This is a genomic window from Aeromonas sp. R7-4, from assembly GCF_040908055.1.
Classification (GTDB): Bacteria; Pseudomonadota; Gammaproteobacteria; order Enterobacterales; family Aeromonadaceae; genus Aeromonas; species Aeromonas sanarellii.
Genome location: NZ_JBFODA010000067.1, coordinates 169,904 through 226,422, shown reverse-complemented (window position 1 = coordinate 226,422; position 56,519 = coordinate 169,904). Strand labels below are relative to the sequence as shown.

The following is a 56,519-nucleotide window of genomic DNA, read 5'->3' as shown; positions in this document are numbered from 1 at the left end:
CGACAGCCCGCACTGCAAGGCAGCCAGGGAGAGCTGGATTACCGGACCCTGTGGCAGCAGATCCAGCGCCTGGCCGACCGCTTGCAGCACGCCGGCATTCGCCGCCTGGCCCTGCAGCTCGACAACGGTCTGCCCTGGGCCCTGATCGATCTGGCCTGCACCCGGGCCGGGATCGTGGTCATCCCCGTGCCTCACTTCTTCAGCCCGGCGCAGCAGGCCTGGCTGCTGGAAAGCAGCGGGGCCGATGCCCTGGTGGGGCCCGAGCACCAGGGATGGCAGGCTGCCGCGCCGCTCGTGCTGATGGCAGGCAGGCCGGATGAGCAGGCCGTGCCCCTGTGGCGCCGCATCCCAACCAGCCTGCCCGAGCTGCCGGCGGGCACCGCCAAGATCACCTATACCTCGGGCACCACGGGCCAGCCCAAGGGGGTCTGCCTGTCGCTGGCGCAGATGACGGCGGTCTGCGAGTCTCTGGCCGAGCGCGTCGCCCCGGCCAGGGTGGAACAACACCTGACCCTGCTGCCGCTCACCACCCTGCTGGAGAACCTGACCGGTCTCTACGTGCCGCTGCTCACCGGTGCCAGCAGCCGCATCCCCTCCCTGGGGGAACTCGGCTTCTCGGGCTCCAGCAAGCTGGATCCCGCCACCCTGGCTCAGGCCCTGTTGCGATGGCCCAGCCACAGCCTGGTGCTGGTGCCCGAGTTGCTGCGCCTGCTGTTGGCCCTGTGCGGCGCCAATCCTGTGCTGGCCGAAGGGCTCAGGGGGCTGCGCTTCGTCGCCGTCGGTGGCGGCAAGGTCGCCCCCGATCTCATCGGCCATGCCCGTGCAGCGGGGCTGCCGGTCTACGAGGGATACGGTCTCTCCGAGTGCGGCTCCGTGGTCGCCCTGAATGGCCCCCTGGGGGATCGCCCGGGCAGCGTCGGCCTGCCCCTGCCCCACTGCCGGGTGACGATCGCCGCCGACGGCGAGGTCATGGTGAGCGGCAGCGCCATGCTGGGCTACCTGGGGGAAGAGGGCGCCGCGGCCAACCCGCTTGCCACAGGCAAGCCTGCTGACCCGCAGATCGCCACCGGCGATCTGGGCCATCTGGACGAGGAGGGCTATCTCCACATCACGGGGCGCAAGAAGAACGTGCAGATCACCGCCTTCGGCCGCAACTTCTCGCCGGAATGGGTGGAGGCCCAGGCCCAGCTCTGCCCGGCCATCGCCCGCATCGTCATCTTCGGCGACGGCCAGCCCGCCAACGTGGCCCTGATCCAGCCGCTGCCGGGCAGCCAGTCCCAGCTGGCCGAACAGATAGCCCGGCTCAACCAGCAGTTGCCCGACTACGCCCGCATCCATCACTGGCTGCCGGTGGCGCTGGATCAGCACCCCGGCCTGCTGACCGCCAACGGTCGCCCCCGTCGCAACGAGATTTATCAGCACTTTTCCCGGCAGATCGACCAATGCCTGACACAAGGCCTCACAGGAGAATCCTCATGAGTTTCTATCAGACCCTGCAACAAGCCACCGCCGGCGAGCGCGAGCGCCTGTTCAATGCTCCCATCATTGAGGCCTGCCGCCGTGGCGACATCAGCCGGGAGACCTACCTCGCCTTCCTGGCACAGGCCTATTACCACGTGCGCCACACGGTGCCGCTGCTGATGGCTACCGGCGGCAGGCTGGGGCAGGAGTACGAGTGGGTGCGCGGCGCCATCCGCGAGTACATCGACGAGGAGTACGGCCACCAGGAGTGGATCCTCAATGACATCCGCGCCTGCGGCGGCGATGCCGAGGCGGTGCGCCACGGCCGGCCCGGGCTCCCCATCGAGCTGATGGTCGCCTTCCTCTACGACCAGATCCATCGCGGCAACCCCATGGGCTTCTTCGGCATGGTGCAGGTGCTGGAGGGCACCAGCGTCGCCATCGCCCTGACCGTCGCCGATCAGCTCAGGAGCGGTCTGGGTCTGCCGCCCCAGGCGATGAGCTACCTCAGCTCCCACGGCGCCCTGGATCAGGAGCACCTCAAGTTCTTCGAATCCCTGATGAACCGGGTGGAAGACCAGGCCGATCAGGCCGCCATCATTCACGCGGCCCGCGTGGTCTACCGCCTCTATGGCGACATGCTCTATCAGCTCACGGGATCCGGCCAATGAAGCTCGAAGGAAAACGCATACTGCTCACCGGCGCCAGCGGCGGCATAGGCGAGGCCCTGGCCATGGAGCTGGCGGCCCAGGGCGCACACCTGCTGCTGCACGGACGCAGGGCCAATGCCCTGGAGCGCCTGCGCAAGGAGCTGCCGCATCCGGAGCGCCACCAGACGGTGACAGCCGATCTGGGCTCGCCCCAGGAGCGGGCCAGGTTGTTGCAGCACCCGGCCCTGGACGAGGGGCTGGACGTGCTGATCAACGGCGCGGGCTGCAACCAGTTTGCCTGGCTGGAGGATCAGAGCAGCGAGCAGGTCGAGCGCCAGCTGCTGCTCAACGTCGAGGCCCCCATCCAGCTCACCCGCGCCCTGCTGCCGAGGCTGCGCAAGCCCGCGATCATCATGAACATAGGTTCCAGCCTGGGGGCCATCGGCTATGCCGGCTACAGCGTCTACTGCGCCAGCAAGTTCGCCCTGCGGGGCTTCAGCGAGGCGCTGGGACGGGAGCTGGAGGGCACCGGCATCAAGGTGCTGCACTTCGCCCCCCGCGCCACCCGCACCCACCTCAATTCCGAGGCGGCCTACGCCATGAATGCCGAGCTCGGCACCCACACCGACAGCCCCCAGGACGTGGCCGAGGAGGCCGTCATCGCCCTGTGCAACGAGACACGCCGCAGCTGGCTCGGCTGGCCGGAGAAGCTGTTCGTGCGGCTCAACGCCCTGCTGCCCGCCGTGGTGGACAGGGCGCTGGCCAGACAGCATCCCGTCATCGAACGCCACGCCCGCCGCTCGCTCCCCCTTGCCACCGGGCACCAGAGCCCGCCCCCCTGTGCCACGAACGAGAAGGAACATTGAGATGAAACACGCCACATCCCCCCGTATCGCCCTGGGCGCCCTGCTGCTCACCCTGGGAAGCATGCAGGCCCAGGCCGCCGATGCCCTGCCCACCATCCAGCAGCAGTGGGCCCACTGCCAGTACCAACAGACCGGCAAGGCCAAGGAGAGCTGCCTGGAGACCCTGAGTGCAAAGGCCGATGAGGCGAGCGCCAAGGAGGCGTTTCGCACCGATCTGCTGATCTGGTCCGCCATCGTCAAGAGCACCTGGGCCGGCGCCAAGGGTGGCCTGGGAGCGCTGGGCCTGGTGAAGGAGGCCAAGGCCAGGCTGGAGATCGCCATCAAGCAGGATCCCGCTGCGCTGGACGGCTCGGCCTACACCAGCCTGGGCTCCCTCTACTACCAGGTGCCGGGCTGGCCGGTCGGGTTCGGCGATGACGAGAAGGCGGAGCAACTGCTCAAGCAGGCGCTGGCCATCAACCCCACCGGCATCGACCCCAACTTCTTCTACGGCGACTTCCTGCTGGATCAGGGGGACAAGGCGCAGGCGAGGATCTACCTGGACAAGGCCCTGGCCGCCCCCGCCAGACCGGGCCGCGAGGTGGCGGACGAGGGGCGCAGGGCGGAGATCCGCGAGCGCCTCGCCAAGCTGTAAACGCAAGCAGATCAGTGCGCTATTTAAACTCTGCCCACCAGCTTGCATACTGGTGGGCAGTGTCGTTTGAGGGAGAAGAGAATGCGGATCCTGTTGGTGGAAGATGATGTGATGCTGGGGGACGGCATGGTGGATGCCCTGCGCGGCAGCGGCTACACGGTGGACTGGCTGCAACAGGGGCTGCCCGCCCTGTCGGCGCTCAAGAGCGAGGAGTTCGCCGCCCTCATCCTTGACCTCAACCTGCCGGACATCGACGGCATCAGCCTGCTGCGCAAGCTGCGCCGGGAAGGGCAGACCCTGCCGGTGCTCATCCTCACCGCCCGGGATGCCCTGGACGACCGGGTGCTGGGGCTGGATGCGGGCTCCGACGACTACATGGTCAAGCCCTTCGCCCTGCAGGAGCTCAACGCCCGCCTGCGCGCCCTGGTGCGCCGCAGCAAGGGGCAGGCCCAGGCCGAGCTGGAGTATGGCGAGCTGCTGCTCTATCCGGCCTCACAGCAGGTCACCTATCGAGGCGAGCCGGTCAGGCTGACTCCCCACGAATACAAGCTGTTGCAGGAGCTCATCACCCAGAGTGGCCGGGTCCTGAGCCGGGATCAGCTGCAGCAGAGCCTCTACGGTTGGGACGAGGGGGCCGAGAGCAACGCGGTGGAGGTGCACATCCACCACCTGCGCAAGAAGTTCTTCCCCGAGCTCATCCGCAACATCCGCGGCGTCGGCTACATAGTGCCCCAGCTCGATGTCACGGGTGGCAAGGGAGCCCCGGCCCCATGAGTCGCGTCCGCTCCATCCGCCGCTTCCTGCTCTCCGGCATCCTGGCCCTGGTCAGCGTCAGCCTCGCCGTCAGCGGCCTCATCGGCTATCTGGAAGCCAATCACGAGATGGAGGAGCTGTTTGATGCCCGTCTGGCCCAGTCCGCCCGCATCACCAACCAGCTGCTCGACCGCTATCTGAAACAGCGCGGCGATCTGCCGAGCAACGGCGCCATCTATCAGGAGTGGGAGCAGGCCGTGCCGAACGCCCCCCACCAGGAGCCGAGCGGCTTCGGCCAGATTGGACAGGACAACGAGTTCACCCCCTATGGCCACGAGTTCGAGCGCAACCTCACCTTCCAGCTGACCGACGGCGAGGGCAACATACTGCTGCGCTCCCCCAGCGCGCCGCGCCAGCTGTTCAGCAAGCCGGAGCTGGGCTTTGGCGCCGTGCACCGCGACGGCCACGACTGGCGCACCTTCACCCTCTACAACGAGGATGAGCAGACCTGGCTCATCGTCGCGGAGCGGGACGACGAGCGGGGCGAGCTGGCCAGCAAGATGGCCACCCTCACCATGCTGCCGCTCTTCATTACCCTGCCCTTCCTGCTCGGCCTGCTGTGGTGGCTGGTCACCCGTGGCCTGGCCCCGCTGCACCTGCTGGCGCAAGCCATCGGCGAGCGGCACCCCGCCAACCTGAGCCCGCTCAACCTGGCCATCAAGGCCGAGGAGCTGACGCCGCTGGTGGGGGAGATCAACCGCCTGATGCACACCCTGGCCGACACCCTGGAGCGGGAGAAGCAGTTCACCAACGAGGCGGCCCACGAGCTGCGCACCCCGCTGGCGGTGCTGCGCATCCACAGCGAGAACGCCATGGCGGCCGAGGATGAGCAGAGCCGCGAGCAGGCGCTGCGCAAGATGCAGCTGGCCCTGGATCGCAGCGATCGCCTGATCCGCCAGCTGCTGACCCAGGCCCGCATCGACAACCAGCAGACACCGGCGCTCGCCAGCCTGGCCCTGGAGCCGCTGCTGCAGTCCACCCTGGCCACCCTGGCCCCCATCGCCCTGAAGAAGGACCAGCAGCTCTCCCTGGAGGGCGCCGGCCACCTGCAGGTGATGGGGCAGGCCATGCTGCTGGAGCTGATGTTCGGCAACCTCATCGACAACGCCCTGCGCTACACCCAGGTGGGCGGCGAGATCGCCGTGGTGGTCAGTCAGGAGGGCAACCGGGTCCGGGTGGATGTGCGGGACAACGGCCCCGGTATCCCCACCGCCGCCCTGTCACGGCTGTGCGAGCGCTTCTTCCGGGTCAATCCCCAGCAGGGGGACGGGGTGGGGCTCGGCATGGCCATAGTCCAGCGCATCGCCCAGCTTCACGGGGCGGATCTCGACATCCACAACCGGCCTGAAGGGGGACTCGAAGTGAGCGTGCTGCTGCCCTCCCCCCTGCGCCCTGCCTGAGCTGCACCGCCCGCATTCCAGCCATGAAAAACGGGGGTCAGGCCCCCGTTGTTCATCTCCACGGAACATCAGCGGCAGCTGGGCTGCACCGTGAAGGTCCGGCTCGCATCCACCGGCCCCAGCTCCGCCAGCAGCCGGCGTCCCAGCAGTACGGGGTAGATCATCTCGCTGCGATCCCGCAGGGTGAACCACTCCTTGTAGACCTTGTCGCCGACGCAGATGCTCATGGTCACCGTGGGTCTCTGCTCCATGCCGCCGGCACCGCGCACCGTCACGCTGCGCTCCACCGGCCGCTCCAGGGTCTGGCGCACCGCCTTGTCGGTGTTGGCATCGGTCAGCGCCAGGGTGAAGCGCACCCAGGGCTTGCCGTCGCGCTTGAAGTGGTGAAGCTCCCGCGCATCGAGGGAGGAGGTGAGCGCCCCGGTATCCAGCTTCATCTTGACCGCCACCCCGTAGGGCATGATCACCCCCTTCTCGATCCAGCCGTAGCTGACCGGCGCCGCCATCGCACTGCCGCACAGGGCCCACATCATGACCGCGCTCGCCATTCTCTTGCTCATCTCGCTCTCTCGCCTTGCCGATGTTGCGCCCAGATGTATCACAGCCATCCGGCGGGTCAACCGGATTCCGGGCCCGGGGCGAACCGCCCCCGGCTACCCCGATGGCAGGCGACAGGCCGTGCCGGACACAGTGCATGCCCCACAGAGAGGGAAGGAACAGAAAGAAACGGGGGGAGGAAGGTCCTGGATGACACTGGCTGCCATCCTGAGGTTGTGACGCCAAAGGCTACCACAAGGCCTCGTGAATTATCAGTCTTGTTCCGGCGGGATTTTTCCCTACACTGTTGTAAACCGGAGGCCTTGAAAACCTGCGGTTTTTTTGTGCCTGCCGAAAATTTTGCCCACTGCAACAGTGACTTTCACAAGGCTCAAAAAGGAATTCGCAATGCGTATCGAAGAAGACTTGAAGCTCGGTTTCAAGGATGTACTGTTCCGTCCCAAGCGCTCTACCCTCAAGAGCCGTTCCCAAGTCAGCCTGACCCGCCAGTTCACCTTCAAGCACACCCAGACCCAGTGGCAGGGGGTGCCCGTCATCGCCGCCAACATGGACACCGTCGGCAGCTTCGCCATGGCACGCGCCCTGGCGGGCTTCGAGATGATGACCGCGGTACACAAGCACTACAGCCTCGCGCAGTGGCAAACCTTCGTCAATGAGACAGACCCGGCCATCCTGGGCCATGTGATGGTCTCCACCGGCACCTCGGACGAGGACTTCACCAAGACCCGCCAGATCCTCGCCATGTCAGAAGCCCTGCGCTTCATCTGCGTGGACGTCGCGAACGGCTACTCCCAGCACTTCGTCGAATTCCTGCGCAAGATCCGCGAGGCCTGTCCGAACCACGTCATCCTGGCGGGCAACGTGGTCACCGGCGAGATGGTCGAAGAGCTGATCCTCTCCGGCGCCGACATCGTCAAGGTCGGCATAGGCCCCGGCTCGGTCTGCACCACCCGGGTCAAGACCGGGGTCGGCTACCCCCAGCTCTCCGCCATCATAGAGTGTGCCGATGCGGCTCACGGCCTCGGTGGCCAGATCGTCGGCGACGGCGGCTGCACCTGCCCGGGTGACGTGGCCAAGGCCTTTGGCGGCGGCGCCGACTTCGTGATGCTGGGGGGCATGCTGGCGGCCCACGAGGAGTGCGGCGGCGAGCTCGTCGAAGTGGATGGATCCCCCTTCATGAAGTTCTACGGCATGAGTTCGTCCAGCGCCATGGACAAGCACGCCGGCGGCGTCGCCGACTACCGCGCCTCCGAGGGCAAGACGGTGCTGCTGCCCTATCGCGGCCCGGTAGAAAACACCGTGCGCGACATCCTGGGGGGCGTGCGTTCCACCTGCACCTATGTGGGCGCCAGCCAGCTCAAGGAGCTCACCAAGCGCACCACCTTCATCCGGGTGCGCGAGCAGGAGAACAACGTCTACGGCAAGGAGTAACGGGAACCCCAGCCCTCCCCTTCACCAGGGGAGGGGGTGTTGACTCCTCCCCCTTTCGAAGGGGGAGGTTGGGAGGGGGTTTGAGGCCCCACAGTTAGAAGCCAAGTCACCGGTGTGCTACCCTGCGCACCGGTTTTTTTGCATCTGGACCCCGACATGAGCAGCCCCCTGCCCCCCTTTGACTGGGATATCTTCTGCGCCGTGGTGGACAACTTCGGCGACATCGGCGTCACCTGGCGGCTCGCCCGTCAGCTTCAGCGGGAAGGCCACGGCAAGGTCAGGCTCTGGGTGGACGATCTGGCCAGCTTCGCCCGCATCTGCCCCGGGCTGGATCCCGCACAAGAAGCCCAGTGGGTCGAGGGCATCCATATCCAGCGCTGGTACGACGCCCTGCCCGCCGATGCCGTGCCGGCGAGCGTGGTGATCGAGGCCTTCGCCTGCGCCCTGCCCGCCCCCTTCATTGCGCGCATGGCCGAGCAGAGCCCGCCCCCCTGCTGGATCAACCTGGAGTATCTAAGCGCCGAGGCCTGGGTCGAAGATTGCCACGGCCTCGCCTCCCCCCAGCGGGTTGGCAGCCAGAGCCTCGACAAGTACTTCTTCTTCCCGGGCTTCACACCGAGAACCGGCGGCCTCTTGTGCGAACGGGGGCTCATCGCCGAGCGGGATGCCTGGCAGCAGGATGACACGGGGCTTGCCGCCTACTGGGCCAGCCTGGGCCTGCCACCCAAACGAGAAGGCGAGCTGAGGGTCAGCCTCTTTACCTATGAGAGCGCGGCGCTCAGGAGCCTGGTCCAGCGCTGGAGCCAGAGCGCCACGCCGGTCACCCTGCTGCTGCCGCTCGGGCGCGCCCTCGAGGACGTGCTCACCGGGGCCGGGCTGGCAGACGCCAACCCTACGGCCCAAGCGGGAGATCTGCTGCAGACGGGGAGCCTGTGCATCAAGCTGCTGCCGATGACGGATCAGGCCGGTTACGACCGGCTGCTGTGGAGCTGCGATCTCAACCTGGTGCGGGGGGAAGACTCCTTCGTGCGGGCCCAGTGGGCAGGGCGCCCCTTCCTGTGGCACATCTACCCCCAGGACGATGAGGCCCATATCGCCAAGCTGGATGACTTTCTCGACCATTATCTGGCAACGCTGCCCGCAGACGCGGCCCGGTGGCTGCGCGATGCCAGCCACGCCCTCAACCATGGCCAGGCGCTCGGCGAACTCTGGGCCCGATGGCCGATCCATGCCGCACACTGGCAGCAGCATGCGCGAGCCTGGTCACAGAAGTTGCTCGCCGAGGGGGATCTCGTCACGAGGTTGGTGAAATTTTTAGAAAGCCGTATATAATCTGGCAGTTTTTATCTGCCCGTATACGAACAGGAATTTTTTACATGAAAACCGCACAGGAAATCCGCGCTGGTAACGTCGTCATGATCGGTACCGAGCCGATGGTGGTCCAGAAAGCCGAATTCAACAAATCCGGCCGTAACTCCGCCGTGGTCAAGATGAAGCTGAAAGGCCTGCTGAACGGCAGCGCCACCGAGACCGTATTCAAGGCCGACGACAAGCTGGAAGTCGTTCAACTGGAGCGTAAAGAGTGCACCTACTCCTACTTCTCCGACCCCCTGTATGTCTTCATGGACACCGAGTACAACCAGTACGACGTCGAGAAGGACAACCTGGGTGACGCGCTGAACTACCTGGTAGACGGCATGGAAGATCTGTGTGAAGTGACTTTCTACAACGAGAAAGCCATCTCCGTAGAGCTGCCGACCACCATCGTTCGCGAAGTCGAGTACACCGAGCCGGCCGCCCGTGGCGACACCTCCGGCAAAGTGACCAAGCCGGCCCGTCTGAAGGGCACCTCCTACGAGCTGGCCGTTGCCGCCTTCGTGGAGATCGGCGACAAGATCGAAATCGATACCCGCACCGGTGAGTTCAAGCGTCGCGTCAACTAAGTTGACCCCTCGAACCCATTGCAAAAAGCGAGCCTCAGGCTCGCTTTTTTATTGGCCGTGTCACCGGGCTGCCCCGATCCGGCTGGCGACCGGCGACATGCATACCCGGGCCATGGCGCCCAGCCAGGCATCCCCCTTCAGAAATGGCCGCCGCCGCCGCTAACTGTAAGACCCATCCCGGGACAATCCACGAGGGGCCCATGGCCAGAGCGTTGTTACCACTGTTGTTGCTGAGTCTTGGCTGCCTGTACGGCGGGCTGGCGCGGGCCGGCGAGCCCGCCCCCCTGGTGCCACCCGACTACTGGCAGAATGGCGACTGGCAGGGGGTGCCTGACAGCACCCAGGTCGACAAGCAGCGGGTGCTGTTCGCCAGGCACGACGGCGACAGCTATCTGGGGCTCGCGATCCTGCTGCCTGACTGGCAGCGAAGCGGCCAGCTGTGGCAACTGACCCGGGATCTGGGGCGACTCGGCTTCGACACCCTGCTGCTGCTCCCCTCGCCGCAACAGACGGAGCTGGACCCCGCCGCCGAGAAGAAGCAGCAGGCCATCGACGATTTTCGCAAGCAGTTTGCCACCCGCATCAGCAAGCTCGGCGACGCCAAACTGCAGGAGGGGGGCTTCAGGCTGCTGCTGGCACAGGGGACCAGCGCGGCCTGGGCCGCCAACCTCATCGCGAGCGAACAGCTGCCGGCCCCCGATGCCCTGGTCCTGCTCGACGGCTTCTTCCCCAATCAGCAGAGCAACCAGACCCTGGCCAAGCAGGTGGCACAGGCCAGCATCCCCACCCTGGACCTCTATCAGGAGGAGGGCAGCACCTGGCCTCTGCTGGCCGCCGAGGCGCGCAAGAGCGAGAGCCGCCGCAGCCACAAGCTGAACTATCGTCCCTATGCCCTGATGGATCTGGACGAGACGCCCGGGCGCATCCAGGGCTGGCTGACCCACCTGGGCTGGATCTGACCCCGTCGCCCTGGAGGCGGGCCTCTCCCGGACACGCTCCCGGGCTGGTCAGCGGCACGCCATCTTTGGCATCATGTCCGCACCAATGGCAGGAGGCTTCATGCAGCAAATCGTGTTTCTCGACAGCGACACCCTGGACGCCGGCATCAATCTGCGCCGCCCCGATTTTCCCCATCACTGGCAGAGCTACCCGACCACGGCGCCGGACCAGGTGGTGGAGCGGCTCAAGTGCGCCAGCATCGCCATCATCAACAAGGTCCGCATAGGCGCCGCCGAGCTGGCCCAGTTGCCGGAGCTGCGCCTGATCGCCCTGGCGGCCACCGGCAGCGACAACCTGGATCTGGAGGCCTGCCGCGCCGCCAATGTCGCCGTGTGCAACATCCGCAACTACTCGGGCCCCTCGGTTCCCGAACACGCCATGGCGCTGATGCTGGCCCTGTCACGCAACCTGTTTGCCTGGCGCCAGTCCCTGCTGGAAGGGCGCTGGCAACAGAGCGGCCAGTTCTGCTTCTTCGACCACCCCATCACGGATCTGCACGGCAAGCGGCTCGGCATCATCGGCAAGGGCACCCTGGGGCAGGCCCTGGGGCAGCGGGCCGAGGCCATCGGCATGGAGGTGCGCTATGCCCAGAGCCAGATAGGGACTCCCGGCGATGACGACAGACTGCCCCTGGACGCCCTGCTGGAGAGCTCGGACGTCATCAGCCTGCACTGTCCGCTCACCCCCTACACCCGCCACCTCATCGGGGAGCGGGAGCTGGCCATGATGAAACCGGGGGCCCTGCTCATCAACGTGGGCCGTGGCGGCCTGGTGGACGAGCAGGCCCTGCTGGAGGCCCTCGGCAACGGCCGGCTCGGTGGCGCCGGTTTCGACGTGGCAAGCGTGGAGCCTCCGCCCCCGGATCACCCCCTGATGCAGGCCCTGCGCTACCCCAACTTCATCCTGACCCCCCACGTGGCCTGGGCCAGCGAGGAGTCGATGCAGCGGCTCGCGGATCAGCTGATCGACAATATCAACGCCTTCTACCTTGGCAGGCGCCAGCACCGCCTGGTCTGAGACCGCGCGGCGGGATCAAGAAAGGGGCCCAGGGCCCCTTTCTGTCGTCTTGTCGCGGCATCAGTCGTCATGCCATCTGTGCTTGCGGTGCTTCTTGTGATGCTTGTGGTGCTTGTAATAGCGCCTGTCGTCGTAATAGCGGTGGTTGTTGCTCTCGTGAGTGTCGCCGGTTTTGGCGCCGATGGCGGAGCCGCCGGCACCGCCGATGCCGGCCCCGATCAGGCGACCAGTGTCCCCCCCGACGCTCTTGCCGATGGCGGCCCCCCCCAGGGCACCGACGGCCCCCCCGAGGGCAGCCTCATTCTTGTTGCCCCGGTTGGCCGTGGCAGCCCCACCGGCGGCACCGCCGATCGCCGCCCCCACCAGGGCGCCCGTGTCGCCGCCCAGCTCCTTGCCGATCATGGTCCCGGCCACCCCGCCAGCACCGCCGCCGAGTATGGTGTTGAGGGTCTCCGACGCCTGCACCTGGCCCGTCCCCAACAGCAGTGCACCCAGCAATGTCAGTGCGCTCGCGCCATATGGTTTCATCTTCATGGGCTACTCCTGTCAAACCTGATGATTGATTATTTTCCCTGCACTATACAAAGCGGCCTGGCCAACGCTACCGGGGCAACGGGTCCGTCATCGCCGGGTCGTCTGTCTCCTCTTCGCGACACTCAGGAGTGAAATAGAGCAACCCAATGAAAATTAACCAAAAAAAAAGGTCACACGGGAAATTATCCCCACTGTGACCCCGCACCCGGGCCCAAGGGCCCTTTTTGTCATGATGACGGTCAGACAGATACTGTCACAACCTCCCCCTCGGAGGGAGGCCGGCTGGACGCCAGATGCCAGCAGTCCCGCCCCTGGTGCTTGCTCCGGTACAGGCATTCATCGGCCCGCTCGAGCAGGTTGGGAGCACCTTCCGGGTAATGCGCCCCTCCGGCACTCAGGGTGATGGACGCCTCAAACTCGCGCCACTGCAGCGCCCGTACCCGGGCCAGCAGATGGGTCAGGCGGCACTCTACCTCACCCTGTTCCCAGGGCAGCAGGGCCGCAAATTCATCACCGCCGATCCGGTAGACCTGGGCCTCCCCCAGGGTCCTCGCCATGATGGTGGCCACCCGGAACAGCACGGCATCTCCCACGCCGTGGCCCCAGCTGTCGTTGACGCCCTTGAAGTTGTCCACATCGAACAGGACCAGCCAGTAGGGGACCGCCTCCTGATCCAGCCTGGCCCTGTCCTGATCGAAGGCCCGCCGGTTCATGATCCCGGTGAGGGGATCGTGCAGCAGGGCATCCTGGCCCTGGATCAGGCTGTTTCTCACCTGGTTGATCTCCCCCAGACTGCCGTGCACGAACCAGGTGCGCCGGCGCCGCTGGATCTCCAGCAGGGCCTCATCCCGGACGAGACCGCTGAGGGAGCCCTGCACCAGGGCCTGCTCCTGGCGGAATATTCGCACCAGAAACACCAGGCTGCACAGCCAGACGCACAGCAGCGCCAGCGCGGGCAACACCACCATCAGCAGGGTATCCTGCAGGTTTTCATGGAAGTGGGCAGGGGGCAGATAGAGATTGAGATCCCAGCCGATGTTCGTCAGCGGGTGCCTCAGGTGGCTGCCCTCCCAGATCACGTCCAGCCCGGCCACCTGCTTCTCAGGATCAAGGCCGACCGGCAGCAGCTGCAGATTGTGCCCCACCACCAGCTGCCCCCCCTTGCGCTCCGTGATGTAGAGGGCGGCCCTGTCCCCTCCCAGTGCCCGCCCCAGCGCCGCCTGCAGCGTGTTGAACGACATGTCCACCATCAGCAGCCCCAGCAGTTGCCCCTCGTCATCCCTGACGCGCTTGATCAGGGTCAGGACCTGGCTGGCGGAATCAAACTCCTCGTAGGGACCAAACCAGATGAGGTCGTCCCCCTCGCCGGAGAGCGCCTGATACCAGGGGCGCTTCTGTGCCTGATAGCCGGCCGGCGCCTGCCAGTGGGGGTAGCTGTCGAGACGATGGGTGCGGGCGTTGTAGAAATAGAGGAAGTGGGCGTCGTGCTTGAACTGGTGGGCGATGGCCCAGATCGGGTTGATGGCCGCCTCTCCCCGTGCGATGGCCCGCTTGTCCAGCGAGGACTCCAGCACGCCAAGCTGGCGCTGGTTGTCCTGCACCAGTTCATGGATCAGGGTGGCGTCGATGGAGGTGAGCATGTGGCCGTAGCCTGCCATGGTCTTGTCGATGCTGCGCAGGTAGCTGGCCGCCGCCAGCAGCAGGGTGGCGATCAACACCAGGACGCCGAGCAGGCACGACAGCGGGGTCAAGATGTAATAGCGTTCCTTGATGATAGTGGCAGCCATCCAACCCCCTATAAAATGTCATATGCCATGCATTTTATAGTTGAAACAACCACCAAGGTATTGATTGAAATCATTAACGTCTACTGTTAATGATAAAAAAGATATCAGCAGTCTCCGTCGACCATATGCGTTCCCGTCATGTGAATATCCATAAAAAGTAGAAACTGTCATCACCCTGCGTTGACGGTTTCCTGCGCGGAAGGTGTTATAGTCGATGGCTCGAGAGATCGGAGCCAGATGGCCTTTGCCGGCATGACTGGCGGCGATGATTCAGCAACCAAGGAGATGTTATGAGCAGTCCGTTTATCGAACAGATCAAAGTACGTCGTACCATCTATGCCCTGGGCAACCGGGTGACCCACTCCGAGGCCCAGCTGACGGCGCTCATCAAGGATGCCGTCAAGCACAGCCCCTCCTCGTTCAACTCCCAGAGCTCCCGCGCCGTCATCCTGTTTGGCGAGCAGCACCACAAGCTGTGGGACATCGTCAAGGCCGAGCTCAAGAAGATAGTCCCGCCAGAGGCCTATCCCCAGAGCGAAGCCAAGGTCAACGGCAGCTTCCGCTCAGGCTTCGGCACTGTGCTGTTCTTCGAAGACACCGCCGTCATCGAGGATCTGCAGCAGAAGTTCGCCCTCTATGCCGACAACTTCCCCATCTGGTCCGAACACGGCACCGGGATCGCCCAGTTCGCGGTCTGGACCACCCTGGCCCAGGAGGGCATAGGGGCCTCCCTGCAGCACTACAACCCGCTGATCGACCAGGCGGTCCGCCAGGAGTGGAACCTGCCTGCCAGCTGGCTGCTGCGCGCCCAGATGCCCTTCGGCAGCATAGAACAGCCGGCCGGTGACAAGACCTTCATCGACGACGACGTGCGCTTCCGGGTCTTCAAGTAATCCTGACGCCTCGCCCGCTCAAGCCCCCGCCAGTCGGGGGCTTTTTCTGCCCGCCTCTCAGGCCGTCAGCTGCACCTGCAGTTGGCCAGCGCCCTGCACGACCACTGTCACCCGGCCCCAGTTCGGGATCAGGGCGGTGACCGCCGGCTCGCACCTCTGGGTTCCCCCGACCTGCACCACCCGGCAGCCGGCCCGCAGGGCGCTGGCGATGCCCGCGGGTGCATCCTCGAACACCAGGCAGTCGGCGGGAGCCAGGCCAAGCCGGCTCGCGGCCAGCAGATAGGGCTCGGGATCCGGCTTGCCCCGCACCACGTCCTCGGCGCCGACCAGGAGGCGTGGCAGCGGCAATCCGGCGCTGCCCAGGCGGTGGCGCGCCACCCTGTGGCTCGCGGAAGTCACCAGGCTCCAGCGATCCGCCGGCAGGCCGTCGAGCACGGCGCGGGCCCCGGCGATCGACTCTGCCGCCCCGCCGTGGCGGATCTCCAGCTCGTCGAGCAGGGCCACCTCAGACGCTAGGTCCAGCCAGGGAGCCAGCGCCCGGATCACCTCCCGCGAGCGCACCCCGTGGCACATGGCCAGCACGGGCTCCGGATCCAGCCCATGGCGCCGGCACCAGAGCCGCCACACGGCTTCCACCGCGCCGGTGGAGTGCACCAGGGTGCCGTCCATGTCCAGCAGCAGGGCTGCCGCCTCCAGAGTGAGCCCTGTCATGCGGCTCTCCCCGCCAGCACATCCACGAAGGCCTGCCGCTGGACCGCCTCTTCGTAGCAGGCGAGCGCCTGCTCCGCATTGCTCGCCCACACCGGCACGGGCCCCACGACAAACCCCTGCTGCAGCAGGCTGGTCAGCAGCTCCCCCGTCTCCGGCGCGGCCAGTGGCTGGGCCATCACCAGGCTCCCCTTGATCAAAAACAGATAGCGTTCGCTCGACATGGCATGACTCCTTGTGGCTGGTCAGCGGGCAAGAAGGCCCGTTTCGAGACCATTAGAACAAGGCAGTTAGATAATTTATAATCAATAAATCGCCACATTGGATAACCAAATGGAATGAGATTCGACCTGAGGCAGTTGCAGGCGTTCGTGATGCTGGCCGAGACCGCCAACTACCGGGAGGCGGCCAGCCGGCTCTTCGTCACGCAACCGGCCCTGACCAAGCAGATCCAGGGGCTGGAACTCGCGCTCGGCAGCACCCTGTTCAACCGGGGCCGCCATGGCGCCGAACTGACCGCCATCGGTCTCCAGCTGCTTCCCCAGGCCCGCGCTCTGGTGGATCACGGCAAGGGATTCGAGCAGCACGCCCTGGCACTGGCGAGCGGCGCCGCCGGGCGCCTCAAGATAGGGTTCGGGATCTCCAGCTTCGCACTCGCCCCCTCCCTGGTGGCCCGCTTCAAGCAGCAGGTCCCGGACGTGCTGGTGCACCTGCAGGACATGACCTCCGCCACCCAGCAGGAGCTGCTGCTGGCGGGACGACTGCAGCTGGGCTTCATGCGTCGGCCAGACGCGCCCCAGTTGAGGGAGCACAGATTGCTGACGGACAGGCTGGTGCTGGCGGTGCCCACCCGGCTGATTGGGCCGGATCCCGCCGCCTTCGACGTGGCGCAGGCGCTGACCCGCCAGCCCCTGCTGCAGATGGTGGGCCATCGCTGCCCCGGTCTCAGCCAGCAGATCGCCCGCTTCCTCGGCGCCAACCGGCTGAGCGGCATCATCCAGGAGGCGGAAGACATCCAGACCCTGGTGGCCCTGGTGGCCGCCGGTATCGGCAACGCCATCCTGCCGCGCAGCGTCGGCTTTATCGCGGGCAGGGAGGTGACCCTCTACCCCCTCTTCGGCCCCTGGTCCGAGTGGGAGATAAGCCTGGTGTGGAACCCGGAGTTTGCGGATCCCATCCGGGATCGCTTCCTGGCCCTGGTCAGGGCGGAGCACCCGGAGCCAGGACAAGGCGGATAGCGCGCGCGACTCCTCTAACGCAATGGAGGGCGTACGCCCTATACCAACCCCAGGGCGTAGCGCAGCGCCATCTCCTTGAGGGGGCCCGCCTTGTCCGCCAGATTGAGGGCCAGGTTGCGGGCGAGCTTGAGGGGCCCTATCTCGTTGCTGAACACCCCGTAGAAGAGATCCATCCCCGACTGCATCAGCAGGTTGTCCGGGCGGCGCCGCCGCTCGTAGCGCGCCGCCAGCGCCGGTGCATGCCACTGGGCCCCCGCCTTGCCGAGCAACTCGGTCCAGCAGGCCACGTCCTTGAAGCCGAGGTTCACCCCCTGCCCCGCCAGCGGGTTGATGGTGTGGGCGGCGTCGCCGAGCAGCACCACCCGACCGGCGCAATAGTCGTTGGCGTGGCGGCGCACCAGGGGGAAGCTCCCCTTGCCGGTGACGGTGAAGCCGCCGAGCCGGGCCGGGAAGTGGCGGCGCACCTCGGCGGCCAGGGCCTCGTGGCTCATGGCGGTGAGCGCCCGGATGCGGGCCGGGCTGTCGTACCACACCAGGGAGCCGTGGCGGCCCGGCAGGGGCAGGAAGGCGCGCGGGCCGCTCGGAGTGAACTGCTGCCAGGTGATGTCTTCCTGCTCGAAGTCGGTGTCGATATTGATCAGCATGCAGTGCTGGCGGTACTCGAAGCGCGACACCCCGATCCCGGCCAATTGGCGGGTGTGGGACTCGGCGCCGTCGCAGGCCAGCACCCAGCGGGCGCTAAGTTCGGTGCCGTCGTCCAGGGTCAGCACGGCCTCTTCCGCACTCTGGCGCAGGCTTTTCACCGCCGCCGGGGTGTGGGTCTGGATGGTCGGGAAATCCTCCATCCTCTTGAGCAGGGCGAGCTGCACCAGCCGGTTCTCTATGATGTAGCCGAGCTGGGGCAGCCCCAGATCGGCGGCGTCGAAGCGGGTGGCGAAACCGTCCAGCTCCCAGGTCTCCAGCCGGCGATAGGGACACAGCCGCATCTGTTGCAGGTATTGCCAGGCACCGGACCGGGTCAGCAGCGCCACCGAGGCCTGGCTGATGGCGGAGACCCGCAGATCCAGCGGCTGCCCGGGGGCGTAGGGCTCGGGCAGCCGGGTCTCGATGACCCGCACGGAGAGGCCCTCTGCCGCCAGCAGACAGGCGGTGGCGGCGCCCACCATGCCGGCGCCGACGATGGCGATATCACACTGTTCCATAACTTGATTCCTGCAAGGAGTCGCCCCGCACGAGGGCGCAAGGGCCGAACCGAATGGGGCATGATAGCGCAAGGCGACGGGAGAAACAGTGCGCCAGTCGCGCAATTGCCGGCGGCCATCCCAGGCCGGGCACGGCGAGGCCGGGGGGCGGCGGCCGGCCCCAGACTGGTCAGCACCGGGATTGCGGAGTAAAATGGCCGGTCCTTTGACCCTGCCGATTTCAAAAACAGTCAAGAGAAGCGATGAGCAAGAAACTTCATATCAAGACCTGGGGCTGCCAGATGAACGAGTACGACTCGTCCAAGATGGCCGACCTGTTGGATGCCAGCAACGGCTACACGCTGACCGAGGAGCCCTCCGATGCCGACGTCCTGCTGCTCAATACCTGCTCCATCCGCGAGAAGGCCCAGGAGAAGGTGTTCCACCTGCTCGGTCGCTGGAAGAAGCTCAAGGCGAAGAAGCCGGGGCTGGTGATCGGCGTGGGCGGCTGCGTCGCCTCCCAGGAAGGGGACAATCTGAGAAAACGCGCCCCCTATGTGGACATCGTCTTCGGACCCCAGACCCTGCACCGCCTGCCGACCATGATCAAGCAGGTGCAGGAGGGCCATGGCGCCCAGGTGGACATCGCCTTCCCCGAGATAGAGAAGTTCGACAACCTGCCCGAGCCCCGCGCCGAGGGGGCCACGGCATTTGTCTCCATCATGGAAGGCTGCTCCAAGTACTGCTCCTTCTGCGTGGTGCCCTACACCCGTGGCGAGGAGGTGAGCCGACCGCTCGACGACGTGCTCTACGAAATCGCCCAGCTCGCCCAGCAGGGGGTGCGCGAGGTGAACCTGCTCGGCCAGAACGTCAACGCCTACCGGGGCCCGACCTTTGACGGCGGCCACTGCACCTTCGCCGAACTGCTGCGACTGGTGGCCGCCATCGACGGCATCGACCGCATTCGCTACACCACCAGCCACCCCATCGAGTTCACCGACGACATCATCGAGGTCTATCGGGACACCCCCGAGGTGGTCAGCTTCCTGCACCTGCCGATCCAGAGCGGCTCGGATCGCATCCTGACCATGATGAAGCGCCCTCACACGGTGCTGGAGTACAAGTCCAAGATCCGCCGTCTGCGCGCCGTGCGCCCCGACATCACCATGAGTTCGGACTTCATCGTCGGCTTCCCGAACGAGACGGACGAGGACTTCGAGGCCACCATGAAACTCATCGAGGAGATCAACTTCGACATGAGCTTCAGCTTCATCTACAGCCCGCGCCCCGGCACCCCGGCCGCCGATCTGCCGGACGACGTGGACATGGAGGTGAAGAAGGCCCGCCTGACCCGGCTGCAGAACCGCATCAATCACCAGTCCATGCTCATCGGCCGCGCCATGCTGGGCTCGGTGCAGCGCATCCTGGTGGAGGGGCCGTCCAAGCTCGATCCCATGCAGCTTTCCGGCCGCACCGAGAACAACCGCGTGGTCAACTTCGAGGGGCCGCACCGCCTCATCGGCGGCTTCGCCGACGTGGAGATCACCGACGTGCGCCCCTACTCATTGCGCGGCCGCTTCATCCGCGGCGAGGACGAGATGAACCTGCGCATCGCCACGGCGCCGAGCGAGATCCTGGCCCGTCGCCCCGACAACGTGCCCGATGGGTTGGGTGTGGCCGCTTTTACCCCCGCTCCAAGCGAGATCCTGGTCCAATCCGGCCGCCCCGACAACGAGCCCGCCCCCCAGGGCGTTGCGGCCTTCACTCCCCATTAATGTCTCTTCCCTCACAGAAGGGAAGAACCTTGAAACGAGGTCAATTTGAGCCGACATATCGCGACCCTGAACCTGCATCTGGAGCCCGCCGACAACCTGCGTCTCGCCAGCCTGTGCGGCCCCTTTGACGACAACCTCAAGCAGCTGGAGCGCCGCCTCGGCATCGAGATCAGCTACCGGGACAACCACTTCCAGGTGCTGGGCAAGCAGGCCCAGGTGGACGCGGCCGCCGTCATCCTCAAGCACCTCTATGTGGAGACCCAGCCCCTCAAGGGGGGCAAGGTGACCGACATCACCCCCGAGATGGTGCACCTGACGGTGCAGGAGTCCCGCGTGCTGGAGCAGGACGACGAGGAGGTGCCTAGCCTCCCCTATGGCAAGGAGGTGACGGTCAAGACCAAGCGTGGCCTCATCAAGCCGAGGAGCCCGAACCAGGCCCAGTACATCGCCAACATAGTGCGCCACGACATCAGCTTCGGCATAGGCCCCGCCGGCACCGGCAAGACCTATCTGGCCGTGGCCGCCGCCGTGGATGCCCTGGAGCGCCAGGAGATCCGCCGCATCCTGCTGACCCGCCCGGCGGTGGAGGCGGGGGAGAAGCTCGGCTTCCTGCCAGGGGACCTCTCCCAGAAGGTGGATCCTTACCTGCGCCCCCTCTACGACGCCCTGTTCGAGATGCTGGGCTTCGAGCGGGTGGAGAAGCTGATGGAGCGCAACATCATCGAGGTGGCGCCGCTCGCCTATATGCGCGGAAGAACCTTGAACGACGCCTTCATCATCCTGGACGAGGCCCAGAACACCACCACCGAGCAGATGAAGATGTTCCTGACCCGCATCGGCTTCAACTCCAAGGCGGTGGTCACCGGCGACATCACCCAGGTGGACCTGCCCCGCAGCACCAAGTCCGGTCTGCGCCACGCCCTGGAGGTGCTGCAGGGAGTCGACGGCCTGTCGTTCAACTTCTTCGAGTCCAAGGACGTGGTACGCCACCCCGTGGTGGCCCGCATCGTCCAGGCCTACGAGGCGTTCGACGCCCAGCAGGCGGCCGAGAAGGCCGCCGCCAGCAACAAAGAGAACATCAGCAGAGAGAATGCCCAATGAGCCTGACCCTGGATCTGCAACTGGCCTGCGCCAGCCCCGACGGCCTGCCGAGCGAGGCCCAGCTGCAAGGCTGGCTCGAGGGCACCATCCTCGGCTTCCAGCAGGAGGCCGAGGTGACGGTGCGCATCGTCGACGAGGCGGAGAGCCGCGAGCTCAACCACACCTATCGCGGCAAGGACAAGCCCACCAACGTGCTCTCCTTCCCGTTCGAGGCCCCTCCCGGCCTGGAACTGCCCCTGCTCGGGGATCTGGTGATCTGTCGCCAGGTGGTCGAGGCCGAGGCCGTCGAACAGGGTAAAACCCTGGACGCCCACTGGGCCCACATGGTTGTGCACGGCAGTCTGCATCTGCTAGGTTATGACCATATCGAGGACGAGGAAGCCGAGGAGATGGAGCAGCTAGAGCGCGACATCATGCAGGAGCTGGGCTTTGCGGACCCCTATCTGGACGACGATGTCGAAGGATAAGGTGAATCAAGAGCCGCTCAGATGGTGCCGTTTCGAACGCGACATCATGCAGGAACTCGGTATCGCCGATCCTGGTCTGAACGACGAAGAGTAAAACACCGGATGGTCATCGCCTTGAAACAGCCGATGCCTATCCTCATATAGCCACAACGATTTCAAGTGTGTTCATACGAGTAACCAAGAGAGAAAATGACCGACGATCACCCTAGTACCGGCTCGCCGAAGAAAACCTGGCTCGACAAGCTCAGCCAACTCTTCCAGGGCGAGCCAAAAGACCGCAACGATCTGGTGGATGTCATCGCCGATGCCGAGGAGCGAGACCTCATCGATCAGGACACCAAGGACATGATCGAGGGCGTGCTCGAAATTGCCGAGCTGCGCGTGCGCGACATCATGATCCCCCGCTCCCAGATGGTGACCATAGAGAAGTCCCAACCGGTGGACGACTTCCTGCCGGTCATCATCGAATCCGGCCACTCCCGCTTCCCGGTGATCAACGAAGACAAGGATCACGTGGAGGGCATACTGCTCGCCAAGGATCTGCTGCCATTCGGCTTCGGCGGCCATCATGCCAGCGAGCCGCTGCAGCTCGAGAAGATCCTGCGCCCCACCGTCATCGTGCCGGAGAGCAAGCGGGTCGACCGCCTGCTCAAGGAGTTCCGGGAAGAGCGCTACCACATGGCCATAGTGGTGGACGAGTTCGGCGGTGTCTCGGGTCTGGTGACCATAGAGGACATACTGGAGCTCATCGTCGGCGAGATCGACGACGAATTCGACGACATCGAGGACGAGCCGGTCGATATCCGCCGCATCAGCAAGCGGGTCTTCTCCGTCAGCGCCCTCACCGAGATCGAGGACTTCAACGATTTCTTCGGCACCCAGTTCAGCGATGAAGAGGTGGATACCGTCGGCGGCCTGGTGATGCACGCCTTCAGCCACCTGCCCAAGAAGGGCGAGGAGATCGAGCTCGACGGCTACCTGTTCAAGGTGATGCACGCGGACCGGCGTCGGCTGCAACAGCTGCAGGTGAAGATCCCGGAGCATCACGCGGCGGCCCAGCCGGAGTCCTGATCTCTCCCGTCCCGGACCTGACGTTCAACGCCCCTGCCAAGGGGCGTTTGTCATTCTGTCAGGCCCCTACCCTTTCATTCTCCCTGCCACCGCCCCTTGATGTCCCGGCCGCCGGGAGGCTCGCCGTTGGCACCGTTTGCGGTTAAGATGTCGGCCACTTTATTTTATTCAGCCCAATTCGAGCCCCGATCCCCCGTGAAATCGAAACTCCTGACAAGCCTGTTCGCCCTGGCCTCCGGTGCCATCGCCGTGCTGGCCTTCTCTCCTTTCGGCTACTGGCCCCTGGTGATCCTCTCCCTGCTCGGCCTCTATGCCCTGCTGGACAAGGCCAGCCCCAGGCAGGCGGCCTGGCGCGGCTTCGGCTACGCCATGGGCCTGTTCCTGCCGGGCCAGTGGTGGATCCACGTCAGCATGACGGAGTTTGGCGGCATCCCGCTGCCGGCCGCCTTCGTGCTGCTGGCCGGGCTCTGCGCCTATCTCTCCCTCTATCCGACCCTGGCCTGCTGGCTGTTCGCCCGCGTCTTCGCCGGCCGCCACTGGAGCCGCTGGCTGCTCGCCTTCCCGGCGCTCTGGCTCGGGGCCGACTGGCTGCGGGGCTGGGTGATGACCGGCTACCCCTGGCTCTGGTTCGGCTACACCCAGATAGACGGCCCCCTCAAGGGGTTCGCTCCCCTGCTGGGGGTGCAGGGCATCACCCTCGCCCTGCTGCTCACCACCTCCGCCCTCTGGCTGGTGTGGCAGAGCCGCAAGCCGGCCTGGCTGCTGCTGCCCGTCGCCCTGGTGGGGGCGGCGCAAGGATTGATGCAGCTCAACTGGGTCACCCGGGGGGAGCCGGTCAAGGTGGCCCTGGTGCAGGGCAACATCGCCCAGTCCCTCAAGTGGGATCCTGAGGCCCTGATCCCCACGGTGCGCACCTACCAGGACTTGAGCCGCGAGAACCAGGATGCCGACATCATCGTCTGGCCCGAGTCCGCGATCCCGGCCATCGAGAAGGAGATGGGCACCTATCTGGAGAGCCTGGACAAGGCGATGAAGGTGAACGATACCGGCCTGCTGGCCGGCATCATTCACTACGATCTCCAGCAGCAGCGCTTCTACAATACCGTGCTCGGCATGGGGGTGCAGGATGCCGAGGGCAAGGAGTCCTATCACTACGAGCACAAGAACCGCTACTACAAGTACCACCTGCTGCCCATCGGCGAGTTCGTGCCCTTTGAAGATCTGCTGCGCCCCATCGCCCCCTTCTTCAACCTGCCCATGTCCTCCTTCAGCCGGGGGGACGAGGTACAGCCGAACCTGATCGCCAAGGGGCTCAAGTTCGCCGCGGCCATCTGCTACGAGATCATCTTCCCAGACGAGGTGCGCCGCAACGTGCAGCCGGATACCGACTTCCTGCTGACCGTCTCCAACGACGCCTGGTTCGGCACCAGCATAGGCCCCTGGCAGCACATGGAGATCGCCCGCATGCGCGCCCTGGAGCTGGCCCGCCCGCTGCTGCGGGACACCAACACCGGCATCACCATAGTCACCGAGATAGACGGCAGCATCATCGCCCAGATCCCGCAGTTCCAGGCCGGGGTCTTGAGAACCGAGGTGCGTCCCGCCCACGGCGAGACCCCCTACCTGCGCTTCGGCAGCTGGCCCATGTACGGCATCGCCGCCCTGCTGCTGGGCCTGGCGCTGGTGCTGCGCCCCCGCGCCCATCCCTGGGCCCGCAAGGCCTGAAGAGATAGACGTAGATAAATAGCAGAGGCGCCCTTGGGCGCCTCTCTTTATATGCTGTTGTCAGGCGGAAATCAGGGCGAGAGCGGCTCGCGATGATACTCGTCGGCCCCGCACTCGGGGCAGGTGCCGAGCTGTTCAGGATGCAGCACCGTATGGCGCCACTCGCAGTGATCGCACACCAGCACGCCGAGTCCGACCCAGTCCCCGGCCCGGTAGATGCCCTTGTGCTCCAGCTCGTCCGCGAGCTCCTGCCACTCCACCTGGGCGCGGTCGGTCACGTCCGCCAGCCAGGACCAGGCGGTGTCTTTCAGGGCCAGCATAAAGGCGGATTCGGGCACCTCTTGCTTTCCCTCGTCGTAGTTGCCGAGATCCCGCTTCACGTATTCGGCGATCAGGGCGAGTTCATCCTTGGTCAGATCCCCCGCCGCTTCCATATAGGCCTGCACCCTGGCGATCATCCGGTTGAGACGCTCCCCCTGGAACTCTTCCGTCTCCTCCCACTGCTTCCTGAGCTGGGCGATAAAGGCTTCATACCCTTTCTGGCGTTTGTCCATGGTGTTGCTCCTGTACAGATAGCTGATCGTGCCCGGCCGGGGACCGGCGGATGCTGGCGGTTGTTGCCGCCGCAGGATATGGGTATTCTATTGCGATTTCCCAGCCGTTTTATCTATTCATTTCACAGATCCGGATGTCACCAATGCAAGAGCAATACGTTCCCCAATCCATAGAACCAGCAGTGCAGCAGCACTGGGATGCCAAGAAAACCTTCAAGGCGGTGGAGAAAGTAGACAAGGAAAAGTTCTACTGCCTCTCCATGTTCCCCTACCCGTCTGGTCGACTGCACATGGGGCACGTGCGTAACTACACCATAGGTGATGTGATCTCCCGTTATCAACGACTCAACGGCAAGAATGTGCTGCAACCCATCGGCTGGGACGCCTTCGGCCTGCCGGCGGAGAACGCCGCCATCAAGAACGCCACGGCGCCGGCCCCCTGGACCTACGAAAACATCGAATACATGAAGAACCAGCTGAAGATGCTGGGTCTGGGCTATGACTGGGACAGAGAACTCGCCACCTGCAAGCCGGACTACTACCGCTGGGAGCAGTGGTTCTTCACCAAGCTCTACGAGAAGGGCCTGGTCTACAAGAAGACCTCCTCCGTCAACTGGTGCCCGAACGACATGACGGTGCTGGCCAACGAGCAGGTGATCGACAACTGCTGCTGGCGCTGCGACACCCCGGTGGAGCAGAAAGAGATCCCCCAGTGGTTCATCAAGATCACCGACTACGCCGAAGAGCTGCTGAACGACATCGACAACCTGGAAGGCTGGCCCGAGATGGTCAAGACCATGCAGCGCAACTGGATCGGCCGCTCCGAAGGGGTCAACATCAGCTTCGCCGTCGATGGCCAGGATGAGCACCTGGAGGTCTACACCACCCGTCCCGACACCTTCATGGGCGTGACCTATGTCGGTATCGCCGCCGGTCACCCGCTGGCCGCCCAGGCAGCCGAAGGCAACCCCGAGCTCGCCGCCTTTATCGAGGAGTGCAAGCACACCAAGGTGGCCGAGGCGGACATGGCGACCATGGAGAAGAAGGGCATGGCCACCGGCCTCTACGCCATTCACCCGCTGGATGGCCGCAAGGTACCGGTCTGGGTCGCCAACTTCGTGCTGATGAACTACGGCACCGGTGCCGTGATGGCGGTGCCCGGCCACGATCTGCGCGACCACGAGTTCGCCACCAAGTACGGCCTCGAGATCAAGCCGGTCATCAAGCCGGCCGACGGCGAGGCGCCGGACGTGATCGCCGCCGCCTATACCGACAAGGGCGTGCTGTTCAACTCCGGCGAGTTCGACGGCCTCGAGTTCCAGGCGGCCTTCGATGCCATCGCAACCAAGCTGGAAGGGCTCGGCCGCGGCAAGCGCACCGTCAACTACCGCCTGCGCGACTGGGGTGTCTCCCGTCAGCGCTACTGGGGCGCCCCCATCCCCATGCTGACCCTGGCTGACGGCACTGTGGTACCGACCCCGGAAGACCAGCTGCCGGTGCTGCTGCCGGAAGACGTGGTGATGGACGGCATCCAGAGCCCCATCAAGGCCGACCCCGAGTGGGCCAAGACCACCTACAACGGCCAGGAAGCGTTCCGGGAAACTGACACTTTTGACACCTTCATGGAGTCCTCCTGGTACTACGCCCGCTACTGCTCCCCGGACTACGACAAGGGCATGCTGGATCCGGCGGCCGCCAACCACTGGCTGCCGGTGGATCAGTACATCGGCGGCATCGAGCACGCCTGTATGCACCTGCTCTACGCCCGCTTCTTCCACAAGCTGCTGCGCGACGCGGGCCTGGTGAACAGCGACGAGCCGTTCAAGCGCCTGCTCTGCCAGGGTATGGTGCTGGCCGATGCCTTCTACTACAAGGACGAGAAGGGCGGCAACGTCTGGGTCAGCCCCCTCGACGTCAAGGTAGAGCGGGACGACAAGGGCCGCATCACCAAGGCGGTGGATAACGATGGCCGCGAGGTGATCCACTCCGGCATGACCAAGATGTCCAAGTCCAAGAACAACGGCATCGATCCCCAGCTGATGGTGGAGCGTTACGGCGCCGACACCGTCCGTCTGTTCATGATGTTCGCCTCCCCGGCCGACATGACCCTGGAGTGGTCCGATTCGGGCGTTGAGGGCGCACAGCGCTTCCTGCGCCGCCTGTGGCGCACCACCTTCGAGCACGTCTCGGCGGGTGCCGTGCCGGCGCTGGATGTGGCGTCCCTCTCCAGCGAGCAGAAGGCCGTGCGCCGCGAGCTGCACAAGACCATCGCCAAGGTGAGCGACGACGTGGGTCGCCGCCAGACCTTCAACACCGCCATCGCCGCCATCATGGAGCTGATGAACAACCTGGCCAAGCTGGGCAGCGACGAGCAGGACAGAGCCCTGATGCAGGAAGCGCTGGAAGCCGTGGTGGTCATGCTCTACCCCATCACCCCGCACATCGGCTTCGAGCTGTGGAAGATGCTGGGCAAGGAAGGGGACATCGACGTGACCGGCTGGCCGGTCGCCGACGAAGCGGCCATGGTCGAGACCGAGAAGCTGGTGGTGGTGCAGATCAACGGCAAGATGCGCGGCAAGCTGACCGTGCCGGCCGAGATCAGCCAGGCCGACGTCGAGAAGCTGGCCATGGCCGACGCCTCGGTGCAGAAGTTCACCGACGGCCTGACCGTGCGCAAGGTGGTCTATGTGCCGGGCAAGCTGCTCAACATCGTCGCCAACTGATCTCTGGTCACCAAATCTGACCAACTGAAGACGGCGGGCCTGGCCCGCCGTCGTTCAAGCACAGCAAAGAGGATTTCATATGGGCATGTCCCTTACTCGCTGGATTGCCATCATGCTGACGGGCCTGCTGCTGCAGGCCTGCGGTTTTCAGATGCGGGGCACCGCCATCCCCCCCGAGCTGATGACCATGAAGGTGGTCGGTGACAACAAGAGCGACTTCTATCGCCTGGTGACCACCCGCCTCAAGGCCTCCGGGGTGACCCTGGCGGACAAGGAGGGCATTCCGGTGCTGACTCTGGCTGGCGTGCGCAGCACCAGTCAGGTCGCCTCCGTCGACGCTATCGGCCAGGATCGCGAGTACCTGCTGGGCTACAGCACCCAGTTCAGCGTGACGGTGCCGGGCAAGCCGACCCAGGTCTTCCCCATCACCTTCAACCGCAGCTTCCTGAACAAGCCGGATGCGGCGCTCGCCTCCTCCCGCGAGCAGGAGCAGCTCGGCAAGGAGATGCAGGAGCAGGCCGCGAACCTGGTGATCCGTCAGCTCAGCCAGGTCAAGTTCTGATGCGAGCCTCCTGATGAGAGTCTATCCGGAGCAGTTCGCGGACCATCTCAAGGCAGGGCTCAAGCCCTGCTATCTCGTCTTTGGGGACGAGCCGCTGCTCAAGCTGGAAGCCATCGACGCCGTGCGTCAGGTCGCCCGCAAACAGGGGTTCGATGAACGCCACAGCTTCGTGGTGGAGGCCGGGCTGGACTGGAACCAGGTCTATGACGCCTGCCAGGCCATGAGCCTGTTCTCCGCCCGCCAGATCATCGAGCTGGAGCTGCCGGCCAAGGTCGACAAGGATCTGGCCGCCCGCATCGCCGAGATAGCCAAGCAGTTGCACCCCGATCTGCTGCTGGTGCTCTCGGGCCCCCGCCTCAACCAGACCCAGATGAAGGCGGCCTGGTTCGACAAGCTGAGCCAGAGCGGCACCTATGTGCCGGTCAACCACCCCGAGCCCCGCTTCTTCCCGCGCTGGATGAGCGCCCGTTTCCAGCGCTTCGGCCTCAAGGTGCTGCCGGACGCCGTCAACTTCATGTGCCACAGCTACGAGGGCAACCTGCTGGCCGCGAGCCAGGAGATAGAGAAGCTGACCCTGCTCTCGCCCCCTCAGCCGATCACGGTCGCCTACCTGCAGGAGACCATCATCCGCCACGCCCACTTCACCCCGTTCCAGCTCATCGACACCCTGCTGGAGGGCAAGGTGAACCGGGCCCAGCGCATCCTGTTGGCCCTGCGCGCCGAGGGCACCGAGCCCGGCATGCTGGCCTGGACCCTGTGCCGGGAGCTGGAACAGCTGACCGAATTGGCGCTGGCGGCCAGGGCCGGTCAGCCCCTGGTGGAGCACTTCTCGCGCCTGCGCATCTGGCAGAGCCGCCAGCAACTGATCCAGCAGGCCCTGACCCGGCTGCCCTTCGCCAAGCTGCAGCAGCTGTGGCAGCTGATGGCCCGGCTCGACGACGCCCAGCGCCGCTTCGATACCGAGCAGGCTTGGCTGATGTTGCAGACCCTGGCGCTGGGTTTTCGCGATGGCACCCCGCTGCCGCTGCTGGAGGCGGATCCATGCTAAACGCACCCATCGGCATCCTCGGCGGCACATGCGAGCCGAGCCATATCGATCACCTTGTTCAGACAGGGGCAGAAGAATGACGCTGAGACCACCCATCGGCATTCTGGGGGGGACTTTCGATCCCATCCACATCGGCCATCTGAGACCCGCCATCGAGGCCCGCGAGGCCCTGCGGCTGGCGGAGGTTCGCCTGGTTCCGAACCATATCCCCCCCCATCGCGCCAGCCCCTACTGTTCGAGCGAGCAGCGCCTCGCCATGGTCGCGCTGGCAGCGGCGGAGAATCCGGGCTTCGTGGTGGATGAGCGGGAGCTGGATCGGGACAGGCCTTCTTACACCATCGACACTCTGATCGCGCTGCACGCCGAGCTGCCAGACACCCCAGTCTGCTTCCTGATGGGCATGGACTCCCTGCTCGGCCTGCCGAGCTGGCACCGCTGGCAGGAGCTGCTCGACCATGCCCACCTGGTGGTGAGCACCCGCCCCGGCTGGCAACCGGACTATCCGGCCGAGGTGGCCGATCTGCTGGCCCGTCACCAGACCCAGGACAGCGAGGATCTGCATCGTCACCGCCACGGCCATATCTGGCTGGCGGGCAACCTGCCCGTCGAGCTCTCCGCCACCCGGCTCAGAGCCCTGCTGGCATCGGGCCGGGATCCCAGGTATCTGCTGCCCGCGCCGGTCGCCGATTACATCCGGCTGCACGGCCTCTATCGGCCAACCCGGGGCCAGTGAACGGGCCAAACGGTGCGGCCCAGCCAGCCGACACCCTGAGGCGCACCCGGCACCGGCCCGGCTATTGCCGGAGCGGGTTGCGCACTATAGTGATCGTTAAGGGGTTGCCCCCTGCATGAGTGGCAACCCCGGATCCGCTCCCTTTGCCAGGCTGGGAAACGGGAGTGACCATGATATAATCCGCCGCCCTCTGGCGCCGGAAGATAGGAGAAGACATTGCAAGGCCAAGAATTGCTCGCCTTTATCGTCGACAAGATCGATGACATGAAAGGCCGCGACATCATCATCCTCGATGTGCGCGGCAAATCCAGCATCACGGACACCATGATCATCTGCTCCGGCAACTCCAATCGCCACGTCAGTGCCATCGCCCACAACCTCGCCAGCGAGGCGCGCCACGCCGGGCTCGATCTGCTCAGCGTGGAAGGCGAACTCACCGGCGAGTGGGTGCTGGTGGACATGGGCTCGGTCATCGTGCACGTGATGCAGGATGAGTACCGCGACTTCTACCAACTGGAAAAACTCTGGGGCGGTGCCCAGGTGAATGCACAGTAAGCGTGCAGACGCGCAAAAAAGGGCAAGGGCGTAGAGCAAGATGAAGATCCAGTTGATTGCAGTGGGCACCAAGATGCCTGCCTGGGTAGAGCATGGCTTCGAAGAGTACCGTCGCCGTTTCCCGAAAGACATGCCGTTCGAGCTGGTCGAGATCGGCGCCGGAAAACGCGGCAAGAATGCCGACATCCCCCGTATCCTGCAAAAGGAGGGGGAAGCCATGCTGGCGGCCGCCGGCCGCTCGCGCATCGTGACCCTGGACATTCCCGGCAAGCCCTGGACCACAGAGCAGCTGGCCGTGCAACTGGAGGCCTGGAAGCTGGATGGCCGCGACGTGGCGCTGCTGGTCGGGGGGCCTGAAGGCTTGTCTCCCGAGTGCAAGGCCGCCGCCGAACAGAGCTGGTCCCTGTCACCGCTCACCCTGCCCCATCCGCTGGTGAGGGTGCTGGTGGCCGAGAGCCTCTATCGCGCCTGGAGCATCACCACCAATCACCCCTATCACAGAGAGTGACCCATGCAGAGCCCACGCACTCCGCTCATCCACCCGGTCCCCGGAGCCTGAGCATGCATATCGCCTCTCTCACCCGTACGTCAGCCACAAGGTAACGGCATGCTGAAGAATCGCATCGAAATGCGCGACCACAGCGCCGAGGGGCGCCTGTTCTTCCGGCGCACCCTGGTCGCCTACATCGGCATGGTCGTGCTCATGCTGGTGTTGCTCGGCAACCTCTACTACCTGCAGGTAGAGTCTTACGAAACCTACCAGACCCGTTCCAATGACAACCGGATCCGCGTCGTGCCGGTGGCGCCGCCCCGCGGCCTCATCTATGACGCCAACGGGGTGCTGCTGGCGGAAAACCGCCCCGTCTACAGCTTGGAGATCGTGCCGGAAGAGACCGATAACCTGGAGCAGACTGCCGACGATCTCATCGCCCTGCTGGCCCTGCCGGAGGGAACCAAGGAGAAATTCCTGGCCGAGGTCAAGCGCCAGCGTCGTTTCAAGCCGGTGCCCCTGTTCGAGAAGCTGAGCGAGTACCAGGTCGCACTCTTCTCGGTCAACCAGCACAACTATCCGGGGGCCAGCATCGAGGCCTACCTCAAGCGCTACTACCCGTTCGGCGACACCCTGACCCATGCGCTGGGCTATGTGGCGAAGATCAACACCCGCGACGTGGAGCGTCTCGAGAAGGAGGAGAAGCTCGCCAACTACGCCGCCACCAAGGACATCGGCAAGCAAGGGGTGGAGAAGTTCTACGAGGACGAGCTGCACGGCGTGGCGGGCTACCAGGAGGTCGAGGTCAACAACCGCGGCCGGGTGGTGCGCACCCTGAAGTTCCAGCCTCCCGAGCCCGGCAAGGATATCTACCTCAACATCGACATCCGCCTGCAGTTGAAGGCGCAGGAGCTGCTGGCCGGTCGCCGGGGCGCCATCGTCATGATGGAACCCAACACCGGCGCCATCCTGGCCATGGAGTCGAGCCCGAGCTATGACCCCAACCTGTTCGTGACGGGCATCTCCAGCGCCAACTACTCGGCGCTGCTCAACGATCCCGCCAGGCCGCTGGTGAACCGCACCACCCAGGGCATCTATGCCCCCGCCTCCACCGTCAAGCCCATGATGGCGGTGATGGGGCTGAACGAAGGGGCCATCACCCCCAACTATCGCTACTTCGGCGGGCCCAGCTTCTCCATCCCTGGCACCACCAAGAAGTTTCGCGACTGGCGCCGCTGGGGCCACGGCTGGCTCGACGTCTACCGCGCTATCGAGGTGTCGGCGGATACCTACTTCTACGATCTCGCCTACCGGGTCGGCATCGACAAGATCAACAGCTACATGACCAAGTTCGGCTTCGGGCAGTACAGCGGCGTCGATCTGTTCGAGGAGACCAAGGGGGTCATGCCGTCCCGAGACTGGAAGATGGCGCGCTGGCGCCAGCCCTGGTATCAGGGGGACACCATCTCCATCGGCATCGGTCAGGGCTACTGGAGCGCCACCCCGATCCAGCTGGCCAAGGCCATCAGCATCCTGACCCAGAACGGTCACGACGTGACGCCGCACCTGCTCAAGAGCACCGCCTCCTCCGACGGCGTGGTCAACGCCCCCATCAACCCGAACGTGGCCATCGCCGCCAAGAGCGACACCTACTGGCAGGTGGCCAAGGACGGCATGTGGCGCGTCATCAACGGCCATGAGGGCACCGGTCGCCGGGCCTTTGCCAATACCCCCTACAAGGCGGCGGGCAAGTCAGGGACCGCCCAGGTGGTGGGCCTGAAAGAGAACCAGGTCTACAACGCGGCCACCACCAAGATGGAGCACCGCGACAACGCCCTGTTCGTCGCTTTCGCCCCCTTCGAAGCCCCCAAGGCCGTGGTCGCACTGGTGCTGGAGAACGCCGGGGGCGGCAGCGCCATGGCTGCCCCGGTGGCCCGCCACATGCTGGATGCCTATCTGTTGCCGCCGGAACCCCAGCTGCCGCCGGCCCCGGCCAAGCAACCCCAATCTGAAGAGGTCGCCCCTCATGAGTAATTCCGCCCGCCAGCAGAGCATCTGGTACAGGCTGCACATCGACCTGCCGTTGCTGCTCGGCCTGCTGGCCCTGATGACCCTCTCCATGGTGGTGCTCTACTCGGCGTCGGGGCAGAGTGTCGACGCCATCGTACGCCAGCTGGTGCGCGGCGGCCTCGCCTTCGCCCTGATGATCGGCATGGCCCAGCTGCCCCCCTCCCTCTACGCCCGCTGGTCCGTGCCTCTGTTCGCCGTGGTGGTGCTGCTGCTCATCGCGGTGGACGTGTTCGGCCATATCGGCAAGGGGGCCCAGCGCTGGCTCGACCTCGGCTTCATGAAGTTCCAGCCCTCCGAGGTGATGAAGCTCTCCATGCCCATCATGGTGGCCGCCTGGCTCAGCCGCCATTCGCTGCCGCCGAAGTTCAGCCACGTGATGATCGCCCTGGTGATGGTACTGCTGCCCACCCTGCTGATCGCCGCCCAGCCTGATCTCGGTACCTCCATCCTGGTGGCCGCCTCCGGCTTCTTCGTCATCTTCCTGGCGGGGATCAGCTGGTGGCTGATCGGGCTGGCGGTGCTGCTGATCTGCGCCTTCATGCCGGTGCTCTGGTTCTTCCTGATGCACGACTACCAGCGCCAGCGGGTGCTGATGCTGCTGGATCCGGAGAAGGACCCGCTCGGCCGCGGCTATCACATCATCCAGTCCAAGATAGCGATCGGTTCAGGGGGCGTCTTCGGCAAGGGGTGGCTGCAGGGCACCCAGTCCCAGCTGGAGTTTCTGCCCGAGCGCCACACCGACTTCATCTTCGCGGTGTTCAGCGAGGAGTTCGGCCTGGTGGGGGTCGCCCTCTTGCTGGTGATCTACCTCTACATCATCAGCCGCTGCCTCTTCATCTCCATGCAGGCCCAGAACAGCTTCGAGCGCCTGCTGGGCGGCGCCCTGACGCTGACCTTCTTCGTCTATGTGTTCGTTAACATGGGCATGGTAAGCGGCATACTGCCGGTGGTGGGGGTGCCCCTGCCGCTGGTGAGCTACGGCGGCACCTCCATGGTGACCCTGATGGCGGGCTTCGGCGTCCTGATGTCCATCCAGACTCACAGAAGACTGCTGGCCTGATGATCCGGGGGCTGCAAAGGCTGGCCTGCGGGATGCTGGCAGCCTGGTCACTGACGGCAGGTGCGGCTTCCGAGCCACCCCAACTGGCACAACTCGCCCTGCAGCACTCGGTGCCGCTGGCCGAGCTGCAAGCCGCCGCCGCCCAGGCCAGGGTGCGCCAGGAGGTGCTCGACACCATCAGCAAGCCCTGGGAGGCCAAGCCCTGGCACCGCTACCGGCCGCTGTTCGTCACCCCCGAGCGGATCCGGGACGGGGTCGGCTTCTGGCAACGCCATGCGACCACCCTGGCGCAGGCCGAACAGCGCTACCGGGTGCCCGCCGCCCTCATCGTCGCCATCATCGGCATCGAGACCTTCTACGGCCGCCAGATGGGCCGCCATCCGGTACTCGACAGCCTCTATACCCTGGGCTTCCACTACCCCGAGCGGGCCGACTTCTTCGCCAAGGAGTTTGCCCAGCTGGTGCTGCTTGCCCGGGAGGAGCAGTGGTCGCTCACCACCCTCAAGGGCTCCTATGCCGGTGCCATGGGCATGGGCCAGTTCATGCCCTCCAGCTATCGCCACTACGCGGTCGACTTCGACGACGACGGCAAGCGGGATCTCTTCGCCAACCCGGCAGATGCCATCGGCAGCGTGGCCAACTACTTCGCCCTGCACCACTGGCGCTGGGGGGAGTCGGTGGTCGAGCCCGCCTTGATCGGATTGGCACCAGTGGGTACCCTGCTGGCACCCGAGCCCGAGCTCAAGCAGCGCTGGGCCGAGCTGGCGGCCGCGGGCATCGAGCTCGCCACCCCGCTGGCACCCGACACGCCGGTGAAACTGCTGGCATTGGAGCAGGCCGAAGGACCGGAATACTGGGTCGCGCGCCACAATTTTTACGTGATCACCCGCTACAACCGCAGCCCTCTCTATGCGATGGCGGTGCATCAACTCAGTCAAGCCATCCAGGACGCTTATGCATTACAGCCACAGACTTCTTCCCCTCAGCCTGACCTTGTTGCTGGCCGCCTGTAGCAGCCAACCCGAACCCCAGCCGCTGCCGCCCGAGCCCGTCCCGCAAGAGAAGCCCCAGGTGATCGAGATCCCCCAGGCCACCGGCGCCATTCCGCGCCCCGAGCCCATGAGCACGAGCGGCAACCGGGACTACTGGATAGGCAAGCAGAAATACGAGGTGTGGCGCGACATCAAGCACTACAGCGAGGAGGGCACGGCCAGCTGGCTCGCCCGGGATCTGGACGGCAACAAGACCGCCAACGGCGACGTGCAGGACAGCACCCTGTTCAGCGCCGCCCACCGCAACCTGCCGCTGCCGAGCTATGTACGGGTCACCAACCTGGACAACGGGCTGGAGACCATAGTACGCGTCAACGACCGCGGCCCCTTCGGCAGCGATCGCCTCATCGACCTCTCCCACGCCGCCGCCAGGCAACTGGAGATGGTGGACGGTGGCGAGGCCAGGGTGCGCCTCGAGCTCATCACCGATCAGCCGGACCAGATGGTCGAAATGGTGCCCATGACCCCGATGACGCCCATGGTGCCTGCGGCGCCGGCCGCGGATACCTTCGTCAACGAGACGCCGGCCGCCACCCCGCCGGCCAAGGCGGCTCCGGCAGCGGCGCCGGTCGCCACGGCGACCAGCACCCTCTCAACTCCCAAGGCCGCCACCGGCCAGGGCAAGATGATCCAGGTGCTGGCGAGCGGCTCCGAGACCCGGGCCCAGGCCATGGGCAAGGTGATGACCCAGCGCTACGGCGTGCCCTATCAGGTGGTGGCCCACGGCGCCGTCTTCCGCGTCCTGCTGGGACCGGTGGCGACCGATCAGCAGGCGACCCTGCTGGAACAGATCCGCCAGGGCGGGCTGGAGCAGGCCTTCATCGTTCCCTGACATAGCCCCCGACCTCACGCCGGGATACGACGCGAGGTCGGGGACAACCCCATAAAATCCCGTCCAGATCGCATCTCGGGCTATGACCGACACGCACATCTGGTATAGTGAAGCCCGCTTTTTTTCAACTTGGGTACACCCCATCCAGGCACCAGGAATTTCAAGATGTCCAAATTTGCCCGTTCCGTTATTCTGGCCTCCCTGTTAAGCGCCACCGCTCAGGCCAACCAGCCTGTTCCGACGCCGGATTCGGCCCTGCCGAGCGCCCAGCCGGTCCCCACTTTGAACAGCGCCCCCATGGTGATCCCCGCCGCGCCGGAGATCTCCGCCAAGGCCCACATCCTGATCGACTACTTCTCCGGCCAGGTACTGGCCGAGCAGAACGCCGACGAGCGTCTGCCGCCCGCCAGCCTGACCAAGATGATGACCTCCTACATCGTCGGCGACGAGCTGCACAAGGGGAACATCAAGGGCACCGACATGGTGACCGTCAGCCAGAACGCCTGGTCCAAGAACTACTCCGACTCCTCCAAGATGTTCATCGAGGTGGGCAAGCAGGTCTCCGTCGATGATCTGAACAAGGGCATCATCATTCAGTCCGGCAACGACGCCTGCGTGGCCATGGCCGAGCACCTAGCGGGCAGCACCGACTCCTTCGCCAGCCTGATGAACGCCTGGGCCGCCAAGCTCGGCATGAAGGACTCCCAGTTCAAGAACCCCCACGGGCTGGATGAAGAGGGCCACTACAGTACCGCCCGCGACATGGCCCGCCTGGGTCAGGCCCTGATCCACGATCAGCCGGAGGAGTACAAGATCTACTCCCAGAAGTCCTTCGTGTTCAACGGCATCACCCAGCACAACCGCAACCGCCTGCTGTGGGATCAATCCCTGCAGGTGGACGGCATCAAGACCGGCCACGTCAGCCAGGTGGGCTACAACCTGGTCTCCTCCGCCACCAACAACGAGGGCATGCGCCTGATTGCCGTGGTGCTGGGCGCCAGCAGCGAAGCCACCCGCGCCGCCGAGAGCAAGAAGCTGCTCACCTACGGCTTCCGCTTCTTCCAGAGCCTGACCCCGTACAAGGCGGGCACCGAGCTGGTGACCCAAAAGATCTGGATGGGTGACAAGCCGGAAGTGAAGCTGGGGGTCGACAAGGACGTCTCCGTGCTGGTCACCCGGGGTCAGGGCAACAACCTGAAAGCGGACTTCCAGCTGGAGAGCGAGCTGAAGGCGCCCCTGGCCAAGGGTCAGCGCGTCGGCACCGTGTTCCTCAAGCAGGGGGACAAGGAGATCAAGCAGGTGCCCCTGGTCGCCCTGGAAGAGGTGCAGGAAGGTGGCCTGATGAGCCGTCTGTGGGATTACCTGGTGATGCTGGTCTCCAGCTGGTTCAAGTAACAGACCCCTCCTCAAGCAGCGGCGCCAACAGGCGCCGCTGCTGTCTTTTGCGGTCTGTCCAGTCAATAACCCTGTAATCTGCAGGTTCCGCCGACTGACGATTTGTGGTAAAAAGCAGCATTTCCACGTCTTGCCGAACCGCCGGGCCTTGATCCCGAGGCGGCTCATGCCCATATAGAATGGGAGACTGCCCCTTCTGGGCAGATAGGGGGACCGTTTAAACGGCCCTCAAAGACGTAAAGATGACGTCGCTTCCCGGCGACCCAGAAAGGTGAAGTAGATGAATACCAAGTTTGATGAACTGCTGGAGTTCCCCTGCAAGTTCCCGTTCAAGGTGCTCGGCGTGGCCGATCCCGCCCTGCCCGACATGGTGGTGGAAGTGCTGCAGCAACACGCCCCCGGCACCTACAGCCCGACCGTCCAGCCGAGCTCCAAGGGCAACTATCACTCGGTACGGGTGACGGTCACCGCCCATAGCAAGGAACATATCGAAGCCATGTACACCGCTCTTGGCAAGATCGAGCTGGTTCGCTACGTCCTGTAAGTCGCCTCTCTCGCCCCGCCACCGGGGCGACTGATTATTTGCCAGCCGGCGACACGCGCCGGCCGACCCAAGCGCCTGTCAGTGAGGAAAGATGTCACCCGAAACGCCCGCCGAGCCACAATCGCCCCCGAGCCAGCTGTTCGTCAGACAGCTGGGCCGTCGTCCCTACCAGCCGGTGTGGGATGCCATGAAGGCGTTCACCGACAACCGCACCCCCGACACCCCCGACGAGTTCTGGGTGGTGGAGCACGATCCCGTCTACACCCAGGGTCAGGCCGGCAAGGCCGAACACCTGCTCGCCCCCGGCGATATCCCGGTGGTGCAGAGCGATCGCGGCGGTCAGGTGACCTATCACGGCCCGGGCCAGCTGGTGCTCTACGTGCTGGTGGACGTGCGCCGCAGCAAGCTCTCGGTACGCGAGCTGGTGACCTGCCTCGAAACCGCCATCATCAACACCCTGGCCAAGAGCGGGATTGAGGCTTATGCCAAACCCGATGCCCCCGGCGTCTACGTGAAGAGCGATCTGGGCATGGAGGCCAAGCTGGCTTCCCTGGGTCTGCGCATTCGCAAGGGCTGCTCCTTCCACGGGCTGGCCCTCAACGTCGACATGGACATGACCCCCTTCCTGCGCATCAACCCGTGCGGCTATGCGGGCATGGCCATGACCCAGACCAGCGCCCTGGGCGGCCCCCGGAGCGTCGCCGAGGCGCAGTCCCTGCTGGTGGCCGAGCTGGCCCGCCTGATCGGCTACCAAGAGATCACGAATACCGAAGAGGCAGCATGAGCAGGCTCATGCCCCACGGCCACCAGGGCCCAGCGATGAGCCTGGTGGCCATCAACCAGACAATAACAAACACCGAGAGTGAATCATGAGCAAACCCGTTCGTATGGAGCCGGGCGTCAAGCTGCGCGATGGCGACAAGATGGCCCTGATCCCGGTGAAATTCATGCCGGATCCCAACGAGGAAGTGCTGCGCAAGCCGGACTGGATGCGGATCAAGCTGCCGCCGTCGAGCCAGAAGATCGAGCACATCAAGAGCACCCTGCGCAAGAACAAGCTGCACTCTGTGTGTGAGGAAGCCTCCTGCCCCAACCTGGCGGAGTGCTTCAACCACGGCACCGCCACCTTCATGATCATGGGCGCCATCTGCACCCGCCGCTGCCCCTTCTGCGACGTGGCCCACGGCCGCCCGCTGCCGCTGGATCCGGAGGAGCCGAAGAAGCTGGCACTGACCATCAAGGAGATGAACCTCAAGTACGTGGTGATCACCTCGGTGGACCGCGACGATCTGCGCGACGGCGGTGCCCAGCACTTCGCCGACTGCATCAAGGAGATCCGCGAGCACAGCCCCCAGACCCGCATCGAGATCCTGACCCCGGACTTCCGCGGCCGGATGGAGCAGGCGCTGGAGGTGTTCCGCGAGACCCCGCCTGACGTCTTCAACCACAACCTGGAAACCGCCCCGCGCATGTATCGGGTCGCCCGCCCCGGCGCCGACTACAAGTGGTCCCTGGAGCTCTTGCGCCGCATCAAGGAGATGCACCCGCACGTGCCCACCAAGTCCGGTCTGATGATGGGCCTTGGCGAGACCAACGAGGAGATAGTCCAGGTGCTCAAGGATCTGCGCGAGCACGGCGTCAACATGCTGACCCTGGGCCAGTACCTGCAGCCGAGCCGTCACCACCTGCCGGTGAAGCGCTACGTGCCGCCCGCAGAGTTCGACGAGCTGAAAGACGTGGCCATGGATCTCGGCTTCTCCCACGCCGCCTGCGGCCCCTTCGTGCGTTCGTCCTACCACGCGGACCTGCAGGCCAAGGGCGAAGAGGTTAAATAACCTCGCACGAAAGAGAGGTCAAGCAAGCCTCCCCGCCACAGACAGAAAAGAGCGCCCTTGGGCGCTCTTTTTATTGAGCATTCCGGACTCGGCCATCCCGGCCAGCCCCTTGGCTAACCCTGGGCTCCGGGGTTAAGGTAGCGACTCCCTTTCCTTGAGTGAAACGCCGGATGCCGACCCCTATCGTTCGCCTGCTCCCCATGGATGAGGCGCATTTCCCCGCCTATCGCGACTACTTCATCGACGACTACGCCCGGGATCTCGCCAGCAACCACGGGCTGACCCAGACCGAGGCCCGCCAGCAGGCCGAAGCCTCCCTGCGGCAATACCTGCCCCAAGGGGCCGCCACGCTGGGTCAGAGCCTGCTCTGCATCATCCCTGTCAATGACACTGTGCATGACAATGTCGGGAGCGCAGTCGCCCCCATCGCCGGCTATCTCTGGCACAGCATCGACAGCGCCGCCCACAGCACCTTTATCTATGACTTCTACACACTCCCGGCCCATCGCGGACTGGGGTATGGCAAGGCCGCCATGGCGGTGCTGGAGGCCGAGTTGAAGTGCCTTGGCGTCAGCCAGATCAAGCTGAGGGTCGCCTATGACAATCCGAGGGCCAGGGCGCTCTACGAAGAGATCGGCTTTCACATCACGGGCTACAACATGGCCAAGAAACTGGGTTGATGGCACCCGCCATCAACCCTCTTCCCGGTTTCAGTCGTGCGGGCACTCAGAGCGAGATCCCGGAAAACGACATGAAGCCCAGCGACATCAGCCCCGCCACGATAAAGGTGATGCCGATGCCGCGCAGCCCCTCGGGCACATCGGAATACTTCATCTTCTGGCGCAGACCGGCGATGGCGACGATGGCCAGCAGCCAGCCCAGCCCTGAGCCCGCTCCATACACTACGGATTCGATAAAGTCGTAATCCCGCTGGGCCATGAACATCACCCCGACGAAGATGGCGCAGTGCACCGTCAGCAACGGCAGATAGATGCCGAGGGCGTGGTGGAGCGCCGGGAAGTGCTTGTCCAGCACCATCTCCATCACCTGCACTAGGGCCGCCAGCACCCCGATATAGACGATGAAATCGAGAAAGCTCAGATCAAACTCGCCGAGAAAGGTACTGTCCGGACGCAGGATATGGCGGTAGATCAGGTTGTTGAGGGGGATGGCGATCACCATGACCACCAGCACCGTCATGCCGAGGCCGAAGGCGGTGTTGATGTTCTTGGAGACGGCCAGGAAGGTGCACATGCCGAGGAAGAAGGCCAGGGCCAGGTTTTCCACGAAGATCGACTGAATGAACAGGTTGACGTAATAGTCCATGAATGGGGCTCACCACTTGTCTGCATCGAGAGAGGGGTCGCTGCAGGCCGACGGGCCGCGGCGACACGGGATGACAAAAAGGCACGGGCGCGATCGGGACACAGGAACGACGCCCTGTGCCCGGTCGGATCAGCAACGGGAAAGCTCCCGCCCAACGCCCGCGAGGGATGAGACGCTAGTCCCCCTGGCAGAAGCGAAATTGCAGGTGGTGGCAGCGAAGCCGCCGAGTGTGCAGATAGCCGAAGCAGTCAGGCAACTGCCTGAAGTAGATGAGGGGCAAAAAGAACAGCAGGCCGCAGAGCAGGCCGAGGATCTCGTGCTGGAACCAGGCCAGCAGCATCTGGTAGGGCTCGGGGTGGTTGGTGCCTTCCAGCCGCCGTCCCTGCTCGAAGCCGAGCCGCCACTGTCCGCCCGGCGGCAGGCTGACGCTGTTGATAAGCCCGGGATCAGCCGGCTCATGCAACTGCATCGAGGCGCCCTGGCCGACCGCAGCCTGACGTACGGCTGCACCGACCTCTGCCGCAGCGAAGGCGGCAAGCCACATAAGGCTGGCGATGGCGAGGGCCATCAGCCAGGTCGAGCGTCGGCCAGCGGGTGACAAGCGGGGAGTCTCTTCTTTAAAAGAGGATTCAGCGAGGCCGAATATATCACAATTCATCTTTTTATTGAATTCGAAACCCTGCAAACACCCACGAATTGATACTAAAAACCCTAGTTATCAATAAATCTGGCAATTAAAAACCACAATGAGCACACGGGGCACTCTCTTTACCCTCACGGTGCCCCTCACTCCTGCACAAAGGCTGGGTGGTAGCACACTTCGCCACTGGGCATGGCCGCCCCGAACGAGCGAGCCATGAAGTACTCGGCCGGCACGCCGGGCAGCGTCAGCCCCGGCTCGGGCACGAAACCGAAACGGCCGTAGAAGCCGGGATCCCCCAGCACCACGCAGCCGGCCGCTCCCATCCCCTTGATCTCGGCCAGACCCGCATCCATCAGTCGTGAACCCAGCCCCTTGCCGTGCAGCACAGGAGAGACCGAAATGGGGCCAAGACCATACCAGTGCGGGCTGCCATCACTGATGGTCACCGGCGAGAAGCAGAGGTGGCCGACCACCCGGCCTTCCAGCTCCGCCATCAGCGACAGGCTGAGTGCCCCGGCTTGGCGCAAGGCGCGCACGATCAGCTGTTCGTTGTGATCGGTATGGGGCGCATTGAGGAATGCGGCCACGGTCACCGCTTCAATGGCCTCGTGATCGGCGCCCGTTTCCGGTCGAATGAGGATGTTCATAGGGGTTTCTCCGTTTGTTCTCTTTCAATGAATGCTCTGATCAGGCGGCCTGCAGGCAGCAGATCACATAGCCGTAGCTGCCCAGATACTGGCGGTGGATGGCCATTTCCTGGCTCAAGTCCTGCCAGGCGGGACTATGTCCCAGCTCGGCGCAATGACGCGCCAGATTGCGCTCGATGGGGTCCAGATAGTTATTCCAGGCACTCATCGGCAACGGGGTGTGCGACAGGCAGCGATAACCCGCCTCTTGCACCGTCTTCAGCAGGCCAGCCAGCGTCTGCATGGCAGGATAATCCCGCTGCCAGAACGCCAGCGCCTCCTCTGGCGGCGTGTCCGTCAGCCACACCAGGTCGCTCAGCACCAGGCAGGCAGCAGGGCCGGCAAGGTACGGCCGCCATGCTTGCAAGGCGTTGGCCACTCCTATGGTGTAGGCGCTCCCCTCGGCCCAGATAAGGTCGGCGGGGGCAAGTTCCATGGGCAAGTCCGCCATATTGGCGCACAGGGTGGTGACCTGATCAAGCCCCGCCGCACTGGCCGATCTCGCCACGGCGGCCAGCGCCTCCTCGTCCAGATCGATGGCCACTATGGCTGCGTCCGTCACCTGTGCCAACGCCATGGTGGCGGCGCCGCGCCCGCAGCCCATGTCGAAGATCCGGCGAGGCTGGCTGGGCAGCGCGGCAAACTGCTGCTGGGTGAAGAGGCGATCGCCCGGCCCCCAATAGCTCATGCCGTCCAGCAGCAGCTTGAAATCCCGGATGTAGCGCTCATGTTCGTTCATGTCTTTGCTGAGCCATTGCAGGTGGTAACGCTCTTTTTCACTGAATCCCTGCCTCATCACCCAGGCAAAGTAGGCCTGCGGGGCTTGATGCTGCAGTTGCCGCTGCCAGGCCTTGAACTCGTCGCCGGAGTGCGCACGCAAACCGGCGAGATCCGCCAGCAGATCCCGGGCGCGTTGCATCCGCGCCAGCTCTTCATCCAGCTCCCTGACCCGGGCTTCCAGTGTCGCCTGCTCCAGCTCGCCCGCCAGACAGGCGAGGCACTGCTTGAGGCTGAGGCCACCCGCCTGCAGGGCCTGCACCATCCGCAGCCGCTGCAGATCTTCATCGTCGTAGTGGCGATAGCCGTTGGCGGCTCTCGTTCCCGCAATCACCCCCAGTTTCTCGTAATAGAGCAGGGTGGAGCGGGCCAGGCCGCAGCGCCTGGCCAGTTCGGATATTTTCATGACAGCGACTCGCAATGGGGTCCGTGACCCGATGAAGGGAAGCTTAAACCGTGAAGCAATAGACGGGTCAACGGCAAAACCCGGGTTCACACCATAAAAAACGGCCACCCTGAGGTGGCCGTCATCGGCATCAAGACAGACTCGCGGGATCAGAGGCCGGCGGCCTCCAGATGCTCCACCAGTAGCTGCACGCTGCGGTTGCCGCGCCACTCGTTGACATCGAGCCGGTAGACCAGCCGCACCCGCTTCACCGAGGCATCGGGCCAGCGCTGCAAGTCGACGCCGAAGGCGATGGCATCCACCGCGTGGCCGGAATCCGTGGTCAGCATCATCTTGAGGTGCTTCTCCCCCACCAGCCGCTGCTGCACCAGCACGAATTCGCCGTCGAACAGCGGCTCGGGGAAGGCCTGCCCCCAGGGGCCGGAGGCGCGAATAAGCTCCGCCAGCTCCAGACTCAGTTCATCGGGCAAGAGTTCGCCGTCGGTGAGCAGCACCCCGGTCAACAGCTCAGGCGTCACCAGCTCGCCGATGACCGCCTCGAAAGCCCGACCGAAGGCCTCGATATTGGCCTTGGGCAGGGTCAGCCCGGCCGCCATGGCGTGACCGCCAAACTTGCCCATCAGGCCGGGATGGCGGGTGTCGAGCAGTTCCAGCGCATCGCGCAGATGCACACCGGGGATGGAGCGCCCGGAGCCCTTGAGCTCGGTCTCGCTGCTCTCGGCAAACGCGATGACCGGGCGGTAGTACTTCTCCTTTACCTTGGAGGCCACCAGCCCCACCACCCCCTGATGCCACTCGTCCCGGTGCAACACTATGCCGGAGGGCACCTCGCCGTCACGAAAACGGATCTGCTCCAAAGTGGCGAGCGCCTCCTGCTGCATCCCCTGCTCGATCTCCTTGCGCTCCTGGTTGAGGCTGTCCATTTCGGATGCGAACTGGCGCGCCAGGTTGATGTCGTCACAGAGCAGACAGGCGACCCCGAGGGACATGTCATCGAGCCGGCCCACCGCGTTGAGGCGCGGCCCCAACGCAAAGCCGAGATCGGCGGCGCACAGGCGACGACCGTCGCGGCCCGACACGTCCACCAGCGCCTGGATGCCGGGGCGACAACGGCCGGCCCGGATCCGCTGCAAACCCTGATGAACCAGGATGCGGTTGTTGCCATCCAGCGCCACCACGTCAGCGACCGTACCGAGGGCCACCAGATCGAGGTAATCCGCCACGTTGGGGGCGCGCAGCCCCTGGCACTCATACCAGCCGCTCTGGCGCAGATGGGTGTTGAGGGCGGCCATCAGATAGAAGGCGACCCCGACCCCGGCCAGCGACTTGGAGGGAAAGTCGCAGCCATGCTGGTTGGGGTTCACGATGGCATCGGCGTCAGGCAGCTCCTGACCCGGCAAATGGTGATCGGTAACCAGTACCTGCATGCCGGCCGCCTTGGCCGCCGCCACCCCGGCGATGCTGGAGATGCCGTTGTCCACCGTGATCAGGAACTCGGCGCCGCGGGCCACCGCCAGCTCGACGATCTCCGGGGTGAGGCCATAACCGAACTCGAAGCGGTTGGGCACCAGAAAATCGATGTGGCGACCGCCCATGGCGCGCAGGGCCAGCACGCACAGGGCCGAGCTGGTGGCGCCGTCGCAGTCGAAGTCACCGACGATGAGGATCCGCTTCTGGGCCGCCAAGGCGTCAGCCAGCAGTGGCACTGCCTGCTCCATGCCGAACAGGCGCTGGGGCGGCAGCAGCTGGCTGGCGCTGCGCTCCAGCAGCACCGGATCTTCAACCCCGCGACTGGCGAAGATCTGGCGAAGCAGCGGATGCAGGGTGGCGGGCAGATGGGAATCATCGACTCGCGGACGACGACGGATGTGCAGGGGCATGAATTCGATCCTGTCTTCTGAGGCTATGAGCTATGGCAGGCCGTATGATACACGCCTTGAGCGGATCGGCGAGGGGGGAGTTTGCAGGACCAGACTCTAGGAGGTCTGGACTTCAGGAGGCACAGGGGGGGCTGAGCGTTCCAGCACCCGGTAGAGGGTCAGCCTGGAGATCCCGAGATGGCGGGCAGCCTCGGTCACATTGTTGCCGCACAGTATCAGGGCCCGGCGCACGGCCTCGCACTCCGCCTCGGCCCTCACCAGGTTCAGTGGGCGAATGCCCCCCTCTGCCAGCGGCAGAGCCAGACCCAGATCCTGATGATCGATGCGACACCCCTCGCACAGGACCAAGGCTCGCTCCAGCCGGTTCTTGAGCTCCCGCACATTGCCAGGCCAGTGATATTTCATCATCTGGTGAATGGCGCTGACCGTAAAACCGTGCACCTTGGGATTCAGACTACCCATCTTGTTCAGGAAATGGTGGGCCAGCAGCATGATATCCTCCCCCCGCTCACGCAGGGGTGGCAACTCCAGATCCAGCACGCAGAGGCGGTAGAAGAGATCTGAACGGAAGTTCCCCTGTGCCATCTCTTTGTCCAGCATCCTGTTCGTCGCGGCAATCACGCGGATGTCCACCTCGATGGGCTCGGTGCCCCCCACCCTCACTATGGTGCGCTCCTGCAAGAACCTCAGCAGGTTGACTTGCATCTGCACCGGCAGCTCCCCTATCTCGTCGAGGAACAGGATCCCCTTGTGCGCCCTCTCCGCACAACCGATATGGCGCCGCCAGGCATCGGTGAAGGCCCCCTTCTCGTGACCAAACAACTCCGACTGGATCAGGGTGGGTGGAATGGCACCGCAGTTGATGGCGACGAAGGGACCATTCGCCCGCTGGGAATGCCGATGGATGAGGCGAGCCACCAACTCCTTGCCCGTACCGCTCTCCCCCTGCAACACGACAGACGAGTCCGCCTTGGCCAGTCGCTCCACCCGATGCATGAGCTGCTTCATGACGGGGCTGGCACCGATCAGCCCCCCCTCATCCTTGCCATGCCCGCAGGGGCGATGCCCCTTTCCCCTCAGGCAGGCGATGCCAAACGCATGGCCCAGTATGGCCAGCAGACGATCATCCTCCACCGGCAGGCTGTGATAATCGAAGCAGTAGTTCAGAAGCTGCTCCTGCATTCTGGGTAGCGCGAGCAGATGGGGGGGGGCGAGGGCAACCCAGACCATGGTGCCGCAGGTCTGGCGAAAGAGCGTCTCCACGGCTTCGGCCTCCCCCTCACTGAGCAGCACCACCCCCACTCTGGGAGCCTTCTGTACGTAGTGGCTGAAGGCCTCCTGCGGCGACGAGGCCGAACAGACCCGCCACCCAAGAGAGGATGCATGGGATGGAGGACGCCACACCTCGCTCGTGTTGACACACAGCAGCATACGAATTTCCATCAATGCACCCCACCGCATGGCGGCACAAACAATGTGCAAAGTATTGGATAGAAGGTCGACTTGTGCCACTGATGAAACAGGGATAAAAACCCTCTCAAATGAGACCCAAAATCAACAAAACCCCATTAGAAACAATAAATTTGAAATATTTGCCAATTAAATCCGATCACTCGCAAGACAATCATCCCCCTCACCATGTTCCACCTTGGAGACAGCATCAAAAAGCCCCCTTCGTTGTCCCATCGGCGTGTGCGCTAGGCGCGCGTCCCGGAGTGCATCATGTCATTAACAACGCCTCTTCAGATGCGCATTATAACCCTTCTTTTTCTTTGTTTTTCAGCATGTTGTCCTCGTGGAACAAAGCCTGCATTCCAGCTGCGCCCCCGGCTGTGCACACAGCACCGGACGACATGGACAACAACAAGCAGAAGGAATGCAACATGGATACCCGAGCAATACATCTCTGGCTACGCTGTTGGCAGCACGGCCTCCTCGCCCTGGCCTTGCTGTTGGCGCTCTGTGCTCCGGCACTGGCCGCCACGGCGGAGTCCCCCTTCGAGCTGGATGCCAACCCGCAGGATGACAATCCAGCCCTCAACAGCGATGACTGGGCCACCCCCCCCGACAGCGGAGCGGCAACCAAGTTCACCGGCATCATTCAGGACACCGCCCCCAGGACCATCTTCGAGGGGGGCAACAAGGACATACTGGATATAGACAAATGGAGCTGGAAAGATGGCTCCGTGCCCGACAAGGATGACCTGACCCACGCCTATGCCGCCGCCTACAACGAGAATAACGACCTGTTGCTCTACTTCGGTGCCGACAGGATCTCCAATGTGGGCGACGCCTTCATGGGGTTCTGGTTCTTCAAGCAGAAGGTCACCGCCCTGCCCAATGGCGGCTTCAGCGGCAAACACACAGTGGGGGACACCCTGGTGCTCATCAACTTCCCGCAGGCGAGCAACGCGGTTCCCTATCTGGCCGTGGTGACCTGGGATCCGACCTGCAGCAAGGCGACCAACAACAACCCGCAGCCGGGTCAATGCGCCGCCGCCAACCTGAGGCTCAAACTGCAGGGCTCGGGGGCCAACGACGTCGTCTGCGCCAATCAGGGCGGTGCCAACCTGGCTTGCGCCCTGACCAACACGGGTAATGTGCCCGTGCCCGCCGACACGCTGGCAAACGGTGTCAGCGGCCTGTGGAGCGATTACACCCCCAAGAGCGGCACCCAGGGCACCTTCCCCTTCGAGAGCTTCTTCGAGGGCGGGATCAACCTCAGCCAGATCGTCGGCGGCGGTGACGGCTGCTTCAGCAGCTTCATGGCCGAGACCCGCTCCTCCAGCTCCTTCACGGCAGCCTTGAAGGACTTCGTGCTGGACAACTTCGAACTGTGCAAGGTCGAGATCACCAAGGTCTGTACCGGCGGTGACCTCAACGGCGATGAAACAGGTTTCACTTACAGCTTCGAAGGCACCGTCACCAACGCAGGCTTCGGCACCATCTATGACGTCGTCGTCACCGACGACAACGGCACCCCGGCCGACACCAGCGATGACTTTGTCGTCGCGACCTTCGATTCCATAGCCAAGGGGGGATCAGAAGACTACAGCGGCAGCTTCGGCTCCGCCGGTAACGGACCGACCAACGGCGTCAGTGTCAAGGCCGCCTCCAGCGACGGTGGCGCACTGTCGATCACCGCATCCGCCACGGCGGCCTGCCCCTTAATCGATCGGAAACCAGGGATCAGTGTCACCAAGTCCTGTGAAACCAAGGTCATCACGGACTCGAACCAATTGGTGGTGAGAGTCGACTTCAGTGGTGAGGTCTGCAACACCACTGGCAAAAATGGTATCCCTGCGGTTGGCCTGTATAACGTCAAGATCGAGGACACGGTGGAGGATGGTTCAAATACTACGACCACGATCAAGGAGATCGACTCGCTCCCGGCGAACACCTGTGAACCCTATTCAGGGTCTTACTTCCCGAGCGCAGCCGGATCTATCAACCCCGGCGAGATATCCTTCAGCGATACAGTGAAGGCGACGGGGACAGCACCGCTCGGCTTTGGCAGCGCAACCAACTCGATGAAGGCTACCTGCCCGCTCTGCCCGACTTGCCCGGATTGCCCCACTCCTTAGGCATGACAGGCGCTAGTCACGAGTGAACCACAGGGCCATGGTGCAGACCATGGCCCTTCTTCATGGCATCAAGGCTGGGTGTCTGCTCCCCCATCTGCCCCCCCCTCACGAGCGCCGACGGGCACAGAGGCCACCACGCCCCGCAGTGAGCGAAGCGTTAATAGCGGCAGAGGCATAAATTTCTCGGGCATTGAGGTTGCCAATCGGGCTTGAGCCCCGCAAGCTAAACGTGACGACGGGAGGCATCATAGCCATCCCTCTGTTTTACAGATGTTTTATTGTTCAAAACCAGATGTGGTCACGCCACACGCCGTCCATTTTTAGGGGGAAAAATGAGTCTGATTCAAGAATTCAAGGCCTTTGCATCCAGAGGCAACGTGATCGACATGGCGGTCGGTATCATCATAGGCGCCGCCTTTGGCAAGATAGTCTCCTCCTTCGTGGGAGACGTCATCATGCCGCCCATCGGCCTGATCCTGGGCGGGGTGGACTTCAGCGATCTCGCCGTGACCCTGAAGGCAGCCGAGGGGGAAGCCCCGGCCGTGGTCATCGCCTACGGCAAGTTCATCCAGACCTGTATCGACTTCCTGATCATCTCCTTCGCCATCTTCATGGGGCTCAAGGCCATCAATACCCTGAAGAAGAAGCAGGAAGAGGAAGCCGCCGCACCGGCCGGCCCCACCAAGGATCAGGAACTGCTGACCGAAATCCGCGACCTGCTCAAGTCCCGCCAGGACCAGTAAGCCCGCTCGCGGCGCCACGTCCATCATGCCCGCAGTCTTGCTACTATAGGGGAGCCCAGTGCTCCCCTTCGTGCTTCTCCACCAGCACCTCAGGTGCTTTCTCTTCTACCCCCCAACACACCTGCTTTCCGGGAGACGGGCGGACGCGTTTTCGCGTCACTTTTACCGGCACGGCTCCCGCGCGTGCAACCTTGACGGACTAGATACCTCACTGTCTCAATCTTGATACACAGCCCTCCCCCTTGGCAGCCAACCCCCCGATCATGGTGCCAGCCGGACTCCGACCCGCTTGCAGCCATGGAAACCGCCACAACGCCCCCCTACCGCAGTTCATCATCAACCCAGCGTCCCTCGAGACTATACCGGTTGCAAGCCCCTCTCCCGACGCCCCCCTGTTTCATCGCCGTAACGGCGTTAAAAATTAAAAATCGTTATTGATCAATGCAATACAAACATACCACTTTTATCCCCCCACACAATCGTTACACCTCTCCCCCCTATTGCTGACCTGTAACGCCGAAAAATAAAACAAAATCATTATTTTTCAATTAATTACCTTCATGGTACGCGCCTTGCGATTAAAGCAGGCTGCCTCCCGATGCCCGCCCTGGGCGCAGAGCCCCTGTCACCGACACAAGGGAAAGCCTCTGCCTGACCAGATGCTGATTCGGGCCTCACCAGGTGATGGCACGTCATGGAACAAAAAACCACAGCATAGGAAGAGGAAAGTGTCATGAAACCAAACAAGCGCAACCGCCTGTTCAGCCCACTACGGACGGCCTGTACCGCAACACTGCTGCTATGTCAGCCTGTGTTCGCTGGCGTGTGGACCAATGTTGACACCGGTGGTGTCCCAGATCTTAACGCACAGAAATGTATGGCAGATGCCTATGTTCTGGCCGGCGGCAAGGGCATGGCCAACACCCTGGGTGAGTCGCTCAACTGTACGGCCAACGATGTGGCCATCACCAATGTCAAACCACTCGAAACGAATGGAAAACCGATAGAGTGCGAGCTTGGCAAAACATTTCAGTTCCGGGCGGATATCACCGTCAAGAGCAACGCGTCGGAGCGCTGGGACACTACCTTCTATCTGCCACTCAACGATAAGAGCCCGCAAGTCATTCAGGGGCTGAGTGCCAAATCGTGCAGCATACTGCTGCCAAAACCTAACGAAGAGGGGGCGGCAGATCTGGATGGAGATCAGTGTGGCGACATCAAAAAATCGCTCTTGAGCGGCGGTCAATATGTGCTGGAAGATGAACCCATCACCATGATCTGTGAAGACAAGGACGAGGACGGTCAGGCTGACTTTCATTACTGCGCCGCCTGGGATAACCAGAGCCGCAATAACTGTACCGTGGCCGCCGATCCTGTGGTCGGGCAGGTGCCTAACACCAAGTCCAAGTGCAACTGCGCCACCTTCAACATTCCGGTCATCATCAAACCCGAGCCCCCTGTCGTAACCAAGATATTGCTCCCAGAGACCTCTGATATGGCCAGCGAGCCAGAGGGCATCTTCAAATATCTCCTGACCGTTACCAGGGATGCGACCAACAAGGCGGATGTCATCATTACCGCACTGGAGGACGTGGTGCGCTCCAGTACCGATACCAGCGTCTATGGTGCGTTCAACTTGCACAGCAGCAGTGATCAGGTATCAGGCAATCTCACTCTGCTGGGCAGCGATGAGGACTATACCTGCGACGATCTCACGCTGCCAGCCACGCTCTCCACCACCGCCCCTAGTCTCTCCTGCGTGCTGGTGATGAAGGTGAGCGATGAAGATCTGCCCGATGACGCGACCAACGCCAAGACGGCGGAGCTCTATCAGGACTTCGTCAGGGTCAGTGCAAAGAACTTTCGGGAGGAGCCGGTCGGCAACGACAAGTGTGATCTCACCGACAATGATGACACTAATGATGAGGGCAATTGCTCACAGGTGGTAACCGTCAAGATCGAAAACGTTGACCCGGTGCTTGAGATCACCAAAACCCCGGTCAAGGGCCCCGGTCTGCGCCAAGTGAGTAATGTCTGGTATGTGGATAATGAAGGGCTGATCACTTATGAGATCACCATCACCAACAAGAGCCCTGTCGATGCGGTGCTGCTGACAGAGCTTAAAGACACGGCCATCGCCGATCTGCTGACCGATAACTCGGGTTCACCGGCCTGTATTGACGCCGCAGGAATCACCCTTACCAAGGGAGAGAGCTTTACCTGTCAATACGTCGCCGATGTCAAGGTCGAGCAGAATGCAACCTACACCAACACCGTAGCGGTCAAGGGCAAGGACAACGAGGAGAGAGCCGCCAGCGACGAGGCGATGGCCTCGGTGACACGCGCCACCCCCAAGCTGTCACTGAACAAGGAGGTGGCCGCAGTCAATGGTGGTGTGCTTGACGCGATCTCCGACTTCAGTGAGGAGGCTAATGTAGCCGAGCCGGGTGGGCTGGTGGTCTATCGCTTCACCATCACCAACGAAAATAGCAAAACCAAAGAGCTTCTCACCCTGACCGCTCTGATGGACGATGTGCTGCCCAATAGTGAACGTGCCAAGTTGGCCGCAACACAACGAACCGATGAGTGTGACTTCACTGTTGACGTCCTCTATGACACCCCCTATGTCTGTACCTTGGTTGCCGAGGTGAGTGGCAATGCCACCGATGTCGGTGACACGACTTATGACGATCGTACCCTGGTCAACACCGCCAGCGTCAAGGCCACTGCTCCCAACGGGGCTTCAGTCACCTCCAATGAGGACACCGCAAAAGTGGTATTCACCGATGTGCCCCCCACCATGGATGACGCGTTCGCCCTCAAGGCCACCGTCTTTATCAAGGTGAAAAACACCAGCCATGAGCCGATTTACCTGAAGACATTGAAGGTATTGGATACTGCGGTCGCTGATGGGACAACAGCGAGCACCAAAGATAATGTTGCCTTTATCATCCGCAACCCCGCCGGGGGGGTTAATGCCTTCAGTACCAGTGCCAGCGGTCCGTGTCCGGAGCCGCCCTACACGCTGGTGTTGGCAGTGGATGAGGATTTCGAATGCTCGTTTAGCGTGGAGTTCACCGACGTTACCCCGAATAGTCCGCTCGACGGCTTTACCGCCAACGGCTTCCCGGTGTTCAGCGGCGAGATCGCCAAGAGCGTGCAAAAGCAGGTAGAAATCGTCTTTAATGACGAAGAGGGTACCACTGTTGAGGAAGACGCCGGCACCACCATCACCACCCTGCCAAGCAACTGATGAAGTAAATGGCTGCGTCGCACCGACATAACAAACGGTGCAGACGTGCAGCAACAATCAACCGGCCATCGGCCGATCACGAGGGGGGCAAGATGCCTCCCTCTTTTTATGGCCTCTGGGTGATCCGCCACTCACCACGGTGAACGGCAAAACGGCATGTTCCCACAGAAAATACCCTTCGAGCGGACCCCAAACGGTGCCACCACTAGCAAACCAGCAGGGCGTGGATTTCTAAAATCTGGCCATCGTCCTCAAGACGGCGGCACTGAACCGGAGCCAAGAGATGTTCACCGAGATACGTGACCTGCTCAAAACGCAGCAGAACCAGCAGGAGAAGTCCCCTCCCCCGAATCAAGCCCGCGGGTGATGCTGGCCGTGCAGCGCCTTGAGCCGCTCGTTCGCCACGTGGGTGTAGATCTGGGTGGTGGAGAGATCCGCGTGCCCCAGCAGCATCTGCACTACCCGCAGGTCGGCGCCGTGGTTGAGCAGATGGGTGGCGAAGGCGTGGCGCAGGGTATGGGGGGAGAGCTCGCCCTGGATACCGGCGCGCTGGGCATAGAGTTTGATGCGGTGCCAGAAGGTCTGACGGGTCATCATGCGCGCCTGCTTGGAAGGGAACACCACGTCCGAGCTGGTGCCCCCGAGCAGCAGGGTGCGCGCCTCCCGGTAGTAGCGCTCCAGCCAGTGCACTGCCTCCTCCCCCATGGGCACCAGCCGCTCCTTGTTGCCCTTGCCCACCACCCGCACCAGCCCCTGGCGCAGGCTGACGTGCTCGGCGGTGAGCCCCACCAGCTCGGAGACCCGCAGCCCGGTGGCATAGAGCAGCTCGAGCATCGCCTTGTCGCGCAGCTCCAGCGGGTCATCCACCAGGGGCGCCATGAGCAGCGCCTCCACCTCGGCCTCGCTCAAATCGGCGGGGAGCTTCTTGGGGAGCTTGGGCCCCTCCAGCAGCACGGTGGGATCGTCGCTGCGCAGCTTCTCCCGGTTGAGGTACTGATAGAAACGGCGCAGGGCCGACAGGAAACGGGCCGTGCTGCTCGCGGCGAACTGATGGTCCACCCGCCAGGCGAGGTAGTGCTGGATGTCGTCCAGCCCGGCCAGCAGCAGGGAGCTCCCCTGCTCGTCGAGCCAGAGGGCGAATTTTTCCAGATCGGTGCGATAGGCGCCGACCGTGTTGTCGGACAGCCCCCGCTCCAGCCAGAGGGCGTCGAGAAACGGCTCGATAAGGGGATGGGATTCAGCTTTGCTCATGGTACGCCGCGCTCAGGGAAAACATGGCCCATTGTAACGTGCCGACCCACCGCGGCCGCAAGTTGCCGTTGTCCATCGCCCGCCAGGCGATGAAGCGCGCCGGGCAATCTGCTAGACTGACGCCCTCCCCCGGGCGCCACCCTGCGGTTGCCCGCTCCCATTGCCGACTGCGATCAAGAGAAGAGCGATGAAGATAGGTTTGTTTTACGGCTCTACCACCTGCTACACCGAGATGGCCGCCGAGAAGATCCGCGCCCTCATTGGCCCCGAGCTGGTCGATCTCCACAACATCAAGGATGTGCCCCTCACCCTCATGCAGGAGTACGACATCCTGATCCTGGGCATCTCCACCTGGGACTTCGGCGAGCTGCAGGAAGACTGGGAATCCCGCTGGGAAGACATTCAGGATGTCGAGCTGGAAGGCCGCATCATCGCCCTGTTCGGCCTGGGCGATCAGCTGGGTTATGGCGAGTGGTACCAGGATGCCCTCGGCCTCTTGCACGATCAGCTGGTGCCCAAGGGCGTCAAGCTGGTGGGCTACTGGCCCAACGAGGGGTACGAGTTCGACGCCTCCAAGGCGCTGATCGACGATGGCCGCCACTTCGTCGGCCTGGCCCTCGACGACGCCAATCAGTACGACCAGACCGAATCCCGCATCGAGCAGTGGGTCGACCAGATATTAAGCGAGATCCACGAGCTGCTCTGATCCTGGTAGCTTGCATGTTCGATGATCCCTTGGATACGGATCGACGATGGCCATCATCTTGTCGTCGGCCTGACCCTCGACGATGCCAACCAGTACGACCAGATCGCATCCCGCATCGAGCAGTGGGTCGACCAGATCCTCGACGAGATCCACGAACGGCTCTAATCCCACTGCCGGTGGCCCGATTTCGGGTCACCGGGCGCATAAATCGCACCGATTTTCTCGTTTGGTATCATCGCCTGACGCTATAGCGACTTTTGGCCTCTGGTCTGCAACAATGGGTTCGACACCCTATAACAACCCAAAGCCGGGTGTCGGAAGCAAACGGACAGACCAGAAAAGGATATTCTATGACTTCATTCTCCCTGTTGGCCCCCGCCATCGCCCGCGACGTGCTCGATCACGCCCTGGCACTGGGTGCAGACTTCGCCGAGCTGTTTGTGGAGCGCAAGCGCCGCAGCCAGCTCAGCCTGCTCTCCAGCCAGATAGAGAACATCAGCGGCGGCCTCGACTTCGGCATCGGCGTGCGCCTGTGCTACGGCCACAAGGTGCTCTACGGCTACACCAACCTGGCCGATCGCAACGAGCTCCTGCGCATCGTCACCCTGCTAGCGGCCAAAGACAGGCGTGACCCCGTGGTGACCGCCACCGCCTTCGATTTCACCCGCCTGACCGATCGCAACCCGATCGCCCTGCCCCTGTCGGCCGACAAGCTGCTGGAGCAGAAGATCGCCTACCTGCACGCCATGGACGCCGCGGCCCGCGCCGAGAGCGACAAGGTGAGCCAGTTCTCCGGCAATGTGCTGGGCTGGGAGCAGGAGGTGGAGATCTTCAACAGCGAAGGGGTACAGGTGGCCGATCGCCGCCACTACAACCGCATCATGGCCCAGACCATCGCCCTGGACGGAGGCGAGCAGAGCGTGGGCTATGAAGCCCCCGGCGCCATGAAGGGGTGGGAGCACGCAGCAGGCGTGGATCCCCGCGAGCTGGCCCTCACAGCCACTCGCCAGGCGCTGGTGAAGCTGGGAGCGGCCCCCTGCCCGAGCGGCACCCTGCCGGTCATCATGGAGAGCGGCTTTGGCGGCGTCATCTTCCACGAGGCGTGCGGCCACCTGCTGGAGACCACCTCGGTGGCCAAGAAGGCGTCCGTGTTCCACGACAAGATGGGCCAGCTCATCGCCAACCCCGCGGTCAGCGCGGTGGACGAGGGCTTGCAGGGCAACGCCTGGGGCTCCATCAACGTCGACGACGAGGGGATGGCTACCCAGCACACCCAGCTCATCAAGGACGGGGTGCTGACCGGCTTCCTGGTGGACAGGATGGGAGCCATTCGCACCGGCTACGCCCGCACCGGTTCCGGACGGCGCGAATCCTACAAGTTCGCCCCGGCCTCGCGCATGCGCAACACCTACATCGAGCCGGGCAACCACAGCCTGGACGAGATGCTGGCGACCGTGGAGCACGGCATCTATGCCAAGCGGATGGGGGGCGGCTCGGTGCAGCCCGGCACCGGCGAGTTCAACTTCAACGTGCAGGAGGCCTACCTTATCGAGGGAGGC

The 56,519-nt window shown here is 63.9% G+C and carries 51 protein-coding genes and 2 pseudogenes (2 of these 53 running past the window's edge); 39 read left to right on the top strand and 14 right to left on the bottom strand.

Annotated elements, in window-relative coordinates; genetic code table 11:
- From AB5Y72_RS20230 to AB5Y72_RS20205, 6 genes are all read left to right on the top strand, one after another.
- Window positions 1-1,479 carry the 3' portion of an AMP-dependent synthetase/ligase gene (locus AB5Y72_RS20230; protein WP_325782098.1) on the top strand. The gene continues 45 nt to the left of window position 1, outside the view, so 1,479 of the gene's 1,524 nt are visible here — the last part of the coding sequence; its start codon lies beyond the left edge, outside the window; it ends in the stop codon at window positions 1,477-1,479.
- Window positions 1,476-2,132: an iron-containing redox enzyme family protein gene (locus tag AB5Y72_RS20225; protein ID WP_325782097.1), complete on the top strand. Its 657-nt coding sequence runs from the start codon at window positions 1,476-1,478 to the stop codon at window positions 2,130-2,132. Before AB5Y72_RS20230 ends, AB5Y72_RS20225 begins: the two co-directional genes overlap by 4 nt.
- On the top strand, window positions 2,129-2,977 hold the full coding sequence (locus AB5Y72_RS20220) for an SDR family oxidoreductase (RefSeq protein ID WP_368199529.1): 849 nt from the start codon (window positions 2,129-2,131) through the stop codon (window positions 2,975-2,977). The genes AB5Y72_RS20225 and AB5Y72_RS20220 overlap by 4 nt, the downstream gene beginning before the upstream one ends.
- 1 nt (window position 2,978) lies before the next feature.
- Window positions 2,979-3,611 (top strand): tetratricopeptide repeat protein, encoded by a 633-nt coding sequence (locus tag AB5Y72_RS20215; protein WP_209793403.1) that lies wholly within the window; start codon window positions 2,979-2,981, stop codon window positions 3,609-3,611.
- An 81-nt stretch (window positions 3,612-3,692) separates the two neighbouring features.
- On the top strand, window positions 3,693-4,385 hold the full coding sequence (locus tag AB5Y72_RS20210) for a response regulator (RefSeq protein ID WP_042078934.1): 693 nt from the start codon (window positions 3,693-3,695) through the stop codon (window positions 4,383-4,385).
- Complete coding sequence (locus AB5Y72_RS20205) at window positions 4,382-5,824, top strand: ATP-binding protein (protein WP_325782095.1); 1,443 nt, start codon at window positions 4,382-4,384, stop codon at window positions 5,822-5,824. The genes AB5Y72_RS20210 and AB5Y72_RS20205 overlap by 4 nt, the downstream gene beginning before the upstream one ends.
- A 68-nt stretch (window positions 5,825-5,892) precedes the next feature.
- On the opposite strand, the gene AB5Y72_RS20200 is transcribed toward AB5Y72_RS20205, so the two are convergent.
- Window positions 5,893-6,372 (bottom strand): ATP-dependent zinc protease, encoded by a 480-nt coding sequence (locus tag AB5Y72_RS20200; RefSeq protein WP_325782157.1) that lies wholly within the window; start codon window positions 6,370-6,372, stop codon window positions 5,893-5,895.
- Window positions 6,373-6,769: 397 nt separating this feature from the next.
- Between AB5Y72_RS20200 and AB5Y72_RS20195 the strand changes: the two genes are divergently transcribed.
- The 5 genes from AB5Y72_RS20195 to AB5Y72_RS20175 all read left to right on the top strand — a co-directional run bounded on the left by AB5Y72_RS20195 (window position 6,770) and on the right by AB5Y72_RS20175 (window position 11,772).
- Window positions 6,770-7,813 (top strand): GMP reductase, encoded by a 1,044-nt coding sequence (locus tag AB5Y72_RS20195; protein ID WP_325782094.1) that lies wholly within the window; start codon window positions 6,770-6,772, stop codon window positions 7,811-7,813.
- A 156-nt stretch (window positions 7,814-7,969) separates the two neighbouring features.
- On the top strand, window positions 7,970-9,145 hold the full coding sequence (gene earP / locus AB5Y72_RS20190; RefSeq protein ID WP_325782093.1) for an elongation factor P maturation arginine rhamnosyltransferase EarP: 1,176 nt from the start codon (window positions 7,970-7,972) through the stop codon (window positions 9,143-9,145).
- Between the two features lie 44 nt (window positions 9,146-9,189).
- Window positions 9,190-9,756, top strand: a complete 567-nt coding sequence (efp, locus tag AB5Y72_RS20185; protein WP_042078929.1) for an elongation factor P — start codon at window positions 9,190-9,192, stop codon at window positions 9,754-9,756.
- A 200-nt stretch (window positions 9,757-9,956) separates the two neighbouring features.
- Complete coding sequence (locus AB5Y72_RS20180; RefSeq protein ID WP_042078928.1) at window positions 9,957-10,715, top strand: DUF3530 family protein; 759 nt, start codon at window positions 9,957-9,959, stop codon at window positions 10,713-10,715.
- A gap of 100 nt (window positions 10,716-10,815) precedes the next feature.
- Window positions 10,816-11,772, top strand: a complete 957-nt coding sequence (locus tag AB5Y72_RS20175) for a D-2-hydroxyacid dehydrogenase (protein WP_042078927.1) — start codon at window positions 10,816-10,818, stop codon at window positions 11,770-11,772.
- A 60-nt stretch (window positions 11,773-11,832) separates the two neighbouring features.
- On the opposite strand, the gene AB5Y72_RS20170 is transcribed toward AB5Y72_RS20175, so the two are convergent.
- Both AB5Y72_RS20170 and AB5Y72_RS20165 read right to left on the bottom strand, forming a co-directional pair.
- Complete coding sequence (locus AB5Y72_RS20170) at window positions 11,833-12,306, bottom strand: glycine zipper domain-containing protein (RefSeq protein WP_325782092.1); 474 nt, start codon at window positions 12,304-12,306, stop codon at window positions 11,833-11,835.
- A 239-nt stretch (window positions 12,307-12,545) separates the two neighbouring features.
- A complete protein-coding gene (locus AB5Y72_RS20165; RefSeq protein WP_318162797.1) occupies window positions 12,546-14,093 on the bottom strand; it encodes a diguanylate cyclase in 1,548 nt (515 codons plus the stop codon).
- A 290-nt stretch (window positions 14,094-14,383) separates the two neighbouring features.
- Here AB5Y72_RS20165 and AB5Y72_RS20160 point away from each other — a divergent pair, with 290 nt between their 5' ends.
- Window positions 14,384-14,986, top strand: a complete 603-nt coding sequence (locus AB5Y72_RS20160; protein ID WP_209793388.1) for a nitroreductase family protein — start codon at window positions 14,384-14,386, stop codon at window positions 14,984-14,986.
- Window positions 14,987-15,043: 57 nt separating this feature from the next.
- Here the strand turns inward: AB5Y72_RS20160 and AB5Y72_RS20155 are convergent, their stop codons facing one another.
- Together AB5Y72_RS20155 and AB5Y72_RS20150 are read right to left on the bottom strand one after the other, a co-directional pair.
- Window positions 15,044-15,697 (bottom strand): HAD-IA family hydrolase, encoded by a 654-nt coding sequence (locus AB5Y72_RS20155; protein WP_368199525.1) that lies wholly within the window; start codon window positions 15,695-15,697, stop codon window positions 15,044-15,046.
- A complete protein-coding gene (locus AB5Y72_RS20150) occupies window positions 15,694-15,918 on the bottom strand; it encodes a hypothetical protein (protein WP_042078919.1) in 225 nt (74 codons plus the stop codon). The genes AB5Y72_RS20155 and AB5Y72_RS20150 overlap by 4 nt, the downstream gene beginning before the upstream one ends.
- 114 nt (window positions 15,919-16,032) lie before the next feature.
- Between AB5Y72_RS20150 and AB5Y72_RS20145 the strand changes: the two genes are divergently transcribed.
- Window positions 16,033-16,932 (top strand): LysR family transcriptional regulator, encoded by a 900-nt coding sequence (locus AB5Y72_RS20145; protein ID WP_325782089.1) that lies wholly within the window; start codon window positions 16,033-16,035, stop codon window positions 16,930-16,932.
- A 38-nt stretch (window positions 16,933-16,970) separates the two neighbouring features.
- On the opposite strand, the gene AB5Y72_RS20140 is transcribed toward AB5Y72_RS20145, so the two are convergent.
- Window positions 16,971-18,134 carry an FAD-dependent monooxygenase gene (locus AB5Y72_RS20140; RefSeq protein ID WP_368199524.1) on the bottom strand — a complete coding sequence of 388 codons (1,164 nt, stop codon included), beginning with the start codon at window positions 18,132-18,134 and terminating at the stop codon, window positions 16,971-16,973.
- A gap of 242 nt (window positions 18,135-18,376) precedes the next feature.
- Between AB5Y72_RS20140 and miaB the strand changes: the two are divergent.
- From miaB to lnt, 5 genes and pseudogenes are all read left to right on the top strand, one after another.
- Window positions 18,377-19,804: pseudogene (miaB, locus tag AB5Y72_RS20135) on the top strand (tRNA (N6-isopentenyl adenosine(37)-C2)-methylthiotransferase MiaB); the annotation flags it as partial.
- A 129-nt stretch (window positions 19,805-19,933) separates the two neighbouring features.
- Complete coding sequence (locus AB5Y72_RS20130; RefSeq protein ID WP_042078916.1) at window positions 19,934-20,989, top strand: PhoH family protein; 1,056 nt, start codon at window positions 19,934-19,936, stop codon at window positions 20,987-20,989.
- A complete protein-coding gene (gene ybeY, locus AB5Y72_RS20125; protein ID WP_209793379.1) occupies window positions 20,986-21,456 on the top strand; it encodes an rRNA maturation RNase YbeY in 471 nt (156 codons plus the stop codon). Before AB5Y72_RS20130 ends, ybeY begins: the two co-directional genes overlap by 4 nt.
- A gap of 189 nt (window positions 21,457-21,645) precedes the next feature.
- Window positions 21,646-22,527 (top strand): CNNM family magnesium/cobalt transport protein CorC, encoded by an 882-nt coding sequence (gene corC, locus AB5Y72_RS20120; RefSeq protein ID WP_042078914.1) that lies wholly within the window; start codon window positions 21,646-21,648, stop codon window positions 22,525-22,527.
- 147 nt (window positions 22,528-22,674) lie between these two features.
- A complete protein-coding gene (gene lnt, locus AB5Y72_RS20115) occupies window positions 22,675-24,252 on the top strand; it encodes an apolipoprotein N-acyltransferase (RefSeq protein WP_209793377.1) in 1,578 nt (525 codons plus the stop codon).
- Between the two features lie 71 nt (window positions 24,253-24,323).
- Here lnt and AB5Y72_RS20110 read toward each other — a convergent pair whose 3' ends face one another.
- Complete coding sequence (locus AB5Y72_RS20110; RefSeq protein WP_042078912.1) at window positions 24,324-24,806, bottom strand: zinc ribbon-containing protein; 483 nt, start codon at window positions 24,804-24,806, stop codon at window positions 24,324-24,326.
- 143 nt (window positions 24,807-24,949) lie between these two features.
- Between AB5Y72_RS20110 and leuS the strand changes: the two genes are divergently transcribed.
- From leuS to AB5Y72_RS20035, 15 genes are all read left to right on the top strand, one after another.
- Window positions 24,950-27,529, top strand: a complete 2,580-nt coding sequence (gene leuS / locus AB5Y72_RS20105; RefSeq protein WP_216989741.1) for a leucine--tRNA ligase — start codon at window positions 24,950-24,952, stop codon at window positions 27,527-27,529.
- Between the two features lie 79 nt (window positions 27,530-27,608).
- Complete coding sequence (gene lptE / locus AB5Y72_RS20100) at window positions 27,609-28,091, top strand: LPS assembly lipoprotein LptE (protein WP_209793373.1); 483 nt, start codon at window positions 27,609-27,611, stop codon at window positions 28,089-28,091.
- 13 nt (window positions 28,092-28,104) lie between these two features.
- Entirely contained in the window at window positions 28,105-29,139 is a 1,035-nt protein-coding gene (holA, locus tag AB5Y72_RS20095) for a DNA polymerase III subunit delta (RefSeq protein WP_209793371.1), read from the top strand.
- A 76-nt stretch (window positions 29,140-29,215) separates the two neighbouring features.
- A complete protein-coding gene (gene nadD / locus AB5Y72_RS20090) occupies window positions 29,216-29,872 on the top strand; it encodes a nicotinate-nucleotide adenylyltransferase (RefSeq protein ID WP_209793369.1) in 657 nt (218 codons plus the stop codon).
- A 216-nt stretch (window positions 29,873-30,088) separates the two neighbouring features.
- Window positions 30,089-30,427, top strand: a complete 339-nt coding sequence (gene rsfS, locus AB5Y72_RS20085; RefSeq protein WP_042078907.1) for a ribosome silencing factor — start codon at window positions 30,089-30,091, stop codon at window positions 30,425-30,427.
- A 40-nt stretch (window positions 30,428-30,467) separates the two neighbouring features.
- Complete coding sequence (gene rlmH, locus AB5Y72_RS20080) at window positions 30,468-30,935, top strand: 23S rRNA (pseudouridine(1915)-N(3))-methyltransferase RlmH (RefSeq protein ID WP_005298242.1); 468 nt, start codon at window positions 30,468-30,470, stop codon at window positions 30,933-30,935.
- A 99-nt stretch (window positions 30,936-31,034) separates the two neighbouring features.
- Window positions 31,035-32,951: a penicillin-binding protein 2 gene (gene mrdA, locus AB5Y72_RS20075; RefSeq protein WP_368199522.1), complete on the top strand. Its 1,917-nt coding sequence runs from the start codon at window positions 31,035-31,037 to the stop codon at window positions 32,949-32,951.
- Window positions 32,944-34,047, top strand: a complete 1,104-nt coding sequence (rodA, locus tag AB5Y72_RS20070; RefSeq protein WP_042078904.1) for a rod shape-determining protein RodA — start codon at window positions 32,944-32,946, stop codon at window positions 34,045-34,047. The genes mrdA and rodA overlap by 8 nt, the downstream gene beginning before the upstream one ends.
- Window positions 34,048-34,079: 32 nt before the next feature.
- On the top strand, window positions 34,080-35,060 hold the full coding sequence (mltB, locus tag AB5Y72_RS20065; RefSeq protein WP_245195951.1) for a lytic murein transglycosylase B: 981 nt from the start codon (window positions 34,080-34,082) through the stop codon (window positions 35,058-35,060).
- Window positions 35,002-35,931: a septal ring lytic transglycosylase RlpA family protein gene (locus AB5Y72_RS20060; protein ID WP_368199520.1), complete on the top strand. Its 930-nt coding sequence runs from the start codon at window positions 35,002-35,004 to the stop codon at window positions 35,929-35,931. The genes mltB and AB5Y72_RS20060 overlap by 59 nt, the downstream gene beginning before the upstream one ends.
- Window positions 35,932-36,096: 165 nt before the next feature.
- A complete protein-coding gene (locus tag AB5Y72_RS20055; protein ID WP_219143712.1) occupies window positions 36,097-37,326 on the top strand; it encodes a D-alanyl-D-alanine carboxypeptidase family protein in 1,230 nt (409 codons plus the stop codon).
- 280 nt (window positions 37,327-37,606) lie between these two features.
- Window positions 37,607-37,870 (top strand): DUF493 family protein YbeD, encoded by a 264-nt coding sequence (ybeD, locus tag AB5Y72_RS20050; protein WP_042078900.1) that lies wholly within the window; start codon window positions 37,607-37,609, stop codon window positions 37,868-37,870.
- Between the two features lie 91 nt (window positions 37,871-37,961).
- Complete coding sequence (lipB, locus tag AB5Y72_RS20045) at window positions 37,962-38,654, top strand: lipoyl(octanoyl) transferase LipB (protein ID WP_368199518.1); 693 nt, start codon at window positions 37,962-37,964, stop codon at window positions 38,652-38,654.
- An 85-nt stretch (window positions 38,655-38,739) separates the two neighbouring features.
- Complete coding sequence (lipA, locus tag AB5Y72_RS20040; protein WP_209793361.1) at window positions 38,740-39,705, top strand: lipoyl synthase; 966 nt, start codon at window positions 38,740-38,742, stop codon at window positions 39,703-39,705.
- A 170-nt stretch (window positions 39,706-39,875) separates the two neighbouring features.
- Complete coding sequence (locus tag AB5Y72_RS20035) at window positions 39,876-40,385, top strand: GNAT family N-acetyltransferase (RefSeq protein WP_162726525.1); 510 nt, start codon at window positions 39,876-39,878, stop codon at window positions 40,383-40,385.
- 46 nt (window positions 40,386-40,431) lie between these two features.
- Here AB5Y72_RS20035 and nqrE read toward each other — a convergent pair whose 3' ends face one another.
- The 6 genes from nqrE to AB5Y72_RS20005 form a co-directional block, all read right to left on the bottom strand.
- A complete protein-coding gene (gene nqrE / locus AB5Y72_RS20030) occupies window positions 40,432-41,031 on the bottom strand; it encodes an NADH:ubiquinone reductase (Na(+)-transporting) subunit E (protein ID WP_368199517.1) in 600 nt (199 codons plus the stop codon).
- Between the two features lie 175 nt (window positions 41,032-41,206).
- Window positions 41,207-41,632, bottom strand: coding sequence for a hypothetical protein (locus tag AB5Y72_RS20025; protein WP_223915311.1), 426 nt, complete (start codon window positions 41,630-41,632; stop codon window positions 41,207-41,209).
- A gap of 185 nt (window positions 41,633-41,817) precedes the next feature.
- Window positions 41,818-42,321 (bottom strand): GNAT family N-acetyltransferase, encoded by a 504-nt coding sequence (locus AB5Y72_RS20020; RefSeq protein WP_119196928.1) that lies wholly within the window; start codon window positions 42,319-42,321, stop codon window positions 41,818-41,820.
- A 40-nt stretch (window positions 42,322-42,361) separates the two neighbouring features.
- Entirely contained in the window at window positions 42,362-43,543 is a 1,182-nt protein-coding gene (locus AB5Y72_RS20015) for a MerR family transcriptional regulator (RefSeq protein ID WP_368199514.1), read from the bottom strand.
- A gap of 149 nt (window positions 43,544-43,692) precedes the next feature.
- Window positions 43,693-45,423 carry a single-stranded-DNA-specific exonuclease RecJ gene (gene recJ / locus AB5Y72_RS20010; RefSeq protein ID WP_216989733.1) on the bottom strand — a complete coding sequence of 577 codons (1,731 nt, stop codon included), beginning with the start codon at window positions 45,421-45,423 and terminating at the stop codon, window positions 43,693-43,695.
- A 96-nt stretch (window positions 45,424-45,519) separates the two neighbouring features.
- Window positions 45,520-46,866, bottom strand: coding sequence for a sigma-54 dependent transcriptional regulator (locus AB5Y72_RS20005; protein ID WP_254203634.1), 1,347 nt, complete (start codon window positions 46,864-46,866; stop codon window positions 45,520-45,522).
- A gap of 440 nt (window positions 46,867-47,306) precedes the next feature.
- On the opposite strand from AB5Y72_RS20005, the gene AB5Y72_RS20000 reads away from it, so the two are divergent.
- The 3 genes from AB5Y72_RS20000 (at window position 47,307) to AB5Y72_RS19990 (ending at window position 53,003) form a co-directional block, all read left to right on the top strand.
- Complete coding sequence (locus AB5Y72_RS20000; protein WP_325782079.1) at window positions 47,307-49,007, top strand: hypothetical protein; 1,701 nt, start codon at window positions 47,307-47,309, stop codon at window positions 49,005-49,007.
- A gap of 332 nt (window positions 49,008-49,339) precedes the next feature.
- The gene (mscL, locus tag AB5Y72_RS19995) at window positions 49,340-49,750 is read left to right on the top strand and encodes a large-conductance mechanosensitive channel protein MscL (RefSeq protein WP_209793342.1); all 411 of its coding nucleotides are present in this window, start codon (window positions 49,340-49,342) and stop codon (window positions 49,748-49,750) included.
- Window positions 49,751-50,483: 733 nt separating this feature from the next.
- On the top strand, window positions 50,484-53,003 hold the full coding sequence (locus AB5Y72_RS19990) for a hypothetical protein (protein WP_325782078.1): 2,520 nt from the start codon (window positions 50,484-50,486) through the stop codon (window positions 53,001-53,003).
- 351 nt (window positions 53,004-53,354) lie between these two features.
- On the opposite strand, the gene xerD is transcribed toward AB5Y72_RS19990, so the two are convergent.
- The gene (xerD, locus tag AB5Y72_RS19985; RefSeq protein WP_209793338.1) at window positions 53,355-54,254 is read right to left on the bottom strand and encodes a site-specific tyrosine recombinase XerD; all 900 of its coding nucleotides are present in this window, start codon (window positions 54,252-54,254) and stop codon (window positions 53,355-53,357) included.
- Window positions 54,255-54,441: 187 nt separating this feature from the next.
- Here xerD and fldB point away from each other — a divergent pair, with 187 nt between their 5' ends.
- The 3 genes and pseudogenes from fldB to AB5Y72_RS19970 form a co-directional block, all read left to right on the top strand.
- A complete protein-coding gene (fldB, locus tag AB5Y72_RS19980) occupies window positions 54,442-54,960 on the top strand; it encodes a flavodoxin FldB (protein WP_146062926.1) in 519 nt (172 codons plus the stop codon).
- Between the two features lie 39 nt (window positions 54,961-54,999).
- Window positions 55,000-55,125 (top strand): annotated as a pseudogene (locus AB5Y72_RS19975) (flavodoxin FldB); the annotation flags it as partial.
- Between the two features lie 185 nt (window positions 55,126-55,310).
- A protein-coding gene (locus AB5Y72_RS19970) for a TldD/PmbA family protein (protein ID WP_219143701.1) crosses the window boundary here: on the top strand, window positions 55,311-56,519 show its 5' portion. 192 nt of this gene lie beyond the right edge of the window; 1,209 of the gene's 1,401 nt are visible here — the first part of the coding sequence; its start codon is at window positions 55,311-55,313; its stop codon lies beyond the right edge, outside the window.

What these genes read in the sequence shown, in the direction of transcription:
- AB5Y72_RS20225 (WP_325782097.1), top strand. Translation starts at nt 1,476, where the DNA reads ATGAGTTTCTATCAGACCCTGCAACAAGCCACCGCCGGCGAGCGCGAG.
- AB5Y72_RS20220 (WP_368199529.1), top strand. Translation starts at nt 2,129, where the DNA reads ATGAAGCTCGAAGGAAAACGCATACTGCTCACCGGCGCCAGCGGCGGC.
- AB5Y72_RS20215 (WP_209793403.1), top strand. Translation starts at nt 2,979, where the DNA reads ATGAAACACGCCACATCCCCCCGTATCGCCCTGGGCGCCCTGCTGCTC.
- AB5Y72_RS20210 (WP_042078934.1), top strand. Translation starts at nt 3,693, where the DNA reads ATGCGGATCCTGTTGGTGGAAGATGATGTGATGCTGGGGGACGGCATG.
- AB5Y72_RS20205 (WP_325782095.1), top strand. Translation starts at nt 4,382, where the DNA reads ATGAGTCGCGTCCGCTCCATCCGCCGCTTCCTGCTCTCCGGCATCCTG.
- AB5Y72_RS20200 (WP_325782157.1), bottom strand. Translation starts at nt 6,372, where the DNA reads ATGGCGAGCGCGGTCATGATGTGGGCCCTGTGCGGCAGTGCGATGGCG.
- AB5Y72_RS20195 (WP_325782094.1), top strand. Translation starts at nt 6,770, where the DNA reads ATGCGTATCGAAGAAGACTTGAAGCTCGGTTTCAAGGATGTACTGTTC.
- earP (WP_325782093.1), top strand. Translation starts at nt 7,970, where the DNA reads ATGAGCAGCCCCCTGCCCCCCTTTGACTGGGATATCTTCTGCGCCGTG.
- efp (WP_042078929.1), top strand. Translation starts at nt 9,190, where the DNA reads ATGAAAACCGCACAGGAAATCCGCGCTGGTAACGTCGTCATGATCGGT.
- AB5Y72_RS20180 (WP_042078928.1), top strand. Translation starts at nt 9,957, where the DNA reads ATGGCCAGAGCGTTGTTACCACTGTTGTTGCTGAGTCTTGGCTGCCTG.
- AB5Y72_RS20175 (WP_042078927.1), top strand. Translation starts at nt 10,816, where the DNA reads ATGCAGCAAATCGTGTTTCTCGACAGCGACACCCTGGACGCCGGCATC.
- AB5Y72_RS20170 (WP_325782092.1), bottom strand. Translation starts at nt 12,306, where the DNA reads ATGAAGATGAAACCATATGGCGCGAGCGCACTGACATTGCTGGGTGCA.
- AB5Y72_RS20165 (WP_318162797.1), bottom strand. Translation starts at nt 14,093, where the DNA reads ATGGCTGCCACTATCATCAAGGAACGCTATTACATCTTGACCCCGCTG.
- AB5Y72_RS20160 (WP_209793388.1), top strand. Translation starts at nt 14,384, where the DNA reads ATGAGCAGTCCGTTTATCGAACAGATCAAAGTACGTCGTACCATCTAT.
- AB5Y72_RS20155 (WP_368199525.1), bottom strand. Translation starts at nt 15,697, where the DNA reads ATGACAGGGCTCACTCTGGAGGCGGCAGCCCTGCTGCTGGACATGGAC.
- AB5Y72_RS20150 (WP_042078919.1), bottom strand. Translation starts at nt 15,918, where the DNA reads ATGTCGAGCGAACGCTATCTGTTTTTGATCAAGGGGAGCCTGGTGATG.
- AB5Y72_RS20145 (WP_325782089.1), top strand. Translation starts at nt 16,033, where the DNA reads ATGAGATTCGACCTGAGGCAGTTGCAGGCGTTCGTGATGCTGGCCGAG.
- AB5Y72_RS20140 (WP_368199524.1), bottom strand. Translation starts at nt 18,134, where the DNA reads ATGGAACAGTGTGATATCGCCATCGTCGGCGCCGGCATGGTGGGCGCC.
- ybeY (WP_209793379.1), top strand. Translation starts at nt 20,986, where the DNA reads ATGAGCCTGACCCTGGATCTGCAACTGGCCTGCGCCAGCCCCGACGGC.
- corC (WP_042078914.1), top strand. Translation starts at nt 21,646, where the DNA reads ATGACCGACGATCACCCTAGTACCGGCTCGCCGAAGAAAACCTGGCTC.
- lnt (WP_209793377.1), top strand. Translation starts at nt 22,675, where the DNA reads ATGTCGGCCACTTTATTTTATTCAGCCCAATTCGAGCCCCGATCCCCC.
- AB5Y72_RS20110 (WP_042078912.1), bottom strand. Translation starts at nt 24,806, where the DNA reads ATGGACAAACGCCAGAAAGGGTATGAAGCCTTTATCGCCCAGCTCAGG.
- leuS (WP_216989741.1), top strand. Translation starts at nt 24,950, where the DNA reads ATGCAAGAGCAATACGTTCCCCAATCCATAGAACCAGCAGTGCAGCAG.
- lptE (WP_209793373.1), top strand. Translation starts at nt 27,609, where the DNA reads ATGGGCATGTCCCTTACTCGCTGGATTGCCATCATGCTGACGGGCCTG.
- holA (WP_209793371.1), top strand. Translation starts at nt 28,105, where the DNA reads ATGAGAGTCTATCCGGAGCAGTTCGCGGACCATCTCAAGGCAGGGCTC.
- nadD (WP_209793369.1), top strand. Translation starts at nt 29,216, where the DNA reads ATGACGCTGAGACCACCCATCGGCATTCTGGGGGGGACTTTCGATCCC.
- rlmH (WP_005298242.1), top strand. Translation starts at nt 30,468, where the DNA reads ATGAAGATCCAGTTGATTGCAGTGGGCACCAAGATGCCTGCCTGGGTA.
- mrdA (WP_368199522.1), top strand. Translation starts at nt 31,035, where the DNA reads ATGCTGAAGAATCGCATCGAAATGCGCGACCACAGCGCCGAGGGGCGC.
- rodA (WP_042078904.1), top strand. Translation starts at nt 32,944, where the DNA reads ATGAGTAATTCCGCCCGCCAGCAGAGCATCTGGTACAGGCTGCACATC.
- mltB (WP_245195951.1), top strand. Translation starts at nt 34,080, where the DNA reads ATGCTGGCAGCCTGGTCACTGACGGCAGGTGCGGCTTCCGAGCCACCC.
- AB5Y72_RS20060 (WP_368199520.1), top strand. Translation starts at nt 35,002, where the DNA reads ATGCATTACAGCCACAGACTTCTTCCCCTCAGCCTGACCTTGTTGCTG.
- AB5Y72_RS20055 (WP_219143712.1), top strand. Translation starts at nt 36,097, where the DNA reads ATGTCCAAATTTGCCCGTTCCGTTATTCTGGCCTCCCTGTTAAGCGCC.
- ybeD (WP_042078900.1), top strand. Translation starts at nt 37,607, where the DNA reads ATGAATACCAAGTTTGATGAACTGCTGGAGTTCCCCTGCAAGTTCCCG.
- lipB (WP_368199518.1), top strand. Translation starts at nt 37,962, where the DNA reads ATGTCACCCGAAACGCCCGCCGAGCCACAATCGCCCCCGAGCCAGCTG.
- lipA (WP_209793361.1), top strand. Translation starts at nt 38,740, where the DNA reads ATGAGCAAACCCGTTCGTATGGAGCCGGGCGTCAAGCTGCGCGATGGC.
- AB5Y72_RS20035 (WP_162726525.1), top strand. Translation starts at nt 39,876, where the DNA reads ATGCCGACCCCTATCGTTCGCCTGCTCCCCATGGATGAGGCGCATTTC.
- nqrE (WP_368199517.1), bottom strand. Translation starts at nt 41,031, where the DNA reads ATGGACTATTACGTCAACCTGTTCATTCAGTCGATCTTCGTGGAAAAC.
- AB5Y72_RS20020 (WP_119196928.1), bottom strand. Translation starts at nt 42,321, where the DNA reads ATGAACATCCTCATTCGACCGGAAACGGGCGCCGATCACGAGGCCATT.
- AB5Y72_RS20015 (WP_368199514.1), bottom strand. Translation starts at nt 43,543, where the DNA reads ATGAAAATATCCGAACTGGCCAGGCGCTGCGGCCTGGCCCGCTCCACC.
- recJ (WP_216989733.1), bottom strand. Translation starts at nt 45,423, where the DNA reads ATGCCCCTGCACATCCGTCGTCGTCCGCGAGTCGATGATTCCCATCTG.
- AB5Y72_RS20005 (WP_254203634.1), bottom strand. Translation starts at nt 46,866, where the DNA reads ATGGAAATTCGTATGCTGCTGTGTGTCAACACGAGCGAGGTGTGGCGT.
- AB5Y72_RS20000 (WP_325782079.1), top strand. Translation starts at nt 47,307, where the DNA reads ATGGATACCCGAGCAATACATCTCTGGCTACGCTGTTGGCAGCACGGC.
- mscL (WP_209793342.1), top strand. Translation starts at nt 49,340, where the DNA reads ATGAGTCTGATTCAAGAATTCAAGGCCTTTGCATCCAGAGGCAACGTG.
- AB5Y72_RS19990 (WP_325782078.1), top strand. Translation starts at nt 50,484, where the DNA reads ATGAAACCAAACAAGCGCAACCGCCTGTTCAGCCCACTACGGACGGCC.
- xerD (WP_209793338.1), bottom strand. Translation starts at nt 54,254, where the DNA reads ATGAGCAAAGCTGAATCCCATCCCCTTATCGAGCCGTTTCTCGACGCC.
- fldB (WP_146062926.1), top strand. Translation starts at nt 54,442, where the DNA reads ATGAAGATAGGTTTGTTTTACGGCTCTACCACCTGCTACACCGAGATG.